Here is a 57,671-nt window from a genome sequence, read left to right as displayed (position 1 = left end):
CTCGGTGCCGGCATTGGTGGTCAGCAGAATCAGGGTGTTCTTGAAGTCGATCGAACGACCTTCACCGTCTTCCATCACGCCCTTGTCGAACACCTGGAAGAAGATCTCGTGCACGTCCGGATGCGCCTTCTCGACCTCGTCCAGCAGCACCACCGAATACGGTTTGCGGCGCACGGCCTCGGTCAGCACGCCGCCTTCGCCGTAGCCGACGTAACCGGGGGGCGCGCCCTTGAGCGTGGAGACAGTGTGCGCCTCCTGGAACTCGCTCATGTTGATGGTGATGATGTTCTGCTCGCCACCGTAGAGCGCTTCAGCCAGCGCCAGTGCGGTTTCGGTCTTGCCTACGCCGGAAGTGCCGGCGAGCATGAAGACGCCGATCGGCTTGTTCGGATCGACCAGGCCGGCGCGCGAGGTCTGGATACGCTTGGCGATCATCTCCATCGCATGGTCCTGGCCGATGACCCGCGCACCCATCAGCTTGGCCAGGTTCATCACGGTCTCGACTTCGCTCTTGACCATGCGGCCGACCGGAATGCCGGTCCAGTCCGACACCACCGAGCCAACGGCCTGCTGGTCCACCGAGGCCAGGATCAACGGGTGCTCCCCCTGCAGATCGGCCAATTTAGTCTGCAAGCCTTTCAATTCCTCCAGCGCCGAGGTGCGTGCGCTGCCATCGAGCGCTGCAACACCTTCCGCGGCGGCCTCCTTGTTCGCTGACTCCTCCAGCCTGCTGCCGGTACCTTCCACCGGCGCCGCCGTGCCACGCAGTTGGGCGCGGATCGCGAGAATCTTCTCGACCAGATCCTTCTCGGTAGTCCAGTTCGCCTCCAGCGTTTCCAGGCGCGCCTTTTGTGTCGCCAGCTTTTCGGCGGCGGCGGCTTCGCGAATGGCCACATCAACACCGACGTTCTTTTCTCGACTGATGATGCCCAGCTCAGTCTCCAGCGCCTGGATACGTTTGCGAGTGTCATCCACTTCCGCCGGTACCGCGTGCTGGCTGATCGCCACGCGCGCGCAGGCGGTGTCGAGCAGGCTGACGGACTTGTCCGGCAGCTGCCTCGCGGGGATGTAGCGATGCGACAGCTTGACCGCAGCCTCCAGCGCCTCGTCGAGAATCTGCACCTTGTGGTGCTTCTCCATCACGCTGGCGACGCCGCGCATCATCAGGATCGCCTTCTCCTCGCTGGGCTCGTCGATCTGCACGGTCTGGAAACGGCGGGTCAGTGCCGGGTCCTTCTCGATGTGCTTCTTGTATTCGGCCCAGGTGGTGGCGCCGATGGTGCGCAGGTTGCCGCGCGCCAAGGCAGGCTTGAGCAGGTTGGCCGCATCGCCGGTACCGGCGGCGCCGCCGGCACCGACCAGGGTATGCGCCTCGTCAATGAACAGGATGATCGGCTTGGTCGAGGACTGAACTTCCTCGATCACCTGCTTCAGGCGATTCTCGAACTCGCCCTTCATGCTGGCACCGGCCTGCAGCAGGCCCACGTCGAGCACGCGCAACTGCACGTCCTTCAGTGGCGGTGGCACGTCGCCGATCGCGATGCGCATGGCGAAGCCTTCGATCACCGCGGTCTTGCCCACCCCCGCCTCGCCCACCAGCATCGGGTTGTTCTGGCGGCGGCGCATGAGGATGTCCACCAGCTGGCGGATCTCGTCGTCGCGGCCCACGATCGGATCCATTTTTCCGCTGCGCGCCTGCTCGGTGAGGTCGACGGTGAACTGCTTGAGCGCTTCCTGCTTGCCCATCTGCGCGGGCCCCATCGCGCCGCTGGCTTCGCCCGGCGCCGCGCCGCCCATCCTGAAACCGTCCGACGCGCTCTGGTTGTCTTCGGGCGAGCCTTCGACCACCTCGCGGAATTTTTCGGTGAGAGTCTCGGGCTTGATCTTCTCGAACTCCTTCGAGATCCCGGTGAGCGCGTTGCGCAGGCTGCGGGTCTGCACTACGCCCACGATGAGGTAACCGGTGCGCACCTGCGCCTCGCCGAACATCAGCGTGGCGAACACCCAGCCGCGCTCGACGGCTTCCTCCACGTTGCCGGAGATGTCCGAGATGCTGGTGGAACCACGCGGCAGGCGGTCAAGCGCGTCGGTCACGTCGCGCACCAGGTTGGACGGGTTGAGGTTGAACTGCTTGATGATGCGATGCAGATCCGAGTCCTGCAGCTGCAAGATCTGGTGAACCCAGTGCACCAGCTCGACGTACGGGTTTCCCCGCAGCTTGCAGAACACGGTGGCGCTTTCGATGCCGCGGTACGCAAGCTTGTTGAGCTTGCCAAACAGGGCGATGCGACTGATATCGGCCATGATGCTTGAATCCTCGAACAGTTAGCTGGTTGATCGCGCGCACGCCGTGCGCACGGTGATGTTCGGTTGGCGGCGGCACGGTACGTTGCGCATGCGCTCAATGCACCGGCTTGAGTACGACGTGATCGGCGTCGGTCGACTGCTGCAGTCGGCCCAGCCAGCTGGTGAGGCCCATGCGGCCGGTCCGACCCAGTTGCAGGGCCGGCACTTCTTGGCGCTTGAGCACCAGTTGCACGTCCCAGGACTTCTCTTCGCCCACGTAGCCTTTCACCGCCGCGGCCAGTTGTTGCAATGCCTCGCCGCCGGGCAGGAAATGGTTGAACTCGGCGCCCGTGAGCGGTCCGAGCCGCAGGCGAAAGCGCTGCTGCGTGCCCCACACGTATTGGCCCGTGACCGCGGTGAGGCCGAGGCTCGCCACTTCGCTCGAGGCACCCAGCCGCAGATACGACGGTTCGGGCAGGCGCATCCACTCCCCGACGAATTCGATCACGCGCACCGTGACGCGGAAGAAATCCTGCAGCAGCGTCGCCAGCCCTTCCGCATTGCGGGCCTGCTGCAGCAGACGGCCCGCGAAAAAGCGCTTGAAGCGATCCGGCATGGCGTCGCGATCGCCCAGATGCGGCGTGGCCAGGCCCACCAGTGCACCGACGTAGAGACCGAAGCGGTCCTGCTCCGGCCGATCGTATTGCACGGTGGGCTGTGCGTCGGCCCAGGCCCGATAGAACAGGCCCATCATGCGGTGATGGAAGATGTCGGCGAACGCCGTGAACGTGTCGTCGCGCGCGTTGATCCGTCGATCGAGCGCGTATTCGGTCAGGTGCAGCGGCAACGCGGCATTGGGCCCGAACAAGCCGAAGAACAGGCCGTGCATGCGCGGCGGCCGGCCCTCATGCGACTTCTCGAAGCGGTCGACCATGCGCGGCGCGAACGCCAGCGAAGGCGTCTGGCACAGACGCACCGGATCTTCGACGGGTTTGGTCGATTCGCCCATGCGCGGACGATCGGGATAGGCGCACTCGATGCGCCGGATCGCATCGAAAAATTCGAAGCTCTCCGGGTGCTCGTGCAGCGCCGACTCGAGCGCTACAGGGTCTGGCGCTTGCCGGGTCGCGCGGGCCATCGGGCCACCTCGTTGCGTTCCAGAGTGCGCAGCACGGTTTCGGTGAACGAATTCACCGAGACGTAGCGCGCGAAGAAGTGCTGCATCACCGAGCCCAGCAGGAAGGCGCCGGTACCTTCAAATGCACCGTCATCACAGGTGAGCGTGATCTCCAGCCCACGACCGAAACTGATCGGTCCAGGCAGCGGAATGCGTCGCACGATCGGCGCGGAATGAACCGACTTCACGCCCTCGACCTGTCGTCGCGCGCCGGAGTCGAACTCGTCGCAATACAGCGTAAGCATCTCGCGCAACGCCGACGCCCCCTGCTCGTTGCCGTCGCCCAGCAGCGAGGCGTAGTTGAGCTGCAGGTGGCTGAGCAGGCGCCAGGCGGTCTCGCCCGTCGCCGTGGGTGCGCGTGGCTTGGTCGGACCGGCCACACAGCGGATCGCCTGCACCGGCGCGCCGGCATCCATGGTGAAGTCGGTGTGCGATTTCCCCACCGGCATGGTCAACGGCAGGTCGCGGTTGGTGCACAACAGCTGCATGCCGATCTGGCGCAGCGAGGTGGAATACGGCGCATCGCTTGCATCGACCAGGGCGATGAACATCTCGTTGCCGATGTAGCTGGAGCGCGCGCCGTGCAGCTTCTGCCGCGACGACAGCAGACGGGGCTCGCGCCGCACCGTGTAGAACGCTGCCGCGCCGCTGTGCCAGGTACGCTCGTCGCAACCGTAGAACGGCTGGAAGCGCAACTCGGGTTCCTGCCGGTCGCCGAAGCCATCGACCTGGCTGATCGAATGGATCTCGAAATCCATCGGGCGCGTGCGGTCGGCAAGCACGTGGTATTCGGTCTTGCCCTGCTGCAGGTGGATGCGATCGGCGCGGCGCGGAAACAGGTTGATCGCCGGCGTGCAGAAAAGCCGGAAATTGCCTGCATCCACCGCGTTGTGCAGGCGCGCCACGCTGCGATCGAACAGTACGTCGATCTCGAACTCGCTGCCTTGCGAGCGCGCCAGCACCGGGCGCAGGCCGGTGAACACGGCGAACAGGAAACGTTCGGGGCAGGCGAAGTATTCCTGCAGCAGGCGATAGCCGCTGAACGAACGCGCCGTGTAGGGAATCAGCGCCTCGCCGTCGTCGAAGCCCTTGGCGTGGATCGCGCTTGCATCATAGGTTTCGCTGACCATGCCGTCCGCGGCACAGGGCGCACGCACCACATACGCCACCGCGTTGCCAAGCAACTGCTCGTACAGGCGTTTGGGCAACTCGTCGGCGCCCGCGATGAAGATCGGCAACTGATCCATGGCCAGCGCGTTGGCCGGCGCGCCGGCGGTGACCCTGAACTTGAGCCGCAGTCCGGCGCGTACAGTCTTGCCCGTCGGCAACGGCACGCCGGCGGCGGCCAGGGCGGCGGGCGTCTCGAAGTACTTCGCCTCGGTCAGCTCCAGCGGCCACAGCGTGACATCGTGCGCGGTGCGGTACTCGCACGCCGTGCGATCATCGTGGCCGGTCTGGCTGCGCAATGCGGCGTGCCGCGCGACCGTGTGTCCGGTGACGAGCGCGGCCTCCTTCGGATCGGGTTGCAGCTGCACCACGGCCATCGAGGGCACCGGGGCGAGGTAATGGGGGTAGACCATCTCCAGCAGGTGCTGGGTGAATACCGGGTACTGCGCGTCGAGCTTGAGCTGCACGCGCGCGGCGAGGAAGGCGAAACCTTCCAGCAGCCGCTCCACATACGGATCGGCGCACTCGAAGCCCTCGAGGCCGAGGCGTCCGGCGATCTTCGGGTACTCGCGCGCAAACTCGCCGCCCATTTCGCGGACGTGCTGCAATTCGCGGTTGTAGTAACGGAGCAGGCGCGGATCCATGGCGATCAACCAAACCCTTCGGTCACGTGGAAGGCGCCTGTTTCCAGATCCACTTCGGTCTTCAGATAGAGATTCAGCGGAATCGGTTGTGCCCACATTTCCGATTCGATGTTGAACATCAGCGACTGGTGATCCATGCGCCCGGTATTCGCGTTGACGGTCACGCGCAGCGTGCTCGCCGTGAGGCGCGGCTCGAACGCCACGATGGCGTCGCGGATCTGCCGCTGCAGCACGCTGGCATCCATGCCCGAGAGCGCCATGCCGGTGAGGTCGGGGATGCCGAAGTTGAGCACCGAGCGCGCTACTTCCGGGTAGTCGGCGAGTTCCTTGTCGTTGCCGAGGTTCACGCAGTTGAGCAGCCAGGACATGTCGCGTGTGACGCATTCACGCAGTCGGCTGGCCGAGATCACCCGCTTCTCGCGGCTCTCGTCGCGCTTGCCCGGTTCGTCGTCGGTGAGGCGGTCGAGCAGCGAGGGCTGCAGCCGTTCCTGGGTGGTGAGCTCAGCCATGAGGCGCCCTGCCCGCTCAGCCGACGTCGAAGGTGATGGCGCGGACGTCCAGCAAGGGATACTCGCCCGCGTCGGTAGCCAGCATCCGCTGACCCGAACCGACGTAGAAGTCGTCGCCCAGATCGGTCCAGCCGGTCTTGCGCGCCAGCACGATCTCGCTGTCATCGGAGCGCTCCGCACCAGGGTAACGGCACGGCACGAATCCGATGGCCTGGCCACCGTTGGACCAGGTGATCTGCACGGGAGCCCAGACCTTGTCGCGCAGGTCGGTCGGAGCCTCGAAAGTCAGTTCGCGGATGCGCGAGAACGGTACCCAGGCGTAGCCGCCCTTGGTGATGATTTCCAGACACGGACCAAAGCGAGGATCGGCATCGGCGATCCACTCGAACGGTACGCCATCGATGCTGCCGCTTACCGGCTCGGCCTGATCGAACGCCTGTGCGCGCAGCGCGGCGGCGGCGTTGTGCCGACCCTCGCTGTTGAGCTTGAGCGCCTGCAGAAGCAGGGCCATCCACTGCGCGGGCTCGCCGATCACCAGCGGTGCGCGCTGGCCGTCCAGCACGTCGATACGCTCGCGCTCGCCGGCCAGGGCAACTGCGTACGCGCCCACCATCAGCGCATTCAAGGGGTCGAGTTCACCGGCCACTTTCAGCTGGTTCTGCGCCCGCTCCCACTGCCCGAGCAGGGAGAGCAGCTGGAACACGAATACCCGGCGTTTCGCATCCGCCGGATGGGAACGAATCTGTGCCGTCAGACCCTGCATCGCCTCGTCCAGGCGACCTTCCTTGAGCAGGTTTTCGGGAGTGATATCCACGCGCAGGCCTTTGATGACGGAAACAGCGAGGTCAGGCGCCATGCCCTTGGGCAGGACGGAAACACGTCGTCACTCCGGCGCGAACCGGAATGACGCGTGCCTGGATCGGCTTGCTCAGGCTTTGGCGACGGCCTGGATGTCGTAGCTGAATTCCTTCGCGCCACCCTGCGCCGCACCCTTGTCGTCCTGCGGCTGGAACGAATACTTGAACTTGCCGAAGTGCAAGGTGACGTTCTCGGTGAGGCGATCCTCGCCACCGCTGCCCCCGGTGGAGTACGAGGTGACCAGGATGCCTTCGCTCAGCTCCAGCGTGAGGAAGTCCGTCTGCTCGCCGGTCGCGTTGGTTACGTACAGCCAGGCGGTGTCGATGCGGCCACCCGTGCAGACCGCGTCCAGCAGCGCGTTGGAGCAGCTGTCGACGTACTTGGTGATCGAAATGTCCTGCACGTGAGCCTTGCCGCCGCTCGCGCCGGAACCGCCATGCAGGTCGCCACTGTTGCTGGCGCCCCACGACCACGCGAGAATCGGCACCTCGCCGGTGTGCTTCTTGTGCTTCGAGGAACCCTCGATCTTGACCTTGCCCGAGCCGAACTTGATATGCATGTCGAATGCCATGGAACCTCTCCTTAACTCACCTGATGATTGTTGCCGGCGTCCGGGGACGACCCGCGCCGGTCGATCTGCTGGTACTGCATGACTTCATCGGGACATCGCCGGTCGCTGACGCCCGACGCTTTACCCGGAATGCGAGCCTTCCGTATCGCATCCCTGCCTCCACCATCCCATCGCGACGGATCCAGGCGGTCGCGGACGATCCGCAACGTTCCGGATCCGCTTCGGACTCAGGCCTTCGCTGCCGACGGCAGCCGCGAGACCAGACGCAGCGACACCGTGAGTCCCTCAAGCTGATAGTGCGGCCTGAGATAGAACTTGGAGGTGTAATAGCCCGGTGCGCCCTCCACTTCTTCCACCACCACCTCGGCGGCCGACAGCGGCTTGCGCGCCTTGGTCTCCTCGCTGGAGTTGGCCGGATCGCCGTCGACGTACTTCATCACCCAGTTGGTGAGCCAGCTCTGCATCTGGTCGCGGCTGCTGAATGAGCCGATCTTGTCGCGCACGATGCACTTCAGATAGTGCGCGAAGCGGCTGGCCGCGAACAGATACGGCAGGCGGCAGCTCAGCGCGGCGTTGGCGGTGGCGTCGGGGTTGTCATACTCCTCCGGCTTGGCCAGCGACTGTGCGCTGATGAACGCAGCCATGTCGGAGTTCTTGCGGTGCACCAGCGGGATCAGGCCCATCTTGTCCAGCTCCGCCGAGCGGCGGTCGGTGATGGCGATCTCGGTAGGGCACTTCATGTCGACGCCGCCATCGTCGCTGGGGAAGGTGTGCGTGGGCAGGCCTTCCACCGCGCCGCCCGACTCGATGCCGCGAATGCGCGAGCACCAGCCGTAGGCCTTGAACGAGCGATTGATGTTCACCGCCATCGAGTAGGCCGCGTTCTGCCAGGTGTACTTGGACGAGTCGGCGCCGGAGGTATCCTCCTCGAAGTTGAACTCCTCCACCGGATCGGTGGCCGAACCGTACGGCAGGCGGGCCAGCGTGCGCGGCATCGCCAGCGCGAGGTACTTGGCGTCATCGGACTCGCGCAGCGAGCGCCATGCGGCGTAGTCGGGCGTCGAGAATATCTTGGCCAGGTCGCGCGGGTTGGACAGCTCGTTCCAGCTTTCCATGCCCATCAGCGATGAGTTGGCGGCCGCGATGAACGGCGCATGCGCGGCGGCGGCCACCTGGGCGATGCCGGCGAGCATTTCCACGTCCGGCGGGCTGTGGTCGAAGTAGTAGTCCCCGACCAGGCAGCCGTAGGGCTCGCCGCCGAGCTGGCCGTATTCCTCTTCGTACATCTTCTTGAAGATCGGGCTCTGATCCCAGGCCGTGCCCTTGTAGCGCTTCAACGTCTTGCCCAGCTCCTTCTTGGAGATGTTCATCACGCGGATCTTCAGCTGCTGATCCGTCTCGGTGTTGTTCACCAGGTGATGCAGGCCGCGCCACGCGCTTTCCAGCTTCTGGAAATCTTCGTGGTGCATCACCTGATTGAGTTGTTCGCTGATCTTGCGGTCGAGCTCCGCCACATACGCGTTGATGGTCTGGGTGACGTCCTCGGAGACGATGTCGGACTTGTTGAGCACCTGCTCGGCGAGCGTGCGCACGGCGGATTCGACTTCCTCCTTCGCGCGATCGCTCTTGGGCTTGAACTCCTTGCTCAGCAGGGCGGCGAAATCGCCGGCATCGAGGGTTTCGGTGGCGCCACTCTGTTCGACCAGTTTTTCGGTTGCCATGTGTGCTTACTCCCCGTCCTTGCTGTCGCCGGGCTTGGGCGCCGACACCAGTGATTGCAGTAGCGCCGGATCGTTGATCGCCTGCGCGATGAGCTTCTCGGCGCCGGCCTTGCCGTCCATGTAGGTACCGAGGTTGGCCAGCTGGGTGCGCGCCTCGAGCAGCTTGGCGACCGAACTCACCTTGCGCGCCACCGCTGCAGGCGAGAAATCGTCCATGCTTTCGAACGTGATGTCGACGTTGAGGTTGCCTTCGCCCGTCAGCGTGTTCGGCACCGCGAACGAGACACGCGGCTTCATCGACTGCAGGCGCTGATCGAAGTTGTCGACATCGATTTCCATCGCCTTGCGATCCTCGACGCCAGGCAACTCGGCGTTGTTGGCACCGGAGAGGTCGGACATCACGCCCATCACGAACGGAACCTGCACGGTCTTCTGGGCACCGTAGACCTCGACGTCGTACTCGATCTGAACGCGTGGCGCCCGGTTTCTCGCGATGAATTTCTGACTGCTTTGCTTGGCCATGCCTGTGTCTCCTTGAAAAGGGTCGACCGGTTGTGAGGGCGGATCGGGAACGTCGTGAACACGCATCTTCACCAGCTGCGGATACCCGCCGCAGATGCCGTGTTGGTCAAATGATGAAATCCCCTCGACTGCTGGAATGGATCAGGTCGCAGCGAGCGACCGCTTCATGCATGGCACCGACGCCGGGCACGGAACCCGGACGATCGGATGGCAAGCTTCTCTACATGAGTTAGTGCGCGGCGCGGCGCACGATCCGGTCAGCCTCGCCGTCAAAAGATTCAGCTTACATTCATATTCATGAGAAATTGAGCATCCATGCGGCACAAGGGCACGGCCGCCCGATTCGGCAGCTAACCATCGAGGCGGGTAGCGGTATCAGAGCGGTATCAGACGACGCGGATCGTCATGCCCTCACGGCGCAAGCCTCGAATCGAGGCGTGACTCACCTTCAGGACTGCAGCTCGCGCTGCAGCCAGGCGCGCGCCACTCGCCACTCGCGTTGCACGGTAGCTGGCGAAATGCCCAGGGCCGTGCCGATCTGGTCGGCATTGAGGCCGACGAAGAAACGCATCGACACGATGCCCGCCTGACGCGGATCGATCTGCTCCAGCGCTTCCAGGCATTCGAGCAGGGCGACATAGTCCACGTCAGGCGTCAGCGAGCCGGAGATCTCCGACAGTTCCATGCGATCGCAGCGCTGCGGCCGCTTGGCTGCCTGGCGCCGGCGAGCCGCGTCGATCAGCACCTCGCGCATGGCGCGCGCCGCCACACCCAGCAGATGGCCCCGACTCTCCCATGCAGGCGCACTGTTGCCGCCGAACACCTTCAGATAGGCCTCATTGACAAGAGCGGTGGCGCTGAGCGTGCGCTCGCTGCTGTTCTGGCGCAGTTGCGCCGCTGCAAGTCGATAGAGCGCGGCATACATCTGGCGCAGTGCCTCGGCCATCGCATCCGGGTCACCCGCCTGGGCGGAGTGCAGCAGACGCGTCACCTCGGACGGTTTGTCAAGCACGTTCATGCAGCACTCCCATTACCTCAGTTCGCCGCCACGCTCACATTGACCGGACACGCCACTGCAGGCTGTGACGTGGTCGACGAGATGTGACTGCGCGCAATCGACTCCAGTTTACGCAGCGCCTGCGCCCGGCGGCTGCAGACACCCCCGCGCATGGCCGCGATGGCCTCAGCCGTGGCAGCCAGTCCCGTCGCCTGACTGAAATTGCCTTGTGCAACGGCGACCCGCGCCTGCAACCATGCCGCGTCCAGCGCGCCGAGGCTCTGCGCTGTTGCATGACTGCGCTCATTGAAGCCCTGCACGGCCGCCAGCCAGATCGACGCCTGGTTGATCTGGCCACGCGCCAGTGCCGCCTCGCCCAGTCCGACGAGACTGGCCGCATAGCTCTCCGGCGACACTTGCTGGCCACGGCCATCGAGTCTGTCACGCGCCTGGCGGAAATACTGTTCCGCCTGTGCAACCCGACTGTTATCCAGGGCGACCGTGCCGAGTGTATCGAGTGCACCGGCCAGATTGGTGGTGGCCCAGACCGACCGGCTGGCAGCGCGCTTGCGCAGCTCGTCCAGATGAGGCAGCAGCAATGCAACGGCATCGGCGTCGCGCCCCAGCTCCAGATACTGTCGCGCAAGAGCTTTCAGCGTGCCGAGATAGAAGTCCGGGGAGGCATCGGCATAATGAGCCGCTATCCGGGTGGAGCGCTCCAGCGCGCTGACCGCATCGGTGGTGTGTCCCATCTGCGCCAGCGCGCCGCCAAAGTAGCCGAGCAGTGCCGCGAGACTGAGGCCGGGTGTGCTGACGGATTTGTCGTAATCGGCGATCGCCTGACGGAATCCCTCCAGAGCATCGTCAGGATGCAGCCGCATCGACACCAGCGCCAGCACGAAACGATAGTAGATTTGGGTAGGGTCGTCGCGAACGTAAAGCTTGTCCGCCTCCGTGGTCGCACGCCTTGCGCTGACGATGGCCGCTTCGTCCCGTCCCTCCGCCCCCTCCGTCATGGCCAGCACGGCGAGCGCCTGCACATGCAGTTCCGGATTGCCCCGGGAGGAGGACTCCATTTGCCCGAGAAGACCGCGAATCTGCCGGTCGATGTCATCCAGTGGCACGTCCAGTACGCCGAGATGGTTGTAGAGCTGGTTGATGCGCACCCGCAGGATCGCCCGCGTGTGATCGCCCGGCGCCTGCGAAAGCAGCGCAATGGCCTGGTCGTCGGCCACGATCGCCGAGGACAGGTCCATCAGGGTGGAATAGCCGCGCCCCAGCGCCGCCATCACCTCACCGCGCTCCAGCACCGTGGCGTGGTAGGTACTTTGCAGGCGCTGCGCATCCTTGAGCAGGGTTACGGCGGGCTGTCCCAGGCTGAGCTGGTTGTAGGAGCGTGCCATCGAAAGCAACAGGCTTACCCGGACCGGCGGCGAGATATCGCTCCGTTTCACGAGCTGGGCGGCGCCGCGATCCAGCACGTCGCGGACGGTGACCTGGCTGCCGCCCGCGTGGGTGGGGTCGGCATTCTCGAACAAGTCCTGCAGGAAGCCGGCGATGGCGCGGGTCTTGTCCCGTGCCAGCTCCAGCTTGCGCAGCTGGCTTTCACGCTCGGCCACGAATCCGACCAGCACCAGCGCGAGCAGCGCAGTCATGCCGAGCCCCCGCCGGTGCCGGCGCAGAAAAAGTGCGACACGGTACCAGTGGTGTCCGCGACGCGCGCGCACCGGCCGCAGATCCAGGAAGCGCTCCAGATCCGCGCTGAACTCGGCGACGTTGGCGTAACGATCAGCCGGATCTCGCCGCAGCGCCTTCATGACTATGGCATCGATATCGGCCGGCACATCCCGGCGCAAAGCCGGCGAGGCTGCACGATCCCGCCGATGCCGCCGACTGGGCGGCAACAGGCGGCCGGTGACGATGGCGTTGGACAGATCCAGCGGCGAATCCGCGTCGCCCTCGCCAAACGGCCGTTCGCCGCATACCAGTTGATACAGCACGACACCCAGCGACCATACGTCGGCACCCGCGCCCAGCGGCTCGCCGCGCACCTGTTCCGGGCTGGCATAGGCCAGGGTCAGGGCGCGCTGCATGGTCACGGTATGCGCGCCCGCCGCTACCCCGCCGACCTGATCGTGCAGCCTGGCAATGCCGAAATCGAGCAGCTTGGGCTCGCCACTGGCAGTGACCAGGATGTTCGCGGGCTTGATGTCCCGGTGGATCACCATGCGTTCGTGAGCATGGCGCATCGCAGCGCATACCTTGAGGAACAGCACCACGCGCTTGCGCAAGGACAGGTCATGGCGATCGCACCACTGGTCGATGCGCTCGCCTTCGACGTACTCCAGTGCCAGGAACGGGCGGCCATCGCGGGTGCTGCCGCCATCGATGAGGCTGGCGATACCCGGATGACTGAGCGAACCGAGGATGCGCCGTTCCTCGGCGAAGCGCTTGAGCACGCCGGGAGTGAGCAGGCTGCCGGTATTGATGAACTTGAGCGCGACCAGCTGGCGGATCTCGTCGGCTGTGCCCTCGTTGATCAGCCGCTCGGCCTGGTAAACCACGCCCATGCCGCCCTCGCCAAGCTGGCGAATGATACGGTAGCGGCTGTTGCCGGCGCCCTCCACAAGGGAACCAGGCTGGTCGCCCATGTCTCCGGCAAGCAGCAGATGAAGCGGGGAATCGCTGGTGCTGTCGGCCGCCTGCAGCATCCAGCAGACCTCATCGTGCAGGCTTCGGTCACCGGCGCAGACAGCCTCGACATAGCCCTCCCGCGCCGCCGACTCCAGCTCCATCGCAGCCAGGGCAATCGGCTTGGCGCGCATGTAGCGCTGTCTGCGCACTTCGTTCATGGGACTCCCCCCGGAGTGGTGCCACTCGAGTACCAGTCCACTAATATACGGCTGCCTCATTACCAATCACAACGGGCCGATCCATTTTCGACGGATTTCGCCATCAGGGCTCGATCCCACGGCGCTTCACGCGGACATGCGCTGCCTCGACCTCATCCTCAGGCGCATGGGCAAGCTGGGACTCGAGAACATCTACATCGATGTCCAGCCGCTGGTGACCAGGGGTACGCCGCACGGAAGATCGGAAGCCAGACGTGGTGTTCTCGCCCTGGAATCCCGCGTCACACAATGCCTTGCTCGGCGAATCGCGACCGAAGTGACCAGCCTGGGTATGAACGGACAGGCCATACCCAAAAAGCCCGGGACAACGCTGGATGCCATGAGGTATCTCCGGCCCTCGAAGAAACAAAGGACCCCGCATTTATGGGGTTGTCTGTGTCCGATGCATCCGCATCATTGAATGGCAGGACGTAAATAGCGAAGCGCACGCTCGGGGAAACTTCAACTACTTGCCATGTCTGCTCATTAGCCTTGTCGGTCTTGCCCTCATGCGCATGCCTTATGGAACAGCATTTCCGGCGTCAACAACTCTACGACCTTGTTTAGTCTGAGCCTCTGACGCTGCTCGCGCCGCGGTTCGGCCGGTCGGACGTCGCACTGGCCAAAGATCTACAAGCGCAGCAGCATCCCCGTTCCTCAGCGGGGATATCGGCATTCGCGACTCAAAGCTTGACGGTATGAAGAGGTCGACACTGTCCGGCGTCGCATTCGATATACACGCCATACGAGCCGCAAGATGCAACAAAACCGTCTCCGCCATCGAACTTCACTGCTCCGCATCTCAACTGGTCTGCAATGCTCTGTGCCTTCGAGGTCAGCGCAGCGTCAGTCACCGTGTTAGTTATGGCTTGAGGCGCGGCAGTTGTTTGAACATTCGCATCCGCGCCACTTTGTGTTGCGACGTACGGAGACGATGCCGTTAGCACGGGTGACGCAGGGGCAACGGATGTCTCGCCGGATGTCACCGCCGGTGGCGCAGGCGTGGCGGTCGCCACACTTGTCCCGTTGGCGCTGCCGAGTTTTCGCAACATCACCTTGTTCGCGGCGAGTATCCTGATTTTTTCGCTGGTCTGACTGTCCAGCGCCGGTCCCGACAGGATCTCGCCGACCTTGCCCTTTTCGATCGCCGCGACGATGAGGCCGCCGACAAGGCCGCCGACGAGTCCTGCGCCGGCGGCTTGTCCATAGCTCATATGCACACGGGGATTGATGAAGCGGCCGGTCATTGCGCCCATTCCCGCGCCAAACCCCATCGCCAGCCCTGTCCCCGTGACGCTGACCTTGCGCGTGTACGGATCGACGGCGTAAGCCAGCTTCGAGCAGTCGGCATCGCCGGGAGCGGATTGGGCCACCAAGGAGGCGCTTCCATAGTATTCGTAGATCGTGGGTGCGACCGAAGCGTTGTCTGGAACGTAGATGCCGCCCTCAAAGCTGGTGGCGCGCGCCGCCCTCGAATCCGGCTTGACGTCGGTGCGTCGCTCGGTGATCGCTCCCGCAGGTGCCCTGTAATAGACCCCGTTGGCGTCTTCGCGCTCGGAGACGTAGCTCCCCTGACCAAGCTCGATCTCCCACGGAATATGCAGCCACCCGCGCGCGATCGTATAAGAGAGGGCCGGCTTTACCTGCAGGCAAGCCATGTTTTTGGGTTGTGGCAATTTGTCTGTATGCACGGTACTGGCGTGCGCCATCGGACCAACGGCGGCCAGCAGGCACACCATGGAGAACAAGCTTTTCATTGTGATTCCCCTGAAATCTTCCCTGTGAATCCTGGCTATATTCGTCGTTCGCTTTCCAATGCGTCAGCGGGCGTCAGTCCATGCCGGCTGTACAGCTCAAAGTCTATTCACAATGCTTTGTAATTCAAGAGGGGAGCCGAATTTCGCATAGAATCAAGGCTGCGCAAGCTATCCAAAAGAATATGCCCCCCATAAGTACCCCCAGCTCGAAGGCGTTTACCTGCTCCAGCGCCACTCGTCACCAAACATACTACCGGGTCATCACAATGAAATTTCGGTGCCACCGGATCACTGGACAGCCACCGATGATGCATCGTCTGGCCTCGATCCAAACGAAGACAGCAGCGATAGGCCTTATCGGTAGCGAAAATCAGCAGCAGCTGTAAGTAGATATCGCGGCCGTAAAAACTTTCGACAAATTTACCCTTGTCTGTCACAGATTCTCCCGATAATTTAAGCGTCATCTGGGGGACGTTCGGCTCGATGCCAGCGCGTTAGGATTCAAGAATCAGGGGACAACGGAATGACTTTGGAGCCCAGAACCCTTCTGGGGTATGCGCGTGCGCGAAGGAATGCAGCTCAAGGCTTGGCATTGGGGATGGGGTGGGTACTCCTCCTCAACCCTTCCATCGCAAAGGCCACCGCGACCTTTGACTGTCTGATAGAACCCGCCCAAACCGTCGAAGTTGGCTTTCCAGCGGCGGGCGTGCTTGAGCGGGTGCTGGTCAAGCGCGGCGATCGCATTGCCCGCGATCAGGTGCTGGCATCGCTCGACTCACGTACCGAACAGGCCGCGACTGACCTCGCGCGCTTCAAATCGCAACTCGCCGGCCCTGCACAACTCGCGCGTAGCAAGATCGAGTTCTCCCAGCGAAAATTCGCGCGTCGTCACGATATGGCTGCGGAAAAGCTGATGTCGGCCCAGGACAGCGATGATGCCGAAGCCGAGCTGAAGCAAGCCCAGGCCGAGTTGGTGGTAGCCAAGGAAAACCGCGAGGTCGCGCGGCTGGAATACATCCAGCAAGCAAGTCAACTCAGTCTGCGGACCCTACGCAGCCCCTTCGAGGGTGTGGTCGTCGATCAGATGATGTGGCCAGGCGAGATATTTGAACCCGGTGCAACGAAGCATGCCGTGTTGAAGCTCGCCCAACTCAACCCTTTACGGGTGCGGGTGGTCATGCCCTTGCAAGACTTCGGGCAACCATCCTTGGCCAAGACCATGACGGTGACGCCCGAGATCCAGCCGGCAAAGCATTACACCGCCAAAATATCGAGCATCGATCGCATCATCGACGCCGCCAGCGGCACCTTTGTAGTTTTTCTGGATTTGCCGAATCCCAAGCTAGACACGCCGTCCGGCGTGAAATGCAAAGCATCCTTGTAGACATGAAACCAATATTGGCGCCGGCGGCGGCTTAGCCCCACGTCCCAGCCACTGGCCGGATTGTCGAACAAAAACCGCAAAAAACTCACACACATTGAACCCATGGCGCCAGATCGCCGTTGGTTCGCTCAGGGGAAAAACATGGAACAGTCGAACGGCAAGGACATCGTGGGCAATCGGGCCTCGGAACACGTCGAGAGCAGCGCCGCACCGGCGGCTACTCCGGCAATACGGTTCGAGGCGCTGGAGCCCAGGGTACTTCTCTCGGGCGACGTCAATCCTGCGGCGATCTCGATTACCGGGTCACTGGATCTGCCTGGGCAGCAAAACCATTATCAGTTCACGGTGCAAGATGCCAAGCGCGTGGTCTTCGACAGCCTGACCAACCGCAGCGACATTAGCTGGACACTGTCGGGTCCAGCGGGCCAGGTCGCCGCGCGCCAATTCTCGAATGATGGAAGTTACAACTCGTCGACGTTCGACCTGACTTCCGGCACGTACACGCTGACCGTAGACGGGTCCAGTGATGCCGTGGGCAGTTACGCCATGCGTATCGTCGATGCCAGCGCGGCAGCCAGCCTGATACCAGGCACCAAAGTCTCCGACACCTTGGTGCAGGGCAATGAAACCAGCGTGTATAGCTTCGACGCCAGCGCTGGGCAGAAATTCTATTTCAGTGCCGGCGGCGTCCAGGACAGCACAGGCTATGGTTCTGCGAACTGGACCCTCATTGACCCCTATGGCCGGCAAGTCGGCAACGTCAACAATCTTGCGTCGGACTTGGACACCTTCACGGTGCCATGCAACGGCCAATATCTGCTGTTGGTGGAGGGCGCGCAAAGCAATACCGTGCCGCTCAGCTATTCGTTCACGCTGAATCCTGTCGTCGACACGCAGACGGCGCTTTCGCTGGATCAGACCACCACGGCTGCGGTGACACAGTCCGGCCAAACGACGAACTTCAACTTCACGCTCGATGCAACGACCTCGGTGATCTTCGATCGCCTGACCAGTTCGAACTTCAATTGGTCGCTCACCGGACCCTTGGGTCAAGTGGTGCAGCGGCACAACAGCAGCAACGACAGCACTAACCGGATGGATCTGGTCGCAGGCAGCTACACGCTTGCCGTCGATCTCGACGGCGGCGCCACCGGCAACTTCCCTTTCCGCCTGCTCAGCGCCGCTTCCGCGCAGACCTTGTCCACCAATGCGCCGACCTCGAGCAGTCTCGACCAAGCCAATGGTTCGCAGATATACAAGGTCTCGCTTACGCAAGGGCAAAAGCTGTACCTCGATGGGCAATCACCCACCGGCGGCTCCATGCATTGGAGCCTGCTCGATCCTTACGGTGTGAAGGTCACCAGCGCGACGCTGGGCCAAAACATCGATCCCTTCACCGTAGCTGTCACCGGCGACTACTGGCTGGTGATGGATGGCGACAGCTCGAATGCCACGACTGCCACGGTGAACTACGGGTTCCAACTCAATCTGGTGCCCGATGTACCTGCCACGCTCAGTGTTGGCGCAGCGACCTCCGGCTCGATCGATCTGGCTGGGCAGTCGGCCGTCTATACGTTTCATCTGGCTGCAGCGACACAGCTTGTCTTTGATTCGTTGAGCACACGCCAGGACATGCAATGGTCACTCATCGGCCCGCGCGGACAAGAAGTGCTCAATCGCCGGTTGTACGACAGCGCCGGCGCAGGCGGTTTCAACGTGATGGCGTTGCCGGCAGGCGACTACAGTCTCACCGTGCGTGGCGTCGGCGACGCCATGGGCGCCTATGGATTTGCCTTGCTGGACCTCGCCAGTGCATCCGCGCTGGTACCGGGAACCGCTTTCAACGGCACCTTGACGCCCGGCACGGGTAGCGCCGCTTATCGCTTTACCGCCGCTGCCGGCGACAGCGTGAAGTTGCATAGCCTCGGTGTCACTGGAGGCAGCGCCAGCTGGTCGCTGGTCGATATGTATGGCCGCACGGTGGCCGGCCCTGCCGACCTGGCCCCGGATAGCGCAAGCATCAGCCTTGCTACGACGGGTACGTACACCTTGCTGATCGAAGGGGCGGCTGCGAACACCGCACCGGTGAACTTCCAGGCCGAGCTGGACAATCTCGGCAATACCGCGCCCGCGCCGCTCCCGACCGGTGATGCGCTGACCCTCGGTAGCGTGACCGCAGGGACGCTGGCAAGCTGGAATGCCACCCAGACCTATCGCTTCACCTTGGCCAGCGATGCGCGGTTGCTGTTCGATAGCCAGACCAACGACAACGTGGTGTGGACGTTGACTGGGCCGCGCGGGATCGAAGTGAATCAACGCGCGTTTAGCAACAATGATCAGGCCCTGGCCCTTCCTGCTGGCGATTACGCGCTGACGCTGCAGGGCGCGATGTATTCGTGGAGCTATTCAAACAACGGCGCGTATGCATTCCGCCTAACGGATCTCTCTACCCTGCCGGCGCTGCTGCTCGGCCAGTCCACGACGGTTACCCGCACCCCAGACAATGCCAGCGTGGGCTATCAGGTGCAGGCCAAGGCTGGCACCAGGCTTGTGCTGAACGTCGACAGCACCAGTGGAGGCTATTCCCCGAGTTGGCAGTTGATCGGCCCCTACGGCCAGATCCTGGCGCCGGTGTCCGACGACACTCCGGGAACCGTTTTCGCGATTCCGGCCGATGGCATCTACACCCTGATCGATATGGGTTACCAGTGGGATCCCTACGCGACCGCCAGCGACCGTTTCACGCTTAGCCTGCAGGATGTCTCCACGGCACCGATCACGCTCGACGACGCCATCAGCGGCACGCTGACCGGCCGCCAGAGCCTGGCGCAATACACCTTCACGCTCGATCATCCAAGCACCTTGTTCATGGATGCGCTCACCTCTGCATCCGGTTCAGCCGGCAATGCGCAGTGGACCATACGTCGGTCATCGGGTGGTGCGGCCAACTGGAACTCGTTTACCAGTGACAACGGCAATGTCTCCCCGCTTGCCGCCGGCCAGTACACGCTCACCTTACGCAACACCACGGACATCCCGGCAAAATTCAATTTCCGCCTGCTCGATCGCGATGCGGCTCACGACCTCACCATCGACACGCCGGTGCAGACAACGACACCGGGAGATCAGACCACGCTATATCGCTTCAACGCGTCAGCCGGCGAGCACTACTTCTTTAGGACCGACAGCAGTCCCTACAACTATGAAGTCTACTGGCGGCTGTTTGACCCGAACGGAAGCGTTGTCACCAGTGGCGCGCTTGCCAACGGCTACAACATTCCCGACTTCACCGCCGCACTCGGTGGCGAATACCTGCTCGCGTTTTATCCAAACACTTACTACAACTTCACCAACGCCAATACGCTGCCGCTCGATTTCACTGTCGGACGCCGCGACACCGTCGGCACCGCGCTGACCCTCGGCGCCGACAACGCCGGAACCATCAGCCAGCCTGGCCAGAGCATCCAGTACAGCTTTACGCTGAATGCACCGACGTCGGTGCTGATGAACACGCAGACCACCACCAACAACCTGCATTGGAGCCTGGTGGGGCCGCGCGGATCGGAAGCTTCCTTGCGCGGTTTTGCCGACACCAGCGGCAACCTGATGTCCTTGCCCGCCGGCACCTATGTGCTGACCGTGGGCTACAACGATCTCTCCACCGGTGCGTTCGATTTCAAGCTGCTCGATCTGGGGTCGGCAACCAGCCTGCCGCTGGACCAAGACGCCCAGGTAACGGTCAGCGGTACCGGCCAGACGTCGATCTACGCCGTCGATGTCGCTACCGACGGCGACTATCGGGTCGATCTGCCACCCTCCACTGACAACCTGCTTTGGCGAATCCGGACTGCGCAGGGGCAGGACCTGCAGAGCGGCTATGCCAGCAACGGCAACAGCAATCTGTTTCACCTGGCAGCCGGCCGGTATTTCCTGAGCTGGGAAAACCCGTGGTCGAACGGCACCGACGTGTCGGTGGACTTCACGCTGCGGCACATCCTTACCGTCGCCCAACCGCTCGTACTGGGCACAACTGTTAACGGCAGCATCGATGCGATCGGCCAGCGCTGCGAGTACGACTTCGATCTTGCCGCACCCGCGCGCGTCTTGTTCGACAGCCTCAGTGCTCGCACGGACATCACCTGGCAGTTGATCGGCCCCACCGGAGATGTGGTCAATCCCACGGCCCTGGGTGACAGCACGGGCGGCTCCGCCGGCGGCGCGTTGATACTCAACGCCATCGGCACCTATCGCCTGATGGTGATTCCACAGGGACAGGCCACCGGTGCGTTCGCGTTCAACCTGTCCGATCTGGCTGCGGCGCCTGCGCTGCCGACCGGTAACAGCCAGGTGATTCAGCTGAGCCCAGGCAATGCACCGACCATCTATTCGCTCGATGCCAGCGCCGGCGACTATCTCCGATTGCAGGTCAATACCCTGGCCGGCGGTCACGCCTGGATCCGGGTGATCGATACCACCGGCGCACTGCTGTTGGCGCCGGTCGACCTGACCGGCACGGACGGTTATTCGTTGCTGTTGCCGCGTACCGGTCGCTATCAGGTCGTCGTGGAAGGCGACCTCGCCAACACCGCGGAAGCCGACATCGGTTACGACGCGTTTCGCGTGACACCGTCGCAGGCTTCGTTGACGATCGGCAACGACGTGCAAGGCAGCATCACCATCGTCGGCGTGCCCGATCTGTACCACTTCAGCGTCACCGTACCGACCACCGCACTGCTCAATAGCCTGGCCGGCGCGGGCGAGCATTGGCTGATTCGCGGCAGCAACGGCAGTGTCGTGTTTTCCGGCAGCCTGGGCACCACGGTGCCCATCACACTTGCGCCGGATGCCTACACTCTGGAAGTGCAGGCCGACAGCGCGGACAAGCTCGGTGCCTATGGGTTGCGCCTGCTCGATCTGGCGAGCGCACCCGATCTGACCATTGACCAAGATACCAGCGTCAGTCTCACTGACGGCCACGCCGCGGTCTATCGCATTACCACCACGATCGACCAGGCGGCACTGTCCGTGCAGGTCGCGACGGCCGCCGCGGCTGGTGCCAGCATCCAGGTGTTCAATCCGTCAGGACAACGGCTGGCTTCTGGTAGCGGTGCGCTGGCGATGACCACGATCGCCAGTGGTGTCGGACTCGGCACGCAACGTTACCTGGTGATCGACGGCACCACACCGGCGACTTACACGCTTACCGCTACGCAAGTCGTGGTGCCGCCGCAGGTGTCTCTGGCACTCGGCGCCACGCTCAGCGGTTCACTGGCCCATGTCGGCGATCGTGCCACTTACCGCATCGCCGTCGACTATCGCCAGTCACTGCGGCTGAGCCAAATGCTGCGCGACCTGGGTTCCAGCGGCATCCACTGGCGTTTTGGCCCGGCCGGGGCATCCGACAGCGCGCCATGGCAGGACCAGAATCCGGCCGCGTACGACTACCAGGTCACCGCCGGCGACTATGACCTCACCATCGAGGCAACCACCGACGCGGCCAGCTACGCGCTGCAGACGATAGAAACCGCTCAAGCCGCTTTGCTGGGCGCACAGGCTGTCGATGGCAGCATCGCCGCCGCGCAACAGGCAAGCGCGTGTGCATACAACCTGACCAATCCCTCGGCTCTGCAAGTCGCGCTGAGCGATAGCGATGGCAGTGCGCTCGCCTGGTCGCTGTACGACGACCAGGGCGCGCAGGTAGCCTCCGGCACCGACGGTGCGCCCGCCAATACGCAACCATTGGTCGCCGGCCATTACACCTTGCTGATCACACGCAGCGGCTCGCTCTCGGCCAGTACCGGGTTCAGCCTGTCCGTGCAGGCGCAGCCGCTGCCGGTGGCGATTGCGGGCACTGTGATCAGCGGCGCGCTTGACGCCGCTACCAACATCAGCGTCTACCAGCTCAACCTGCCGATCAGCACGCTGCTGCAGTTGCACGATACCGGTTCCGATACGGGCCTCAGCTGGGCCATCACGCCGGTGGGAAGCCTGCCGTCGTGGAACGATCTGGGCGGCCAGACCAGCCGTGAGAACGGACAGCCTTACACCCAGCAGCTCGGCGCCGGCCAGTATCAGTTGTGGATACGCGGCAACGGCGCCGCAGCGCATTACGCTCTGCAATGGCTGGATCTTTCCGACGCGCCCGTGCTGCCTGCAGGAATCACTGCCGGCACGCTGACCTCCGGCAACACCGCCACGGCTTATCAACTGGACCTGTCGCAACCCACCGCGCTGCATCTGACATTCGGGGCGACCGATCCCTCGTCGCTCGACTGGAGCTTGTTTGACGGCAATGGACAGCTCGTGACGCAGGTCTCGACCGCCGCGGATTTCGATACCGACGTACTCGCCGCCGGTACCTACACGCTGGTGCTGAAGGGGGTGCCGAACAGCGCATCGCCGGGTGACGTCAGCTACAACGTTTCGGCAACGCCGTTCACGCCGCCGACATGCACACTCGGCCAGACGTTGAGCGGCACGCTGACCAGCGCCGATCTGCACACCACTTATCGCCTGACGGTCCCGACCAACAGCTCGCTGCTGCTGCTCGACACCGGTAGCGACGGCGGCGTGAGCGTCGACGTTTCGCAGAACGGACAGTCCTACGACTCAAACGCATCATGGCGCGGCATCTACCAACTGGGGGCTGGCAGCTACGACATCCGCTTCATCGGCTCGGCCAGTGGCCAGGCCTACAGCTATGCGTTGGTCGACTACAACTCGGCACAAGCGCTGTCCGCTGCACCCATCCAGACTCAGTTCGCCGCTGGGCAGGCGGCCGCCGTCTATGCGTTCGACAGCGATGGCGTAACGCCGCTCAGTGTGGGCGGTGTCACCACCGATGGCACCGGCGTCCGCTGGATTGCCTACGATGCCTCCGGCAATGAAGTCGCCGGCGCCAACACGGGCAACGCGACGACCAAGCTGCTGCCCAAGGGCAGTTATGCCCTGGTGGTGTATCGCACCGGCGATACCAGCAACGCCGTTGCCTACACCGCATCGGCCACGCCGGTGGCGGTGCCCACCTCGGCAGTGACGCTCGGCAGCAATCAGACGCTCACGCTTGATCCCGCCGCAGGCTACCGAGCGGATTACACCTTCACCCTGAGCGCTGCCGGCCGCTTCGTATTGGTGCCGACGGGCGACGCTTATACCCATGCGATCTACAGCATCGTCGATGCGCAGGGACAGGACTGGCTCGACAACGACGTCGACCTGGCGTACTCCAGTACCAACCTGATCAAGCTGCCGGCCGGCAGCTACACCTTGCGCTTCGATGGCAGCCCGTACAACACCAGCCTGACCAGCGCCGGCTTCAAGCTGATCGATCTCGACTCTGCCGCTCCGTTCGCCGCGGGCACACCGGTTTCGGTGGCGATGACGTCGAATCGCGATGCCCAGGCGCTGCATATCGCCGCCACCGCGGGCGATACGTTGAATATTTCGAGCACCATTACCAGTGGTACGTCCAGCTCCAACATGGACGTGTATTGGCGGGTGCTGGATGCCAACAACAACTACGTCGCCGGCGGTTACACCTACAGCAACCAACCGCTCAACCAGATGGTGACACTGAGCCAGAGCGGCAACTATGTTCTGCTGCTGTCAAATGCCAACGGTCCGTTGACCGTCAACCTCAACGCCACCCTGACCGCGCATACCGACCTGCCGCCCGTCGCCGCCGTTCCGCTGACGCTTGGCCAGGACACCAAGCAGACGTTCAGCGCACCCGGTAGCAAAATCTACAATTTCAGCCTGTCCGGCAAGACACTCGTTACGTTTAACGGGACCACCGACCAGGGCTATATCGCGTGGGAGCTTCGCAGCGCCAGCGGGTCGTTGCGATCGGGCGACTTCGCCAGTTGGGGAAGCTTGATCAACACCCAGCTGCTGGCAGCCGGTGACTACACGCTGGTGCTGACGTCCAGCTATTCGACGCTCATCAACGCCGACTTCACGCTTTCCACCCAGGCCCAGGCCAGCGTTCCCGCCGCGGGTACGCTGGATCTCCCAGCCACCCAGGGCATCTACGCTTTCCCCGTCACCGCCGGGCAGGACTACTACCTCAGCGGCACGTCGTGGATGCAGTACGCGATCTACGGCGCCGATCTCTCGCCGGTGCTCACCTACAACACCGGCTACGACGGCGGCGTCGTGCAGAAAATCCACGCCGATGCCGATGGCGTCTGGTACGCAGTGGTGCAGGATACCGGTAACGGCACCACGACCTCGCTGCGCATCGAGCCAGCCGCGCCGCTTACGCTGGGCCAACTGTTCAGCGGCACCATCCCGCAGGATGGCGGCGCGGATGTCCATGTCATTCAACTCGACAGTGACCAACTGGTCTCGCTGGCCCTCCCCTCCAGCGGAGCGCCCGTGAACCTGCAACTGATCGACGATGGCCGAACGCTGTTGAGCCTCGGCGATGGCGGCAATGCCGTCATCCGGCTGCACAAAGGCAGCTACCTGGTCGAGGTGAACTCCAATACAAACGGTGGCGGTGGCGAATTCCTTGCCTCGTCGGGCAGCACCACCGCCGGCACCAGCAACGCCATCACCTACAGCTTGCTGGCTTCATCTCTGGGTGATGCGCCAGCGCTGCCGCTGGATGCGATCAGCACGGTGCAACTCGACCCGAACCAGATCGTGTCCTACAGCATCCAGGGCCAAGCCGGGCAACGTCTTTACTATGTACCGCAGGACGGCACACCTGCCGACGCGCAGTGGACCCTCTACGACGCCTACGGCAACTCTGTCTACGGCGACAACGCCAACGGCACCGATGCGCTGTCGCCGTTGCCAGCCGACGGAACCTACTACCTGGTGTGGAATCGCGTGCCAAATGCCACCGCTACGGTGTCCTACGGTTTCAGCCTCAATACCACACCATCCGCCGGCGATATTCCCGCAACCCTCGGCAGCACGCTGCAGATCGACACGTCGGGCGCGGCTTCCTCGCGCACCTACAGCCTGACCCTGAGCGGCCCCACCCGCCTGCTGCTCGACGCGCTTGGCGCCAGCGGCACCACCTTCAATTGGCAGCTGACCCGGCTGGATCAATATCAGGGTTCCGGCAACTGGTCATCCAGCACACTCGGATCGCAGGTGTTCGACCTGCAGGCGGGCACTTATGAGCTAACCATTCGGCCAACCGACGCAACCAACGGACACCTGTCCCTGCTACTGGCTGACGCAGCTTCCGCCACGACGTTGCAGAAGGACAGCACCACCAGCGACAGCATGGTGCCCGGCAGCACGCGGATGTATGCCTTCGACGGTGTCGCCGGCGAGAACCTGCACTTCGCCCCGCTGAGCATGGGAGGATTGAGCGGCAATTGGACGTTGTTCGGACCCAATGGGCAGAGCCTGACCAGCGGCGACCTCACGGTTGCCAGCGATATCAACCTCTCGGCGAGCGGTCGCTACCTGCTGGTATGGAATACGACGGCCAGCAGCGACCCAACGCCACTGGCCTATCAGTTCGCCCTCAATACGGTCCAGCTGAGTCTCGGCCAATGGGTCAGCACGACGTCGCCGAACAGCTACAACTTCTCCTTGTCCACGGCAACGCGACTGCTGCTGGACCTCGGTCAGGTCTATAGCTACTACGGCATCCCCTGGGTCATCACGCACAACGGACAGCAGGTGATGTCCGGGACTCTGGACGGTTCGCGGCAAAACCTCACCGTCGAGCTCGCTGCCGGCAATTACCAATTGCAGCTGTTGTACTCGAATTACTGGTGGTACGGCTACCAAGCACAGTTGCGCCTGGTGGATCTCGGTGCCGCGGCGCCGCTTGCCCAAGACACCGCTGTCACCGGCAATGCCATGCCCGGCGAAGCCGACGCGTACCTCTTCGACGCGAGCGCCGGCGACACGGTGACACTGAGCAGCACGGACAGCGCGTTCTCCTGGTCGCTGTATGACGAATTCGGCCAGCTCGTCCAGCAGCTGCAGAATGCCGGCTCGACGATCCCGCTGCCGCGCACAGGCACCTACTACCTCGTCCGCGATACGCAAGGCAGCGGCTCGACGACAACGCAGCCGTTCAACTTCACCGTAGCGGTGTCGCACACGCTGCCGTCGATCACGATTGGCCAGGCGGTCGCCGGCACCCTGCAGAACGGCAGCGTCAGTTACAGCTTCAGCGCTTCGCAGGCGTCGACGCTTTGGCTCAGTACGCTGGGCGGCTCACTGTACGTCAATGCCCAGGTCTACGACGCCCAGGGCGTGCTGATCTATGCCAGCAGTCCGTCCGTCTCGGGACAGGCGATCGTTCTGCCAAAGGCGGGCATCTACACGCTCAAACTGAGCGACATGTATGGCCGCACGTACAGCACCGCGATCAACTTCATGCTCACCGACCTGGACACTGCGCAAGCACTCTCCGCGGACACATTGATCAGCGGCACCTATACGCCAGCAAACGGCGACACCGTCTACAAGCTGAGCCTGGCGCAGGCGGGCAACTTCGCGTTCAACCCGGATTACTATCGATACAGCAACGGCGGGTACACGTGGCGACTGATCTCGTCGTACGGCAAGCAGGTCGCGAGCGGTAACGTCGACTACGCCAGCGCCTCAATGCCTTTGGATGCGGGCGACTATTACCTGTTGCTCGACGGCAACGGCCAGATTACCAACCCCGCCGACTATCACTTCTCGGTCGATACCGCTCCTGCTGCGCTGCCGTTCAATACGGTCATTAGTGGCTCGCTGCCGGCGAGCGAAGTGCCTGTCCGCTATAGCCTGCACCTGGACAGTCCGCGTTTTCTTGCCTTCGACAACCTCGGTCAGTCCGGCTATGCGAGCTGGACCCTGGAGGGTCCGAACGGCACCGTCTTCAACCAGCAGATGAACCAGTCGTACTACTGGTGGTACTCCAGCAACGACTATGCCGGACTGCTCCCGGCGGGCGATTACATCCTTACCCTCCAGGGCGGCTCATCGTCGACCGCCCCTTACAGCTTCCGCGTGCTCGATCCAAGTACCGCGACGGCGGTCACACCGGGAACACCAGTCAACACCGCCATCGACAACACCACCGGCATGCAGCTCTTCAGCTTCGACGCGCAGGCCGGCGAGAGCTACTACCTCGATGCCCTGCCTGGAGCAGTCACTGCCGGTTATGTGGTACCCAACTGGTCGCTGATCGATCCGCTGGGTCGCGTCGTGCTCGGCTGGCAGCAGATGGGTTCAGAGACTTACCAGTACGCCAACGGCACCTACGGCTATCAGTTCAACGGCTCCGGCGTCGACCTGGGCACGCTACTGGTCGGCGGCCGTTACACGCTGGTGCTGTCCAACTCCAATACTTCCAGCGGCACCTCGGCCAACGTCGCCTTCAATGTGGTGAAGCTGCCGGATAACCCACCGACCGTGCTGGATACGCTGGTCGTCACGCCTGCGCCCGACCTGACCGTCAACAGCGTCGCCATCACGCCGGCCGGCGCATTGGAGACCGGGCAGACCATCGATGTGCAATGGGTAGTCGAGAACCGCGGCGTGTTGCCGACCAACGGCAACTGGAACGACCGCATCCTCGTGCGCAACACGGCAACCGGTGCACTGCTGGCCGACGTGACCCTACCCTACGACGCCGGCGATGCTGCCAATGGCCCGATCGCGGTCGGCGATGCCCGTACTCGCCACGTGCAGTTGCGCCTGCCGGACGGTTCGGACGCCGCCGGCACACTCAGCATCACCGTGTTCACCGACTCCGACAACGTCATCCAGGAGAGCAACACCAGCGGCACCGGCGAGAGCAACAACACGGCAAGCGTCAACGTCGACGTTACGTTGGCGCCCTATGCCGACCTGACCGTGCAGAACTTCAGCCTGCAACCGGCTAGCGCCTTCCAGCCGGGGCAGACGGTGACCGCCAGTTGGACCACCAGCAACCTCGGCAACGTCAGCGTGGCGCAGCCATGGAGCGAAACGCTCGAGATACGCAATCTTTCCACCGGCAATGTGGTGGCTACGGTCAGCCTGCGCGACCTGCTCGACCAAGGAGCGCTTGCGGCCGGCACCAGTCGCCAGCGCACGCTCAACTTTGTATGGCCCACCGGTGTGGACGCTGCCGGCAATTTTGCCCTGCGCCTGACAGTCGACAGCCTCAACGAGATCGCCGAGGCAAACGGCCAAGGTACCGGCGAGAGCAACAACACCGCAGAGATCGATCAGGCAGTGGGCCCGGACCTGCAGATCATGAATCTGCAAGTGACGAATACCAGCGTCCAGGCCGGCGGTCTGGTAACCATCAGCTGGGAGGACTGGAACACCGGCACCAGCGCTACCGGCGCGGGCTTCAACGACCGTATCAAGATAAGCCGCGCCGACTCGGGCACGACCCTGCTCGACACCAGCATCCCCTATGACCCGGCTGCCCTGACCGATGGCGTGGTGAACGGGCCGATCGGACCGGGCGAGCATCGCCTGCGCAGCTTCACCTTCCGCCTGCCCGATGGCCTGCTTGGTACCGGCAACATTGGTATCACGGTAACGGCGGACCAGAACGCCGCCGGCATCGGCGTGTTGTACGAGACCAATCTCACCAACAATGCGGAGTACAACAATTCCGCCGCGACCGCCGTGGTCGCGACTGCGGTGCCCTATGCGGACCTGAAGGTGGGCAGCGTCAGCGCACCCGCCAACGGCATCGGCGGCCAACCGGTAAGCGTCAGCTGGACCGTCACCAATCGTGGCCAGGCGTCGACCAGCGATGGCTGGGACGACCAGATCGTATTCAGCAGGTATCCGCAGCTGGGCAATGCGAGTGACGTCGTGATCGGTACGGTCCGCCACAGCGGCGCACTGGCGGTGGGACAGAGCTACACCCAGACCGCCGTGGCCAACCTGCCGGTGGTCGGGGACGGCCAGTACTACATCTTCATCCGCAGTGACTCCGGCGACGAGGTGCTGGAGCCCGACACCCGCGCCGACAGCACCAGTGCCGCCAATACCATCACGGTGGCGGCGCCTTATGCCGATCTCGGCGTCACCGCCGTCTCCGCGCCCGCGACTGCGCTGAGCGGCGAGAACGTGCGCGTCAGCTGGACGGTGAACAACACCGGCAACGCCCCCACCGACCTGGCGCTGTGGAACGACCGCGTGGAGCTGTCGCTTACCGGCATGCCATCAGCCGATGACATCGTGCTGGCCGGCTCGGTCACTCGCGCAGGCATCCTGGCGGTGGGCGACAGCTATGTGGCTAGTGCCACGCTCACTCTGCCGCGCGATCTCACCGGCGATTACTACATCCTGGTGACCACTAACCTCAACAATCAGGTGGTCGAGAACGGCCGCACGTCGAACAACCTGCTGGCCAGCAGCGTACCGCTGCACATCGGTCTGGCGCCGGTGCCCAACCTGACTGTCGCCGACGTCAACGGCCCGACCGCCGCGCGACCGGGCGACAGCGTCAGCCTGAGCTATGTCGCGCACAACACCGGCAACGCCGACGCGACCGGCGTATGGCGCGATCGCATCTACCTGGACGAAGGCAACGGCAACCTGGTCGAGGTGGCCAACCAGTTCTACACCGACGGTCTGGCGGCGGGCGGCGCTGCCACGCGCACCGTCAGCTTCGCGTTGCCGGCCGGCATGCCCGAGGGCGTGTTCACCTGGGTCGTTCGCACCGACGCCGACAACACCGTCTACGAGCGCGACGGCGAAGGCGACAATCTGACCAGCGCCACTGGCACGGTTACCATCGCCCGCCCCGACCTCGCGGTCAGTTCGGTCAGTGGCCCCACCTTGCTGCTCTCCGGCAGCACGGCGCACGTGCAGTGGACCGTCGCGAACGTGGGCGGCGTGGCCAGCGGCAACTGGGTCGACCAGGTCTTCCTTTCGCACAACGGCGCGCTGCAGAAGGTGGCCGAAGTCGCGCGCAGCGGCCCGCTGGCGACCCATGGCAGCTATGACGCTTCCGCCGACGTCCAGCTGCCGCTGGATGCGAACGGCGAGTACGACATTGTCGTGGTCACCGATGCCACGCGCTTGCTGGACGATCACGCGTGGACCAACAACAGCGCCCAGCAGGCGCTGACCGTGCAGCTGGCGCCCTATGCCGATCTTGCGGTGGGCGCCGTGCAGGCGCCGGCCACGCTGATCGCCGACCCGGCCACGCTCGACGTGAGCTGGACGGTGACCAACGACGGTACCGGCGCGGGTACGGCCTCGCAGTGGGTGGACCGCGTGATCCTGTCCACCGACGGCCTGCTGGGCAACGGCGACGACCGTGTACTCGGTGAGGTGACCCGCAACGGCGCACTGGCCGCCGGCGCCAGCTACAACGGCAACCTCAGCGTGATGCTGCCGCCGGGTACCACCGGCCGCTACAAGCTGTTCGTGGTCACCGATGCCACCAGCCAGGTATTCCAGGATGGCGTAACGGCGAACGACAGCGTGATGCTGGATCACACTGTCGACGTGATGCCGCAGCCGTATGCCGACCTGCAGGTGCAATCGGTCACTACGCAGGGCAACGCGGCGAGCGGCCAGCCGCTCGCGATCAACTGGACCGTCGTCAACAACGGCATCGGCATCACCAGTACCGGCTCCTGGGGCGACAGCGTCGTGCTGAGCCGCGACGCCGCCGGCACGCAGGTCATCGCCAACCTGGGCCAGGAGCAGCACATCGGCGCGCTCGCCGTGGGCGACAGCTACAACGCGGGCATCACCGCCACGCTGCCGAACGGCATTCAAGGCAACTACTACATCGTCGTGCGTACCAACAGCGGCAGCAGCGCGTTCGAGTTCGTCTACGGCGGCAACAACACCAACAGCACGGCCGTGCCCGTCACCCTCTCGCCTTCGCCCGACCTGATCGTGCAGTCGATCGGCGTGCCCGCCAGTGCGCAGGAAGGTGGTCTGTTCGATGTGACCTGGTCGGTGATCAACCAGGGATCGGTGGCGGCAGGCGGTTCGTGGACCGACACGGTCACCCTGGTGCCGGTGTCGGGCACCGGTGCATCGATCGCGCTCGGCACTTTCAGCTACGTCGATGGCCTGGCCCCCGGCATCAGCTACACCCGCACCGAGGAAGTGCGCCTGCCACAGCGCATCCAGGGCCTGTACCGTGTCCAGATCGTCACCGATGCGAGTGGCGCGTTGTACGAATACGGCGTGGCCGCGCAAAACGATGCCATGTTGTCGAGCGATGCCACCGAGGTCAGCCTCAATCCACGTCCCGACCTGCAGGTCGGCGATGTCACGGCACCCGCGCATGTCACGGCCGGCACCTCGGCGGCGATCCAGTACGACATCATCAACGAGGGCTCGGCAGCCGCCAGCGGGCATTGGCAGGATGACGTCTACCTCTCGCTCGACGGCACCTTGAGCGGCGACGACGTGTTGCTCGGCCGCTACGACAACGCCAGCGCGCTGGCGCCAACGGAAAGCTATTCCAACGCTAGCGCGATGGTCGACATCCCGATCCAGTACCGCGGCGATGCGTACCTGATCGTGGTCGCCGACGGCAACTACCAGGTCGACGAATATCCGAACGACAACAACAACGCGAAGGCCGTGCATTTCTACATCGATCCGGTGCCATTCTCGGATCTCGTCGCCGGTAATGTGGCCGCGCCCGACCAGGCCTCGCACGGCTCGACCATCAACGTGCAGTACCAGGTCAGCAATCTCGGCAGTGCCACCACACAAGGTCTCACCGCCGCCGTGAACAGCTGGACCGATACGGTCTGGCTGTCCAGGGACAAGACCCGGCCCGATCCTTCGAAGGGCGACATCCTGCTTAGTTCGATCACCCATCAGGGCAACCTCGCGGTCGGCGACAGCTACCTCGGCAATACCCAGGTCACGTTGCCCGACAACGTTTTGAGCGGCCAGTACTACATCACCGTCTGGAGCGACACCTACAACGCGATTCTCGAAGACACGCTCGCCAGCAACATCAACCCCGACGATCCGAACCAGGTCGACAACAACAACTACAAGGCACGTCCGATCAGCGTGCTCGGCATCACCCCGCCCGATCTCGCGGTCACCCAGGTGAATGCGCCGCTGACGGCCGACGCGGCCGGAAACTACAGCTTCGGCTACACCGTGCAGAATCAGGGCGATGCGTTTTCGGGCCAATGGACCGATGCCGTATACGTCACCGACAACCCCGACCTCGACAAAGCCACGGACGTCTGGCTGGTCGGCAGCTATACGCAGCAGCGCTCGCTCGGCTACGGCCAGAGCTACTCGGTCGCGCAGACCGTCGCACTGGCACCCTCGGTCAAGGGCCGCTACATCGTGGTCAAGACGGACGTCAACGTACCGAGTTCGCCATCCGACAACGATGCCGGCGTCATCCACGAAGTCAGCGAGAGCAACAACAGCCTGTCCGCCGCTTCGGTCGTCACCGATCATCCGGCCGATCTGCAAGTCACCTCGGTCGTCACCCAACCGCAGAATTTCTCCGGCGAACCGACACCGATCACCTGGACCGTCACCAACCAGGGCGAAGCGGTATGGTCGGGTACCCAGGGCTGGATCGACTCGGTCTATATCAGCACCGATCCGACGTTCATCCCCAGCCGCGCCACCCTGCTCGGCGCCGTGACCCACTACAACACGAATGGTCTGGCCGCAGGCGCCAGCTACACCACCACGGCGAACTTCACCCTGCCGCCCGGCACCGATGGCACGTACTACATCTACGTGATCAGCGATGTGGAGCACCGGTCGGATTCGCTGGCCCCGAGCCCGTCGCGCACCAAGCCGCAAGATGAAATTCTCACCGGCAAACATACCAACGCTGAGGGTGCTTCCTGGTACCAGACCTCCGCGTACGAAGCGCTCCGCAACGACAACAACCTCGGTCAGGGCAGCCTCGCGATCACCTATCGCGAGCCGGACCTGCAGATCGGCAACATCAGCATTTCCGATCCGAACCCGAGCTCGGGCGAGGTGGTCACGGTCACCTGGACCGCCACCAATCAGGGCACCCGCGCCACGCGCACCAACGCCTGGAGCGATGGTGTGTATCTGTCGCGCGACAACTCGCTCGATCCCAGCGATTACCCGCTGATTCCTGGCGATTACTGGACCAATGCCGGTCGGGTCAAGTCGGTCGTACTGACCAACCCGGACGGCAGCCCGCGGTACCTGCAGCCCGGCGAGTCCTACACGGAATCGGCCACGTTCAGCCTGCCGCAATCGATCAGCGGCGATTTCCACATCATCGTGAAGACGGACACCTCGACCACCAGGGATCCGTACTACAGCACCGTCAGCACCATCCGTCCGGGTCTCGATGTCGTCACGGGTTCGGGTCCCGGCGCCGTGCTGGAGTTCCAGGACGAAGGCAACAACGTCGCCTCGATCGCGCTGCCGATCACGCTGGCAACACCGCCCGACCTGCAGGTCACGCAAGTCACTGCCCCGGTTTCTGTGACCGCGGGCCAGACCTTCAGTGTCGGCTACACGGTCGGCAATCTTGGCGGCGCCACGCCGAGCGACCAGAGCACGTGGCACGACCTGGTCTATCTGTCCAAAGACCGCAATCTCGATGTTACCCAGGATCACTACCTCGGTTACCTCGATCACAGCGGTGGTCTGAATGCCGGCGGCAGCTACGACGGCAGTTTCACCGTCACCGCGCCGAGCAATCTCGAAGGCGCGTATTACGTCTTCGTCATCACCGATCCCGCGCAGGCGTTCGGCAACGGCCCCTCAGGTCAGGTGCTCGAGTTCGGCAACGACAACAACAACGCGACCGCGGCCGCGCAGCCGATGTTGATCGAGACACCGCCGCCGGCTGATTTGCAGGTGTCCAACGTCACCGTACCCGCGGCGGCGAATGTCGGCGACAGCGTGCAGATCGGCTATACCGTCAGCAACAACTCGACCAACACCGCCCATGGCCAATGGACCGATGCGGTCTACCTGTCGAGCGACAATCAGTGGGATATCGGCGACATCCTGCTCGGCAAAGTCCAGCACAACGGCGATCTGGCGGGTGGCGGCAGCTATACCGCCAGCCTCACGGCAGCCCTGCCCGCATTGAAGGATGGCAGCTGGCGCATCATCGTGCGCACCGATCTCTACAACGAGGTCTACGAGGGCGATGTCACCTACACCGCCACAGGCCTCGACGTTGCGCCGGGCGAAGCGAACAACACCATCGCGTCAGCCAGCACGCTCAGCGTCAGCGTGCCTGCCCTCACCATCGCCAGCACCTTGTCGACCACCTTGTCGGCCGGCCAGACGCGCCTGTACAAGGTCAGTGTCGCCGCGGGCCAGACCCTGCGCGTGCTGCTCGATTCCGCCGCGACCAGCGGCAACAACGAGCTCTACATCCGCTACGGCGATATCCCGACCGGTTTCGCCTACGATGCCGCCTACACCGATGCCTCGGCGGCCGATCAGCAGGTCCTGATTCCGAGCACGCAGGCTGGCGATTACTACGTACTCGTCCGCGCCCGCGATGGCAGCAGCACGGCCGTGACGCTACGCGCCGACCTGATGCCGCTGGCGATCACCACGGTCACACCCGACACCGGCGGCGTCGGCGACGATGCCCATCGCTGGGTCACGCTGGATATCTATGGCGCCAGCTTCCAGGCCGGCGCGCTGGTCAAGCTGTCGCGCCCGGGCGTGTTCGAGGCCGAGCCCGAGCGCTGGCAGGTCATCGACGCGACGCATATCCGGGCGATCTTCGATACCCGCGATTTCCCGCTGGGCCTGTACGACGTCACGGTCAGCAACCCGAACGGCCAGAGCGTCACTGTGGCCGATCGCTACCTGGTCGAGCAAGGCATCCAGGACGACGTCACCATCGGCGTCGGCGGTCCACATACGCTGAACCCGGGCGACAGCGCCACCTATACCGTGTCGCTGCAAAGCCTGACCAACGTCAATACGCCGTATGTGCGTTTCGATGTCGGCGCGGTGGAGTTGGGCTACAACCAATACCTGCTCGATGGCCTCAACCTGCCCTACGCGCTGTTCGGTTCCAACGTCGGCGGTCAACCGCTGGGCAACATCGTCGATCCTTCCGGCACCACGCAAGACTACGGCGCCACGCCGACCGACGGCACCACGCGGCCGGACATCCCGTGGGCCTCGCTCGATGGCACCGAAAACACCCACGGCATCAATCTGGCGCCAGGCTACGCCGTCAACGTAGGCGACGGCGGTTTCGTCGGCATGACGTTCCGCCTGCAGACCTACCCGGGACTTACCGCGTGGATCAACCAGGACTTCGTCGGCCTGCGTCAGGCACTGTATGAACTCCATCCGGACTGGCAGGCGGAGGGTCTGCTCGACGGCGGCGTGCAGGATCTGAACAAGATCCAGGATGGCCTTGCGGCGACATTCCTCGATCCCGAACAGCGTCTTACCCAGCAGGAACAATTAGCCGAATCGTTCCAGTTCAACATCGCGGCCGCTGCAACCGCGCTGACCCGCGACGAATTCGTCGCGGAACAGACGACCTACGCCCTGAAACTGCGTGCCGCGATTCTCGCGGACAGCACGGCGTCGGTAACGCTCAAGGTGCTGGCCGCCGATGCCAGCCAGTGGACGCAAGGCTGGCTCGCCGCACTCACGGCCTCCGGCCTGCTGCAACCGGCCGACCAGGCACCGGCGATCACCGCCGACCCGCAAGTCATCAGCCTGAATGCGACGCTTGCCGCCGGTATCCTGCTCGGCAAGGGCGGTGACAGCTATCGCACCCAGGCCAGCCTGCTCGGATTCTTCCAGCAGGTGCAGACCTGGTACGGCGATACCGCCGCCTATGCAGGCGATCCCGGTGCGGCGACCTCGCCGATCGATCATTACGAAGTGCGCACCGATGACCAGGGCGACTACGTCCTGAGCCCAGTGCCCTCGCTGGCCAACCCCGCCGACTACGATCAGAACGCCGCCAGCGCCACCCAGTTCGAGAATTTCCGCGTCTTCGTGGGCGGCCAGGCGGAACTGGAATACCTGCGCTCCATCGGCGTGCTGGACAGCAACTTCCAGCCCGTGCCCGGCAAGGCGCTCAATCTCGCCCAGTACCTGCAGATGACGGCGCAGAACAACGCCGCCACCCAGGGCGCCATCAGCGTCAGCGGTCCACAAGGCACGGCCTACGCGGCCGACGGCAGCGTCTATGTGCCGGCCGCGACCCCGCTGCCCTACACCGTCTCCTTCAGCAATCCGACCGGCCAGGGCGTCGATCAGATCCGCATCGTGTCGCAGCTCGACGCCAACCTCGATCCGCGCTCAGTACGTCTGGGCGATCTCAAGATCGGCGACATCAACATCCATGTGCCGACCGACCGCGCCAATTTCCAGGGCGACTTCGATTTCACCGGCAGCAAGGGTTTCATCCTGCGCGTCAGTGCCGGCATCGACGTCGCCTCGCATACCTTGACCTGGCTGCTGCAGGCGATCGATCCGAACACCGGCGAAGTGATGCAGAGCGCGTTGCGCGGCCTGCTGGCACCGGCCACCGACGGAAGTACCAGTGCCCCGTTGACCGGTTTCGTCAGCTATACGGCCACCACCGCGGCCACGGCAGTTTCCGGCGCCACGATCTCCACCAGCGCCCGGATATTGTTCGACAACACTCCGCCGATCGACAGCGGCACCATCCACCAGACGCTCGATGCCACACCGCCGAAAACCACGGTGGCCGTGACGGCGCTCGGCGCCGACGCGCAAGGTGCGCCCACCTATCAGGTGCAATGGAACGCGGTCGATGATGCCAGCGGCATCCGCTTCGTCACCGTGTACGTCGCGACCGATGGCGGCGATTTCATGATCTGGCGGCGCCAGGTCGATCCCGCCACCACGCAGGATGTCTTTACCGGCGCTGCCGGTCACACTTACCAGTTCCTCGCCGTCGCTACCGACGCGGCCGGCAACCGCGAAGCGGCGCTGGTCGCCAATGCTGTGCTGCCCGACGACGGTGCCCGCCAGGCTGTGTTGAACGGCCTGGGCGTCACTGAAACGGTCGACCAGACCGCCACGGTTCCGGCAGCTGCCGAAGGTCGCAGCTATCCGGCCAACGTGCTGTTCAACCAGGCGACGCAGGCATTGCCGGGCCAGGTGGCCACGGTCGGCGCGGGCGACTTGCAAAGCGTGCTCGCACCGTTTGCCACGCGCAGTTTCGCCGATGGCTTCAGCGGCAGCGAAGGCGACATCGGCGCGCTTGCCATGGTCACCCTCGCCGATGGTTCGGTGCTGGTCAGCGCCGGCACCGATCGCAACGAGGTTTTCCAATACACCAAGAATGGTGGTCACAGCGTCACGCCGCTGTTCACCCTCGACGCGCCGATACTCGACATGGCCGTCGACGCGCTCGGCCAGTTGTGGGTCATGACTGGCGACGAGCTGCTCCAGGTCGACCCGACCTCGGGCGCGATCCTGCGCGACATGCGCGGGCCCGATGGCCAGCCGCTCACGCATGCCCTGGCCATCCAGCCAACGACCGGCGACATCTACGTCTCCACCGCCACCGGCGTCGACATTTTCAACCCCGCCGCAACTGACCCGAACGTCGCCTGGCAGCACTTCAGTGCCCAACGTGTCGACTCGCTGGCCTTCGGCCCGGATGGGCGCCTGTGGGGAACGGTCTATAGCGGCAGTCACATCACCGCCGCCGACCCCAACGGCAGCACCAACATCGTCAGCTTCCCGATGAGCGGTTCGACCATCGGCCGCGCCGAACTCGAGTACACCTTGAGCGGCACGATCGACGGTATCGCCTTCGGCCGAGTCGGCACACCGCTCGATGGCCTGTTGTTCGTTTCGGGCGGATTGCCCCAGCACGTCAACGACGATGGCATCGCCGATGCGACGCACGGCTCGACCGTGCGGATGATCGAACTCGCCACCAAACGCGTGTTGCAGCTCGCCACCGGCGGCACCGAAGGCGAGCGCATCCTCACCACGGCCGATGGCCGCATCCTGGTCGCCGGCACTAACCATGTCGACGAGATCGCGCCGGCGCACGCGCCGACGGTGCTTGCCGTCAGCGTACCGAACGGTGCGCTCATGCCGCTGCCGCTCAACCAGATCGCAGTGGTGTTCGATCAGGACATCTGGCTCGGTGCCGACGGCACCGGCGACGTCACCGATCCCGCCAGCGTGCTCGATCCGGCCAACTTCACCCTGACCGCGCTGGGCGATACCAGCGGTCGCGTGATCCATCCGGCCGGCATCCGCTGGGACGCGACCACCCGCACCGCCTACCTCGACGTCACCGGCCTGCCGCCGGGCCAGTGGCAGCTGGACGTCGGCGCCAATCTGCGCAGCGCGACTCAGATCCGCCTGGGTCAGGATTACATCAGCACCTTCACCGCCCTGCTCGACATGAGCAGCCAGATCAAGCTCACCTTCACCGACACGCGGCTCGATCACAATACCGGTGCGGTCAGCTACGACGTCAGCCTGACCAACATCGGCACCGATGATCTGAACGGCCCGCTGATGCTGTTGCTCGATCCCGGCCAGTACTTCGGCAACCTGATTCCGGGCGCGACGCAGGGCACCGGCGACCAGTCCGGCCTGTGGGTCCTCGACCTCACCAGTGCGTTGCAGACGCTCGGCGGCAAGCTCGCCGTCGGCGCCACGCTGACCAACCAGACCGTCACCGTATTGCCGGCGTCCGCGCTGACCCAGGCCGGCATGGCAACGGCCGTCAAGTTCGACTTCGCCCATGGTGTCTATGCCATGCCGCAGGCGAATGTGCCGCCGACGCTGGCGATCACCGCGTCCGCCGATCCTGCCGACGCCACAGGCACGTCGACCGCTCCGGTCGCCGATACCGTCAGCGCCAGCGATCCGACGACCTTCGCTGCCGGCGCCACGATCGGCAGCGCCTGGACCGGCTCGCTTACCGCGACCGACAGCGACGGTACCCAGTTCTTCTGGGAGCTGCTGCAGGCACCGGCCGGCCTCGTGCTCACCACTGCACCGGGCTACACCACCGCGGCAGATGGCAGCTATCAGGCCACGGCCACGCTGGCGTGGACCCCCGGCGCCCGTGCCGCCGCCGACAGCACGATCGTCGTGCGCGTCTACGACAGCCGCGGCGGCAGCGATACCGAGACCTTCCACATCCCGGTCGCCAACGGCAACGTGGCTCCCGTCATCGGCGCGATCGACAACCTGACCCTGACCGAAGGGCAGACGCTGTCGTTGCCGCTGACGGCCTCCGATGCCAACGGCGATCCGATCACGCTCACCGTGCGCAACCTGCCGGCCGGCGCCAGCTTCGATGCCCGCACCGGCAAGCTGACCTGGATGCCCGGCTACGATCAGGCCGGCACCTACAACGGCGTCACCATCGTCGCCAGCGACGGCGTGGCCACGGTCACCGAGCAGTTCAATATCACCGTCACGCAGGGCTACGCCCAGCCTGTCTTGCTGCCGGTCGCCACGCAGACCCTGCGCGAAGGCGACGCCTTCGGCCTGCAACTCGGCGGCTCCATGCCGGGCGGCCTCAAACAGGCCGACGGCACCAGCATCAAGCTCAGCTACGCGGCGGCGTGGCTGCCGGGTGGCGCCAGCCTCGATGCGGACACCGGCTGGTTCAGCTGGACGCCGGGTTACAACCAGCACGGCAACTACGCTGTGCCGGTCGTACTCACGGCCACCTATACCCCGGCCGACGGCAGCGATCCGGTCACGACATCGGTCACCCGGACAGTGAACCTCAGCGTGCTGAATGCCAATGGCGCGCCCCAGTTCGACACCAACCTGGGCGACGCCTGGAACCTCCTCGAAGGCCAGTCGCTGGCGATCAGCGTGTTCGCCTTCGACCCGGATAATCCGACGTATGCACCCAAGATCCGTCTTGCGCCCGGAGCCACTCCGGTGTCGCCCGACGGCAGCGACACACCCGCCACGGTCACGTACCAGGTGCTCGGCCTGCCGGCCGGCGCCGTGTTCGATCCCGACACCTTGCAGATCGACTGGACGCCGGGCTACGCCCAGGCCGGCACCTACCACGTCACCGTCATCGCGACCGACGATGGCGACGGCACCGGCACGCCGGCGACCAGCCAGGTCGTCATCCCGATCGTGGTCGCCAACACCAACCGCGCACCGCAGATCGGCGACATCAGCAACGCCGTGGTCGACAAGGGCGCGACCCTCGACATCCCCGTCAGCGTCAGCGACATCGACGGCAACCCGATCACCCTGACGTTCTCCGGCCTGCCCCGCTTTGCGACCTACACCCAAGATCCGTCCAGCGGCAACGGCTTGGTCACGGGCGTCATCCACTTCGCGCCGGGCGACAACGATCGCGGCGACTACGCTATTACCGTCACCGCGAACGACAACGGCGACGGCAACGTCAATCAGATCCTGTCGCAGTCCAAGAGCTTCGTGCTTACCGCGCGTAGCACCAGCGAACCGCCGGTCATCGCCGTGCCTACCCAGGTGGTGGCCGTGGTGGGCCAGGCCTTCAGCCTGCCGATCAACGTCACCGACGCCGACCAGGATGCGTTGCACTACAGCATCGACGGCCTGCCGATCAACGCCACGCTGACTCCGCTGGCCACCTACGGCCAGGCCCTGCTGAGCTGGACACCGACCGCCGACGACATCGGCAATCACGACCTGGTGCTGACCGTCAGCGACAGCGGCCTGCCGCCGCAGAATCAAGGCTATACCAACCCTGCCGACCCGGTACCGAACGTGGTGACGCGCACGATCCGCGTCGTCGTGCGTGCCAGCGACACCGCCCCGGTCGTACTCGGCCTGCAGGCCAATGGCACGGCCCTCACCGACAGCGGCAGCAGCGATGCGATCACCGTGAACGGCATCGAGGGCGTGCCGTTCAAGCTCGACGTGTTCGCCAACGACGCCGAAAGCGATGTCATCAGCTGGACCACCAGCGGCCTGCCCGCCGGCATGACGCTCAGCGTTCCCGCCGCCGGCAACGGCAATCAGGCGACCCTGGCCTGGACGCCCAACCTGTTCGCCGCCCAGGCCGACAACGTCGGCGGCAGCTCGCCCGGCACCTACCGCTTCACTGTGACCGGCAGCGACGGCAGCGCCAGCTTCACACGCACGTTCGAACTGCATGTCGCCAACGTCAACCAGGCGCCGGTGATCCTGCCGATGCCGCTGCAGCTGGTGAACGAGGGCAACACACTCGGCTTCACGATGCAGGCGGTCGATCCCGATGGCACCCCCGTCCAGACCAGCCTGGTCTATGACGCCAACACGCCGGCCGGGGTGAGCTACGACGCCAACACCGGTTACTTCGAGTGGACCCCGGGCTACAACGTGGTCGACAACGCGACCGACGGCAGCCGCGATTTCACCTTCACCTTCCGCGGCACCGACGGCCAGGCAGTCGTGACGCAAACCGTCAACGTGCGCGTGTTCGATGTCGACCGCGCGCCGACCCTGGCAGTCAGCCAGCATGCCGTGACGGTGGGCAGCACGTTGACCCTGCCGGTCCAGTTCGGCGGTAACGCCAACAGCCACGGCATCGTGGTCAACGATCCCGATGGCACGACCCAGACGCAAGCCTTGAGCGTCAGCTTCAGCGGATTGCCGGAAGGCGCCGTCTATAACGCCCAGACCCAGTCGCTGAGCTGGACGCCGGGACCGGCCCAGGTCGGCGACTTCGCCATCACCGCCATCGTCAGCGACGGCATCAAGACCACCACGCGCACCTTTACCGTGCGCTCGGTCGCGGACGCGGCAAGCAACGCACCGGACATCCTGGTCGATCTGCTGCCAAGCACGCCCGCCCTGCCCGGACAGAGCGTCACCGCCACGGTGCGCGCCAGCGCGTTCAGTGCAATGGCCGGCATCACGGTCGAAGTCAGTTCCGATGACGGCGCCACCTGGAACACGGTCGCACTCGACAGTGTGGGACGCCTCAAGCTGGTGCCCACGGCACCAGGCCTGATCCAGATCCGCGTGACGGCCACCGACAGCGACGGCTTCAGCGCGAGCAAGATCAGTACGATCCGCGTCAAGGACCCGGCCGACACCCAGGCGCCGCAACTCGGCTGGGCCGGTGCGCTGCAAAACGCCACCGTCGCCACATCACCCGTCGAAGTCGACAGCGTGACCTCGCTTGTCGCCACCATCGGCGAACAGCAGTTGATGGGCTACACCCTGGCCATCGCTCCGATCAGTGGCGGCGCGTCGCAGATGCTGTCCCAGCAGAGTTTCGATGCCGCAACGCTCGATCAGGCAACGACCACACTCGTCAGCCTCGATCCGACCGCCTTCGCCAACGGGGTGTATCAGGTGCGCCTCACCGCCACCGACCTCGCCGGCCGCAGCAGCGAGATCGATGCCCGGATCGTCATCGACACCACGCAGAAATCCTACGCGCAAACACAAGTCACCGATGCGGTCTACACGCTGGGCGGTCACGACTTCGCCCTGACACGGTCACTCGATACGAACGCCAACGCCGACTTCGGCAACTGGCGCATCGCCGGTCTCGATACCTACTTGACCACCGACCAGGGGACCAACACGGCCAGCGGCGCGATCGCGCCGTGGACGGTCGGCGCCCGCGTCTGGCTGCAGATGCCGGCCAGCCTCGGTACGCCGGATGCCGCCACGCAGTTCCTGCGTTTCACCCTGGGCACGACCACCGAGACGCTGGGCGCACCCGGCGCACCCTCGGTCGATCATCCGACCTTTGCCAGCGATGCCGGCTGGACGCTGACCGCCCATAGCGGCGACAGCGACGATGCCACCGAAGCACTCACACGCCAGGGCAACCACCTCTACGACGCCAGCACCGGCCTGCCCTGGGTACCGACCCGCTACACTTTGACCGACCCCGATGGCACCCGCTACGACCTCGACGCGCAAGGCAAGGTCACCGCCGTCCACTATGCCGACGGCACGCAGTGGCTGGTCTCCGACGCCGGCATCACGCTGGTCGGCGGCGACAGCACGGCGCGCATCAGCTGGGTTCGCGATGCGCACGGCCGCATCGTCAGCAGTGTCGGCCCGCAGGCGAACGGCACCGCCGCGATCGCCTATCAGTACGACGCCGCCAACCGCCTTGTGCTGGTGCGCACCCTCGACAGCAGCGACTACGGCACGCCGTACGGCTACGACGACACCGGAAAACCGTTCAGCGACGTCATCACCGCCAACCTGGGCGCCGCCGTCAACTGGATCGGCGGGGCGAGCACAGCCAACAGCTGGTCCGACAGCCTCGTCGCCGGCCAGACCACGACCCTCGCCTTCACGCTGCGCGACAGCGAACTGGCCTCCACCGTCAAGGTTCCAGGCGCCCAGGGCGCGGTCATCATCGCGATCCAGAGCCGGTTCAGCGACGCGCAGAGTGCGCTCACCGTCACCGGCGGCACCGTCGTCGGCACCACCTTGCACGACGGCGTGCTCACAACCCTGGTGCGCATGACCGAGGCCGGCCTCAAGCTGCTGCGCCTCACCGGCACCGGCACCGCGACCGTCAACGTCAGCATCGCCGGCGACCTCAACCACGACGGCGTCGTCGACGGCGCCGACAGCGCCGCGTTCGAGCAGGATGCCGCTGCCTCGAACCTCGCTGCCGACCTCAACGGCGATGGGCTGGTCAACGCCACCGACCGCCAGATCCTCTACGCCAACTACGGCTGGAAGACCAACCTGCCGCCAGTCGCCAGCACCACGGCCCCGACCGTACTCACCCACACCGACCTCGGTGTCAGCGTCTCGCTCGCCAGCCTCGCCACGGACAACGAAGGCGACGCCACCTATTGGCGCATCGTCGGCGCCACGCATGGCACCGCCAAGCTCGGCAGCGATGGCAAGTCGCTGGTGTTCACGCCGGACGCGGGCTACTCGGGCGCGGCCACCATTACGGTGCAGGCCGATGATGGTTATGCTGCCGGTGCGCCAATTACCCTTACCGTTAACGTCAGCGCCGCCAAGCTCACCGCCATCCACATCCAGCCGCTCCCCGACCTTGCTCCCGGCCAGGTCGTGCCGGTCACGGCGACGGTGGATTTCGAAGACCAGGCGGGCGTCGACGTCAGCTCAGACCCAGGCTACCTGCACGTTGCCCTCGCCGATCTCTCAGGCATGGGGCCGGTAAGTACCGCCCCAATCGGCATCGACGATGCCCGCGACATCCTCACCTCCACTGGCCCCGGGGCCGCACTGATCACGGTCAGCCATACCGATGAGAGCGGCCACCTGGTGCAAGCGGTACAAGCGATCAACGTCGCGCCGGCCAATGATGCTGGGTACGGGAACGGGGCTGCTCTCGAGCTGTCTATCGTCCAGCCGGACGTCTATCCCAACACCTTGTCATTGCCCGTGGACGGCACCCGCCAGCTGGATGTGCATGCCACCGATCCTGATAGCGGTGCGGTGATCGACATCAGCCAACCGAACCCCGATGCGACCAGCGGCACACGCTATATCTCCAGTGACGACAGCATCGCCAGTGTCAGCGCTACGGGGCTGATCACCGCGCACGGCGAGGGCCTGGTGACGATTTCGGTGGTGTACCTGCGCAGCGAACTGGACACCGACGGTAGCGTCATCATGCAGACCATCGCCCAGGGCGACGTCGTCCTCCACGTGGATGCCGCTCAGGTCACCGATGACGACCCGGCCACTGCGGCACCAGCCAAAGTCGAGGTGTCTGCGGCACAAGGCGGTGTCGTCAGCGATACCACCGGCGAAACCGTCATGGTCGGCGCCGGGGTGCTGGCCCATGACACCCCGGTCGTCATCCGCCGCATCGACCTGGCAAATCTCGCTGCCGTGACCGGCATGACGGCACCGGCGCCCGGTGTACTTGAGGCCCTCGGCGCATTCCATCTGGACGTCGGCGACAACGAGACGGGCTATCCACTGCAGGCCGCTATTCCGACGCAGGCGGGCGCGGCGCAGCCGGGTGATGAAGTCCTGTTCCTGCGCAAGGGTACGGTGATGATGCCCGACGGCAGCGACCAGCCCACGTGGTGGCTGGTCGACAACGGGCACGTGGGTGCCGATGGCATCGCGCGCACGGCCAGCCCGCCGTTTGGTGGACTGGCTGCATCCGGCGACTATGTGGTAGTCCGTGCGCTGCCGGGGGTGATCTCGGGCAATGTGGCGCTGGACATCGGCGTGGGCGATTGGGTCATGTTCACGGGCCTGGGCATCACGCTTGGCGGCGGTGTAGGTGGCGCGATCGTTGGCGATGCGATGGCCAGCATCCTGGCGACGCAGGCCTCGGGCCTCTCCCTGGGCGGCTACCATTTCGGGATCCCGCGCTTCGCAAACATCCCGACGCCCCAAGTGCAGCCCGGCGATACCGTCGACGTGGATGTCACCGCGGCCCTGCCCCCCATCGTGACGCCAGATGGTCTGGTTACCGTCCCTAATCTCACCGGCGCGAGCTACGACGTGAACAGCCACCAGCTGACGTTCCAAGCCGAAGGGATGAGCCCATCTGCATTCCCGGGCAAAGTCAGTTTGCAGGTGATCATCAACGGGTCCCCCACCGACGTGATGACCGTACCGGCCGGCACTACGAGCTTCAGCGTTGACCTCGGCACCAGTCTCAAGGATACCGCCGGCCAAAACATTCCCGACCTTGCTGACACTGCTATTGGCAACCTGCGCTGGCGATTGGTACGCGAGATATCCACGCAAACGGGGACCAGCTCGGGCGGGCGCTCCAACAGCGTCCCCAAGGAATACGCCGGCGCCACTGTTAGCGTCCAATCCAAGACGGGGATAGCAGCAATAGTCAATCGCACCAGTGTTGACTTTGTGCGCGAAGGAGAAATCGTTGCCAACACCAGCCTGGTCGATCAACTGAGTGAGTCGACGCTGGACAGCTATGTGTATGGCACCAAGGTCCAGCCGATCGCCTTCTCCAGCGATATGAGTCGTGCTTACGTCGGCGGCAGAGGCAAGGTCTATGTGATTGACCTCGTCACCTTCCGTCGACTGGACGACATCGTCATCCCAGGCGGAGCCGACGCCGACGTCACCAGTTTGGCCACTTCAGGCAATCATCTGTTTATTGGCGAGGGCAGCGACTACGGCGCAGGCGCGGGCCATTACCAGCTTCTGGTGATGGACACCAACCCCGGTGACCCCACCTACAACAAGCTGATCGCGGTCCAGGTGGCTGGTCTGGATGCCTCCCCGCACGGCATCTCCGGTATGGCCGCCGCGCCCGACGGCAGTGCGCTGGTCATTGGCGTACCCGTGGCATTCAAGGGCTTCAGCGCAACGCCGAACGCGCCGCGCGGCAACGTACTGGTGCTGGATCTGAAGAGTCTTAACTTCGCCACCGGCGTCCTTAAAAGTCCGGCTACGCCAGTCGCGCTGCCCGACGACGGCCTTAGCGGCAAGTCCCCACAGACCATCACGGCGACCGACGATCCCAACCACTTCCTGGTTTCCAATATCGCCGACTACAACCGCGGCTTGTCCACGCTGACGCTGACCCGCGGACAGGATGGCCACATCACGAAGGCGACCATGGCCGCCATCGACTTGTCACAACCCGCAAGCGCCATCACAGGTGATCGTCTGGATATCCAGCGTGCCCAGAGCGCCGTGCTGGTCACCGTCGATGGCGTTCAATACGCCATCGTCTCGGACGACAACTACAATTTCGAGGATCCGTATTGGAAGGCGATGTTCGAGGCACCGGACTTCCTTTACCCGCCGTTTGGGCCACCTATCCCGTTCGGCGGCAGCGCCAGCGCACGTCATGTGAACGTGGGCGGCAAGCTCGGCATCGTCAAGGATCCCTTCGGCAGCAACCCGGAGTACCTGGGCGCAACCGTACCGTTGGATGGCTACGGCATTGTCGACCTGAGCCTGTCACAGGACGGCCAAGTGCTGCTTGGCCAGTTCCAGGGCATGTTCAGTACGACGGATCAATCGCATACACAGCCAAACCAGAACGTCGCCTGGAACGTCGCTGAACTGATCAAGGCGGCGATTAATCCCCAACGCCAGGATGAGCGCCTGTCGCAACACATCGTGCTGCCGGATGACGCGCTCCAACAGATCAAGACTCCCAGCCACCAGGACAATAATCTGGGGGCACCGGTGGGGACGGCCACGGAACCCAACCAGATCCGCGTGCAGGCGGTCGGCAACATGGGCGACGTCATTGGCGTCGACCTGCGCGAACTTGCCGCAAGAACACTCTTGCTCAAGGAAGGAAAGATTACCCAGGCCGTCTACGACACGCCTTGGCTCAAACTGTCGGATCAAGACCACAACGCCATCAAGACTCGTATGGACGAGTTGACTGACTTCAGCTTGCCGCCCGGGGAGGTCGAACAACTGGCTGCGAACGCCGGCTTGAAGCTCGTGACCAAGGCCGGGGATCCAAGTGCGCCGCTCTCGATGGCCTTTGACCAGACCACTGGCGACCCGTCGCTATTCACGGCAGATGACGGCTTCGCGCATTCCGGCATCCTCTACTTCGTACCCAACATCACGGCCGAAGATGAAAAGGCGCTGCGAGCAGGCCAAACCCTGACCGACAAGGTGCTGACGGGGCTCGCCTTCACGTACAAGGACAAGGGTACGTTGCGTCCCGACGCAATTCAGACAGGCAATGCCACCGTCATCGCCAAAGACTACGCCACCTCGCCCAATCTCTTCTTCGGCGATCGCCCGCTGGATGATCCGGGCTATAGCAAATTCGAGCTTTCGAATATCAGTAACGTGGGGAATGACGGCCCTACCAATCCGACCGATGCCCAAACACTCGATGTTTGGAAGGTGGAGCAGCGGCTGCGCTACCTTGGCTTTGGCCCGTCCACCATCCATGGCCAGGAAACCAACGAGATCAAGGTCGACGGCAAGCTCAGCCAGGGTGAAATCGATGACCTGCGGCAGTTCAACGAAATTGTTCTAGGGGAAACCGACTATTCGGATGGCAGCTCGAGCACCAAGGTAGGGAAGAAGACCATTACCTTCCCCAAGCTGAACTTCAATCTGACTGCCAACGATGTTGAGTGGCTCAATGCATACAACGCGCCGCACTGGATGACGATCCAACCCGACACCATCGACGCGAGCGGCAAGGTCATAAAGGCCGGCGATTCGAAACTCAACGACTGGGTTCTGGATCCGCGGTACAAGGGCGCCACTATGGGCACCAGTTGGGTCTACGACATGATGCTGGCCAGCCAGGCGAACAACAAGACGACGGCTGGCAAGTTCAAGGACACACTGTGGTATGCGGGCACCAACAGCCTTGGCAATCGCCTGAACCTTGGCATCAATACCAATTACGTTTCGGCTGGAAACCAGAAGTCCATTGATGGCAATGAGTGGCTTTATGGAATGGTATCGCCGACGAGTATTGATCTGCAGTCAGGCGCGTTCGGCCCCCAAAACGCATATGGTGGAACCACTGCTGATGGGAATGCTGCCCTCGGCTCCCTGGCAAGGCTCAAGTACGATGCTGAACAATACAACACGCTCAAGGGGCAAACGAACGAGACATGGGACGTGAACATCGCTGCGCAATTCGCGGATCTATTGCAGGATCCTGTTCGCGGTGGAAGCCAGAGCGCTAACAATGAAGGTGACGTGCTGAAGGACTTCATGACCGTCTACGGAGCGTCTCAGCATCCTAATGAACCGACTGCAGGCCTGATCGACGCAAGCAACATAATCATGGGTGGGCCTAATGCGGACGGGACATTCCTTCAAAACTGGGTGAAACAATTCGAGGGGAGCGAACAAGGATATGTTTTAAATAAATCGCTTCGCGCGGCGCAAATACAAAGTCTTCTCAGTACTTCGTCTCTTGATGGTGCGCGGGTAAGTGAGGATCTGCTGATCGCCATCGGCGTGTCACCGACAATAGCGAACGATTGGGTCGACGTGTTGAATGACGTCATGGCACGGGCGGATATCAATACCCCTGATCGTGTCGCCACGTTCCTAGCCAACATCATGCAGGAAACTGCACAACTGACCAAGCTAACCGAGATAGGCGGCGATGCCTATTGGAGACGGACATACGACGGACGTCTTGGAAATAGGTCGGGGACAGATGATTACAAGAATTTTCGTGGTCGTGGCTTGCTACACCTTACGGGGCGGAACAACTATGAAATCGCCACCGTCGGGTACGAGTGGCGCAATGGTCATTCAGCTCCCAATACGAGCCTGAACCAATGGCTCGGTACCCAGGAGGCGGCGACGCTTGTCAGCGTCACCAAGGCGGCAAACGGAAATCAATTGACCGTCACCGGGACCACGCATCCCGGATGGTCTGTGTTCTTGGAGTTTCCAGCGGATGGATCGCATCCAGCGCAGTACATGGATCCGGTGGTGGCAGATGGTTCAGGGAATTTCACCGTCACCTGGGCAGGGGATGGTCGAAACGCCCCGACTCAGAACCTGATCACGGCGATCGCGGTTAAGTACGACTTGGTGACGCACCCGGAACTGCTATCGGACCTATCAACGGTGACAGGAAAGACACTGGCGGCCGAATCGGGCGCGTGGTTTTGGCGATTCTCCTCTGTGTCGGGATCCGTCAGCAAGAATACGTGGGACGGGAACAACCGATCCGACAACCTCGGGTTCGATGGCGCCTGGAGCAAGATCAATAGCGCAGAGGCTAGAAATCTTCCGAGTCAGCACACAGATCGCTCGAATTACTATATTGAGAGTCATCTACTGCTGGAGAACGGAAATTTTTACGGCAATATTCGCGACACCTTGGGTTTGTTTGGGTTGAGCACAAGGTCTGCGGTGGGCTACAACACACAGATCGGTTTCAATATAAAGACACCTCAATTGAAGGAAATTGGTGGAGGTACTGAGCATGACCTTCTTGCATCTACCGCGGACGTAAGTACAGACACCCAGTCCACGGGCTACAACAACAGCGATAATAAGGAGTTGAACACAATGTTCGCGACGCCTCCTGTAAATATCCAAACTGCACCAGCTACCGCAGCAACCAGTGTCAGCCATGCCACCAGTACAGTCGACAAGACTACGATACTGGGTGTTTGTCGCTTTGTAACGGACGCCTCCGCAAGAGGAGGACAATTTCCCGGCTACCCAATGAGTGTGTCGGGCTATTTGATTGGTGCTGTCCCACAGAAATTCCAGGGGGACTTCAGGGAGACAACCTGGGGAGGTGGCTGGATTTACAACACGAAAATTCAAGTTCTTGAGGAACCGCAACACGGTGAACTGGAACGCTCAGCGCATAACCCTGGTGATCTTGTCTACTACCCGGCGAACGGATATATCGGCAAGGATCGCGTTGTGGTGCTGGCGACGAACACACTGCCCGATGGAAGCCCTGTTAGCGCGAAGCTGATATTTTTTCTAAATGTCATACCAATTAAGAAGATCCCAATTGGTGGCGGCGGGCAATATGTCCAATCCAATACGCACTATTGCCCGACTGGAAAGGAGACTTGGACGATTTCCACCGCACCTAGCGGAAAGGCTAGCAATTACTCACAGCCTCAAGGGTCGTTGCAATTCGCATCTCCCAGCTTAAACGTCGTCTATGGGGATTTGCCTGGATTTGCGGTGGGCGAGGAAGAATCTTTCGGAGGGTCGGTGTCAATTACCCTGGACACCAACGCCGCCGGTTACGGCTGGTTCGTGGGTTCGACGCCAGCCGACAACACCGAATTCCTGCCCACATCTAATCCCAACGAATGGGTGGCCAAGGTTGGCAGCCCCGCTTACGGCAAGATGGATCTGTACACCGTGCTGCTTCACGAGTACGGCCATGCGCTGGGGCTGGACCACAGTCCGGATGGCCATGACTTCATGGCCGCGACTCTGCAACCGGGCGTGCGGCACGTGCTGTCCGAGGCCGACCTTGCGGCGATTGCCCAACTGGCCGGCCTGCCGGCGCCCGATCCGGGCCCGCCGCTACCGGGACTGCCTTACGACTTGTCGCTGATGGCGCTGATGCTCCGTCGCAAGCAGGCCGGGGACGGCACGTTGGCGGAGGCGGGATCGAACAACACGCTGGGTACGCTTGCGCCGCATTACGACGTGGTGACCAATCCGACCCTCACCAACGGCGACTTCAACGGCACGACCGGCTGGACAACGTCCGGCGATGTAACCGTGGCCAATGGTTCAGCCTTGCTCAGTGAATCGAACGACAGCCAGACTCGTATCAACCAGGTCTTCACCGTCGGCGCCAATGACCGCTTCCTGCGCTTCACCGTGTCCGGCATCAACTTGCAGAACCCCGGCAACGGTCCCCAGGATGCCTTCGAAGTCGCCCTGCTCGACGCCAGCACCGGCCAGTCGCTGGAAGCGCCGATCGCGCTGTCGAACACCGATGATTTCCTCAACTTGCAGGGCGATGGCTCGTCGTTCCTGTCGTCGGGCGTCACTTCGTTTGCCAACGCCGACGGCAGCCGTACCTACCTCGTCGATCTGCGCGGGATCGCCGCGGGCACGGCGGTCAACCTGTCGTTCGACCTGATCGGTTTTGGTGCGACGGGCAGCCAGGTCACCGTGCGTGATCTGCATGTAGGCCTGCCAGAAACTTTCGACGATGTGGTCTCCAGCGCTGAAGACACGCCAGTCGCCATCGCCGCGCTGGCCAACGATGTAGCGGCCAATCAACCGGGCTTCGTGCCAGTCGTGGTCAATGGCCCCGCCCACGGCCAGGTCACAGTCAACGCCGACGGCACCTTCGGCTACACCCCCGACAAGGACTACAACGGCACCGACAGCTTTACCTACAAGCTCAGCGATGGGCAGCTCGATTCCAACGTCTCCACCGTCAGCCTCACCATCACCCCGGTCAATGATCCGCCCGTCGCCGGCGACGTGGTGCAGAACACGCTCGAAGACGCGCCGCTGGTCATCGACCTGCTGGCCCACGCCTACGACGTGGACAGCCCCACGCTGACCCCACGGATCGTGGATGGCCCGGCTCACGGACAGGTCACAACCAACGCCGATGGCGCCTATACCTATACGCCGGACGCGAATTTCAACGGCACCGACAGCTTCAGCTACCTGGTCAACGACGGCGAGCTGGATTCCAACCTGGCCACGGTGCAGATCGGCATCACCTCAGTGAACGATGCCCCGACCGGCACCAGCACCACCGTCACCACGCTGGAAGACACGCCCTACGTCTTCCAGCTCAGCGACTTCGGCTTCAAGGATGCCATCGATACGCCGGCCAATCAGTTCGCGGCCGTAGTCCTGGGTAATCTGCCGCAGGCGGGTAGCCTGACCCTCAATGGCCAGATGGTCGCGAGCGGCCAGCGCATCACGGTGGCCGACATCACCGCCGGACTGCTGCAGTTCGCCCCAGCCGCCAACGCCAACGGTGCGGACTACGCCCAGTTCACATTCCAAGTACAGGATGACGGTGGCACCACCAACGGTGGCGTCGATACCGATCCGACCGCCAGGACGCTGACCCTGGATGTCACCTCGGTCAACGATGCGCCCACCGGCACCAGCACTACCGTGAGAACGCTGGAAGATACGCCGTACGTCTTCAACGTCGGCGACTTCGGTTTCAGTGATGCTAGCGATACGCCGGCCAACGCCTTTGCTGCGGTGATCCTGGGTGACTTGCCGCAGGCAGGCAACCTGACCCTCGACGGCCACGCTGTGGCGAGCGGCCAGCGCATCACGGTGGCCGATATCACCGCTGGCCTGCTGCAGTTCGCTCCGGGCGCCAACGCCAACGGTGCAGGCTACTCCCAGTTCACTTTCGCCGTGCAGGACGATGGCGGCACCGCCAACGGCGGTGTCGATACCGACGTAACTGCCAGGACGCTGACGCTCGATGTCACCTCGGTCAACGATGCTCCGACCGGCACCAGCACCACCGTCACCACGCTGGAGGACACGCCGTATATCTTCAACGTTGGCGACTTCGGCTTCAGTGATGCCAGCGATGTGCCGGCCAACGCCTTCGCTGCGGTGATTCTGGGTGACCTGCCGCAGGCAGGCAGTCTCACATTGAACGGTCAGGCAGTCGTGAGCGGCCAGCGCATTACCGTGGCCGATATCGTGACTGGCTTGCTGCAGTTCACCCCAGCCGCCAATGCGAACGGTGACGGCTATGCCCGCTTCACCTTCGAGGTACAGGACGACGGCGGCACGGCCAATGGTGGCGTCGATCGCGACGTCGTTGCGAAAACGATGACCTTGAATGTCACATCGGTGAACGACGCACCGAGCGGCACCAGCGCAACCGTCACCACGCTGGAAGACACCCCGTACGTCTTCAACACCCGCGACTTCGGCTTCAGTGATGCCAGCGACACGCCGGCCAACGATTTTGCGGCACTGATTCTGGGTGATCTGCCGCAGGCAGGCAGTCTCACGCTGAACGGTCAGGCAGTCGTGGTCGGCCAGCGCATTACGGTGGCCGACGTCGCCGCCGGGCTGCTGCAGTTCGCCCCGGCACCCAACGCCAACGGCGACAACTACGCCCGCTTCACCTTCCAGGTGCAGGACGACGGCGGCACGGCCCATGGTGGTGTGGATACCGACCCGACCGCCAGGACGCTCACGCTGAACGTCACCCCAGTCAACGATCCGCCGGTAGCCGCATCCGCTGAGGTCAGCGGCCTAGAAGACACCGCATACGTCTTTGGCTGGAAGGATTTCCCGGTCAGCGATATCGACAGCACGGCGCTGTCGATCATCCTTGCCACCCTGCCGGAAGATGGACAGTTGCAGAGCTTCGATGGCAGCACATGGAGCGCCGCGACGGTCAGCCAGCAGTTCTCACAGGGCGACATCGATGCGGGCAAGCTGCGTTTCGTGCCTGCCGCCAATGCCTCCGGCTTCAGCGGCTTTGCCACCCCCGGCACGGGCAACCTGAAGCAGCACTACGCCCGCTTCGACTACCAGGCGTTCGACGGCGAGCTCAGCAGCGATGCGGCCAGCCTGTTCGTCGACATCACCCCGGTGGCCGATGCGCCCACGCTCGCGTTGACCGATGTCCCGGGTGAGCAGCACGAGGTGTTCCGTACCGACTGGGAAAGTGTCGACAATCGCAGCCCTACCTCCACCTTGGTGCACAGCACGACGCTGGAAGGCTGGACCGACATCACCCAGCCCGATCCGAGCCGAGGCGGCTGGAACGGCTTCGAGGTATGGTCCGACGGCGATCGCATGGTCGGTCCCAAGGGTCCGCCGCAGGAGGTGCATGCGGCTACCGATGGCGGCCGGAACTGGATCGAGCTCAACGATGCGCAAGGAGAAGGCCACCAGACACTGGGTATCGAGCGCAGCGTCAACACCGTGGCCGGTGCCACCTACACGCTCAGCCTGGATTACGCCGGCCGCCCGGGCTACAACGCGGATTACACCGCCATCGGCATCTACGTCGACGGCGTGTTGCTGGCCAGCTACGCCAACACCAGCCCGGCCGATGCGCTGAACTGGCAGGCACTGCAGTACAGCTTCACAGGCACCGGTGGCGCGCAGAGCATCCGCATCGTCACCTTGGCGACCCAGCGCGATGCCAACGGCCGCGGCGCGATGATTGACAATATCGCGCTCAGCGAAACCCTGCCCAGCAACACCGGGCTGGAGGACACGGCCATTCCGCTCTCGCAGGTGCAGGCGGCGCTGACCGATACCGACGGCTCCGAGGTCCTGGCCGTGGCGATCAACGCCCTGCCCGTCGGCGCCACCTTGAGTGATGGCATGCACCGCTTCACGGCAACGGCGGACGCCACGCAGGCCGACATCACCGACTGGAACCTGGCCACACTGACCTTGCTGCCGCCGGCCAATTTCTTCGGCCAGATCGACCTGGGCGTCGAAGCCACCGCCACCGAAAGCGCCAACGGCAGCACCGCCCACACCACGGCCACGCTGTCGATCACGGTGCTGCCGGTCAACGACGCCCCGGTTGCCCATGACGACAGCGTCACCGTGCGTACGCTCAAGACAGTGGTGATCGACGTGCTGGCCAACGACACCGACGTCGACAGCCCCTCCCTGACCAGCGTGCTGGTTGACGGCCCCGATCACGGTTGGCTCACGCACAATAGCGACGGCACCTTCAGCTACACCGCCGCCTGGGGTTATGTCGGCACGGACAGCTTCACCTACCGTGCCAACGACGGCCAGCTCGACTCGGCATTGGCCACGGTGACGATCACCGTCACCGCCAATCACCCACCGATTGCTACGGACGATGCGGTCACCACGGCCGAGGACACCCCGGTGAAGATTGACGTGCTGGCCAACGACACCGATGCCGACGGCGATGCATTGAAGGCTTATGTGGTGGATGGCCCGGAGCACGGCCGCCTGTGCCGCAACGACGACGGCAGCTGGACCTACCTGGCCGATGCCAACTGGTCGGGCACCGACACGTTCACCTACCGCGCCTACGACGACCTGGATGGCTCCAGTCTGGCCAAAGTCATGATCACGGTGACCCCTGTCAACGATGCACCGACCGCGCGGGATGCAACCTTGCACGTTGATCGAAACGGCAATGTGCGAATCGACTTTGACGATCTGGTCGCCGATGTCGACGGCGATGCCCTGACCCTGTCACTCACCGACCCGGCCCATGGCACGCTCAGCCGCAACGACGACGGCAGCTATACCTATCGCCCAACCGCCGGCTATACGGGCACCGATGGGTTCACCTATGCGGTGAGTGATGGCCAGCTCAGCAGTACGGCTACTATTACCCTCGACGTCGGTCACCACCATGACGACGACGATGATGACAACGATGGCTGCGGCTACCAAGCGACCGTGGTGGTGCAGTCGGGGCCGCAGGTCTTTGACAGGGGCAATACAGGTTACGGCTACATCGTGGTGAACCGCAGTGGCAACTCGTCCAGGCCGAACACGGATGACCAGCAAGCGCCCTCGCCGGAACTTGACTGGAGTGCCCAGGCGGAGACCAGTGACCATGGCGCTGGTCATACTGGCGGCGACTGGTGGAGCAATCTGTTCGACGAACCGCTGGTCAGCCTGGATGATCTAGTTAGGCAATCCGGGTTGATCGTCAAGAAGATGCATTGATCACCGTCAGCCTTGGCTGGCGTTGGCTTTCGCCAAGGCTGACGAGTATCTATCTAGAATGCACGCGATTGAGACCACTTAGTGCAGCGACGAAAAAGATGGATAAATATTCGGCCCACAACACAACATGTGGCTTATCGTTGAATCCGGCAGGAGTGCAAGACCATGAAGAAATCAGTCGAATGCATGTTCGCGGCGAGCCTTCTATTTTTACTTCATCCAGCCTTGGTAAACAGCATGCAAATTTCAACAAGAGTCTTAACACCCGCCACTGAATATCGAGACATCACTCTCAAGGAATTGGCATCAGTCTACAAGCGCGCCTACGTCGCACAGAAATTTCATGTCTCTACCAACACTGAGAAAACTATGACCGATGGCAGTCAAGTTGTACACCTCGTACTTAACATGGCCAACCATGTCTACCCAACCCGTAAGAAGGCGCAAATATCGTTCTTGTTTTACTCGCCAAATCACGATGGTTGCAAACCATGTTCGGTTACACGAGAAACTTTTTCAGTTGGCGACAGCAACGAATACACCGGAGAGGAGTGGGATGCATTCCAACGTGAACTCATTGCAACGGATGAGATGGCACTAAATAAAGTTAGACAAGTCCTCGGGAAAAGTACCCCTCCACTGGAAGAGCGGCCCACAGGACAATCGATCCCCTGATTCGACGCGCTCACCTCCGCCGACGACACGCCGATGAAGATCGACGTGCTAGCCAACGACACCGATGCCGACGGCGATGCACTGAAGGCTTATGTGGTGGATGGCCCGCAGCACGGCCGTCTGTGCCGCAACGACGACGGAACCTGAACTTACCTGGCTGATGCCAACTGGTCGGGCACCGACACATTCACCTACCGCGCCTACGACGACCTGGATGGCTCCAGTCTGGCCAAAGTGGCCACACCGGTGGCGATTGGTGGAGCAGTTTGTTCGATGAGCCGCTAGTTAGCATGGACGATCTGGCCATGCAGTCTGGCTTGACGGTCAAGAAGCCGCATTGATCGACAAGTGCCTTAATCGCAGCGCCATCGAGCAAAGGAAGGTCACCTATGAAATTTACGCAGTCAAAAGCAGTGTGGAGCTTCTTGCTGGGAGGACGGATTCAATTTAGAAGTGCATCACTCCAGCCCCGGGAAGTAGCGCAGGTGCGGTAGCCTGCGCAGCTTCACCGCCAAGTGGAACTGCACATTGAGCTACACGCACCTGAGCCAGGACGAACGCTAC

The 57,671-nt window shown here is 63.4% G+C and carries 14 protein-coding genes and 1 pseudogene (1 of these 15 running past the window's edge); 4 read left to right on the top strand and 11 right to left on the bottom strand.

The features are described from left to right. The 11 genes from tssH to ACFPPB_RS17325 form a co-directional block, all read right to left on the bottom strand. A protein-coding gene (gene tssH / locus ACFPPB_RS17375) for a type VI secretion system ATPase TssH (RefSeq protein ID WP_377329405.1) crosses the window boundary here: on the bottom strand, window positions 1-2,304 show its 5' portion. Its footprint begins 426 nt before the window's first position; only the first 2,304 of its 2,730 coding nucleotides appear in the window; its start codon is at window positions 2,302-2,304; the stop codon falls past the left edge of the window. A 97-nt stretch (window positions 2,305-2,401) separates the two neighbouring features. Further along, window positions 2,402-3,424: a type VI secretion system baseplate subunit TssG gene (gene tssG / locus ACFPPB_RS17370; protein ID WP_377329403.1), complete on the bottom strand. Its 1,023-nt coding sequence runs from the start codon at window positions 3,422-3,424 to the stop codon at window positions 2,402-2,404. Further along, on the bottom strand, window positions 3,388-5,274 hold the full coding sequence (gene tssF, locus ACFPPB_RS17365; protein ID WP_377329401.1) for a type VI secretion system baseplate subunit TssF: 1,887 nt from the start codon (window positions 5,272-5,274) through the stop codon (window positions 3,388-3,390). The genes tssG and tssF overlap by 37 nt, the downstream gene beginning before the upstream one ends. Before the next feature lie 5 nt (window positions 5,275-5,279). Beyond that, on the bottom strand, window positions 5,280-5,783 hold the full coding sequence (gene tssE, locus ACFPPB_RS17360; protein ID WP_377329399.1) for a type VI secretion system baseplate subunit TssE: 504 nt from the start codon (window positions 5,781-5,783) through the stop codon (window positions 5,280-5,282). A 16-nt stretch (window positions 5,784-5,799) separates the two neighbouring features. After that, window positions 5,800-6,597, bottom strand: coding sequence for a type VI secretion system accessory protein TagJ (locus ACFPPB_RS17355; RefSeq protein ID WP_377329397.1), 798 nt, complete (start codon window positions 6,595-6,597; stop codon window positions 5,800-5,802). A gap of 114 nt (window positions 6,598-6,711) precedes the next feature. After that, on the bottom strand, window positions 6,712-7,212 hold the full coding sequence (locus tag ACFPPB_RS17350; RefSeq protein ID WP_377329395.1) for an Hcp family type VI secretion system effector: 501 nt from the start codon (window positions 7,210-7,212) through the stop codon (window positions 6,712-6,714). A 227-nt stretch (window positions 7,213-7,439) separates the two neighbouring features. Continuing rightward, a complete protein-coding gene (gene tssC / locus ACFPPB_RS17345; protein ID WP_377329393.1) occupies window positions 7,440-8,933 on the bottom strand; it encodes a type VI secretion system contractile sheath large subunit in 1,494 nt (497 codons plus the stop codon). A gap of 6 nt (window positions 8,934-8,939) precedes the next feature. Next, the gene (tssB, locus tag ACFPPB_RS17340) at window positions 8,940-9,455 is read right to left on the bottom strand and encodes a type VI secretion system contractile sheath small subunit (protein WP_377329391.1); all 516 of its coding nucleotides are present in this window, start codon (window positions 9,453-9,455) and stop codon (window positions 8,940-8,942) included. A gap of 448 nt (window positions 9,456-9,903) precedes the next feature. Beyond that, the gene (locus ACFPPB_RS17335; RefSeq protein WP_377329389.1) at window positions 9,904-10,473 is read right to left on the bottom strand and encodes an ECF-type sigma factor; all 570 of its coding nucleotides are present in this window, start codon (window positions 10,471-10,473) and stop codon (window positions 9,904-9,906) included. 17 nt (window positions 10,474-10,490) lie between these two features. Next, complete coding sequence (locus ACFPPB_RS17330; RefSeq protein ID WP_377329387.1) at window positions 10,491-13,304, bottom strand: protein kinase domain-containing protein; 2,814 nt, start codon at window positions 13,302-13,304, stop codon at window positions 10,491-10,493. Between the two features lie 722 nt (window positions 13,305-14,026). After that, window positions 14,027-15,100, bottom strand: a complete 1,074-nt coding sequence (locus tag ACFPPB_RS17325) for a RodZ family helix-turn-helix domain-containing protein (protein WP_377329385.1) — start codon at window positions 15,098-15,100, stop codon at window positions 14,027-14,029. A gap of 523 nt (window positions 15,101-15,623) precedes the next feature. On the opposite strand from ACFPPB_RS17325, the gene ACFPPB_RS17320 reads away from it, so the two are divergent. The 4 genes and pseudogenes from ACFPPB_RS17320 to ACFPPB_RS17305 all read left to right on the top strand — a co-directional run. Next, window positions 15,624-16,484 carry an efflux RND transporter periplasmic adaptor subunit gene (locus ACFPPB_RS17320; RefSeq protein ID WP_377329383.1) on the top strand — a complete coding sequence of 287 codons (861 nt, stop codon included), beginning with the start codon at window positions 15,624-15,626 and terminating at the stop codon, window positions 16,482-16,484. 141 nt (window positions 16,485-16,625) lie between these two features. Further along, a complete protein-coding gene (locus ACFPPB_RS17315; protein WP_377329381.1) occupies window positions 16,626-56,432 on the top strand; it encodes a tandem-95 repeat protein in 39,807 nt (13,268 codons plus the stop codon). Between the two features lie 165 nt (window positions 56,433-56,597). After that, window positions 56,598-57,107, top strand: coding sequence for a hypothetical protein (locus tag ACFPPB_RS17310; RefSeq protein WP_377329379.1), 510 nt, complete (start codon window positions 56,598-56,600; stop codon window positions 57,105-57,107). Between the two features lie 15 nt (window positions 57,108-57,122). Next, window positions 57,123-57,254, top strand: a pseudogene (locus tag ACFPPB_RS17305) (Ig-like domain-containing protein); the annotation flags it as partial. Between the last annotated feature and the right edge of the window lie 417 nt (window positions 57,255-57,671).

Source organism: Rhodanobacter terrae, from assembly GCF_042657005.1.
GTDB lineage: Bacteria > Pseudomonadota > Gammaproteobacteria > Xanthomonadales > Rhodanobacteraceae > Rhodanobacter > Rhodanobacter terrae.
The sequence above is the reverse complement of the archived record's forward strand: the minus strand, read 5'-3'. Positions and strand labels throughout refer to the sequence as shown.

Bases quoted from the DNA above. Each gene is read 5' to 3' on its own strand.
- tssG (WP_377329403.1), bottom strand. From the start codon at position 3,424: ATGGCCCGCGCGACCCGGCAAGCGCCAGACCCTGTAGCGCTCGAGTCG.
- tssF (WP_377329401.1), bottom strand. From the start codon at position 5,274: ATGGATCCGCGCCTGCTCCGTTACTACAACCGCGAATTGCAGCACGTC.
- tssE (WP_377329399.1), bottom strand. From the start codon at position 5,783: ATGGCTGAGCTCACCACCCAGGAACGGCTGCAGCCCTCGCTGCTCGAC.
- ACFPPB_RS17350 (WP_377329395.1), bottom strand. From the start codon at position 7,212: ATGGCATTCGACATGCATATCAAGTTCGGCTCGGGCAAGGTCAAGATC.
- tssC (WP_377329393.1), bottom strand. From the start codon at position 8,933: ATGGCAACCGAAAAACTGGTCGAACAGAGTGGCGCCACCGAAACCCTC.
- tssB (WP_377329391.1), bottom strand. From the start codon at position 9,455: ATGGCCAAGCAAAGCAGTCAGAAATTCATCGCGAGAAACCGGGCGCCA.
- ACFPPB_RS17335 (WP_377329389.1), bottom strand. From the start codon at position 10,473: ATGAACGTGCTTGACAAACCGTCCGAGGTGACGCGTCTGCTGCACTCC.
- ACFPPB_RS17330 (WP_377329387.1), bottom strand. From the start codon at position 13,304: ATGAACGAAGTGCGCAGACAGCGCTACATGCGCGCCAAGCCGATTGCC.
- ACFPPB_RS17325 (WP_377329385.1), bottom strand. From the start codon at position 15,100: ATGAAAAGCTTGTTCTCCATGGTGTGCCTGCTGGCCGCCGTTGGTCCG.
- ACFPPB_RS17320 (WP_377329383.1), top strand. From the start codon at position 15,624: ATGACTTTGGAGCCCAGAACCCTTCTGGGGTATGCGCGTGCGCGAAGG.
- ACFPPB_RS17315 (WP_377329381.1), top strand. From the start codon at position 16,626: ATGGAACAGTCGAACGGCAAGGACATCGTGGGCAATCGGGCCTCGGAA.
- ACFPPB_RS17310 (WP_377329379.1), top strand. From the start codon at position 56,598: ATGAAGAAATCAGTCGAATGCATGTTCGCGGCGAGCCTTCTATTTTTA.